Source organism: Haladaptatus sp. QDMS2 (genome assembly GCF_029338295.1).
GTDB lineage: Archaea > Halobacteriota > Halobacteria > Halobacteriales > Halococcaceae > QDMS2.
The window spans coordinates 985521-1040363 of record NZ_CP119791.1; the positions used below are offsets into that span (position 1 = coordinate 985521).

A 54843-nucleotide genomic window follows, 5' to 3' on the forward strand; every position below is an offset into this window, starting at 1 on the left:
TCCTGGCGGAAGTCGTCTTTGCGGTCTTCGGGGATGTCGAGTTTCTCCTCCACGGAGCGGAGGAACTTCTCGTCTGGGCCGGACTCGCGGCCCGTAATCTCGTCTTCCACGGTGTCGTCGTCGATGTACGCCATGACGTGGTCCATGTACTTCTCGCCCTGTCGCTGGATTTCGTCCAGGTCGTAGGCGAGGGCGTGGCGAACGTCTTCGATGGCGCGTTCTTTGTACTCTTCTCTGACTAGCTCGAGGTAGCGGTGGTACCGCTCTAAGTTGTCCTCTGGAATCGAGCCGTGATTCTCCAGGTTCTCCTCTAAGTGGTTGAACATCGTGAGCGGCGCGAGGAACTTCCGGCCGCGGTGCATCGAGTCCATGATGGTCTCTGCGATTTCGTCGCCGATGAACCGCGGCGAGATGCCGTCCATGCCTTCACCGATGTCGGCGGACTCTGCGGCCTCGTCCTGTAACTTTTTCACGTCGACGTCGTCGATGTCGTCGGTCTCGCCGTTGTACGCCTTGGCCTTCTGGAGCAGGTCAACCTGCTCGCTCGACGGCTGTTCGATGCGCGTGAGGACGGCGAACAGGCCAGCCATCTCGAGGGTGTGCGGCTCGACGTGGATGTCGGGCACGTCCGCGTTGCGCAGCATCTTCCCGTAGATTTTCGCCTCCTCTTCGTACTGGAGGACGTACGGGAAGTCGATGCGCTTCGTGCGGTCGTTGAACGCTTCCATCTTCTCGTCGCCTTTCTTTTCGCGGTACTCGGGCATGTTCGTCCGGCCAACGATGACCTGGTCGATGTCCATCCGCGGGTTGTTCTTCGGCTTGATCGTCTGCTCCTGCGTGGCGTGCAGGAAGTCGTAGAGGAACTCGCGCTGTAACTTGAGCAACTCCTCACCGGAGAAGATGCCGCGGTTTGCGTTACAGAACGCTCCCGAGTAGTCGAACGCACGCGGGTCAGATTCGCCGTAGATGGCGATCTTCGAGTAGTTTACGTCGCCGGTGAGCTCGGTCTCGTCCTGATTTTTCTTGTCCTTTGGTTCGAACGTCTCGATGCACTGGCGCTTGTTCTCGTTCGCGACCAGACGCACGATTTCGACGTGGTTCTCCAGGACTTTCTGGAGGTCGTCACCGTAGTTTTCGAGCAGGCGGTCCATGTAGAACTCGCTGGCTGGGTCCAGCGACTGTTCGTTGCGGATGGTGTACGGCGCGTCCAAATTCTCGTTTATCTGTTCCAGAATCTGGTCGCGCTGTGCCTGTGGCAGGAGCACGAGCGGGTCCTGGTTCATCGGCGAGCGGACGTGGTCGTCAGCAGGGTCCTGGTCGTCGATGATGTCACAGAGGTTCGTCCACTGGAAGGTGTACATTCGGCCTTCGTCGCGCATCGTGTAGTCTTCGAAGTACCGCCGGACCTGTCGGTCGAAGTCGGATTTACCCGAGCCGACGGGGCCGAGCAGCAGTTTGATGCGTTTCTCGGGGCCGAGGCCACGCGCACCACTCTTTACCTTGTTGACGAATTCGTGGATGGCTTCGTGGATGACCCGGCCGAAGAAGGTGTTCTCACCCTCGTGGAGGGGGTCTTCGGTCGCCAGTTTGTACTCGACGATACCGGCATCCTCGTTGTACTCGGTGCCGTAGAAGTCGAACATATCGGCGACTCGCTGGTGTGCATTGCGGGCGATTCGAGGGTTCGCTAACACCTCGTTTAAGTACCACGTGAACGTCCGCGTCTCGCGGAAGTCGTCCGGAATGGACGCTCGGTACTCCTCGCTCAGTATTTCTAACGTATCGATGTCACCTGTCATTGTATCACGGACCATTGTCGCCCCGACCGGTTCGGGGACGGGGACCGACCCCACTGGCACGCTGGCTCCTGCGGGCGGACGGGCTGGGCGAAGTGGCTCCATGGCGAAAGCACCACCGTGTGGCCCGGCGTATCCGTTCCGTACGGTGAACTCGCCGCCGCGCTGAATCCACAGGAATCAGTCGTCCAGAGGGTATCGTATGCCATGTGTGAACTATTACCATCCAGCAGACGCAACGAGTTCCGTTACGGGTGGCGAATCACAACACGAATCGGCGCACGTCTGTCAGACAGCAGTCAGTACGGTGAGCGGACCCACCTATACTATTTATTCTTTGAGTGCTACATCCATATAACTATTATCTCACTACCTAGATTTGTCGGGATTCCCGCCGGTTAAATAACGCTAGAAAAGCACCGACACGACAATTATGTTGTGTCTTAACCGACTTGAATGGGTTATCACATTTAAATACTTTATATTTGACGACTCCGCGCGCAACGCCTCCAGACCGCCCGACTCTTTGCCGGGGACGGCGTAGCCGTGGCAATGAGTTCGTTCGATTCCCTCCACGACGCGTGGGAGGTCTGGTCAGACGAAGAAGACGGGCGTACCGTACTCGCGTTCAGGCCGGACGTGTTCAACACGCAGGACTTTCCTCCGGTCTGTCTCCCGACGCTCTATCTAACTCAGGGACGGCGAAATCGACGCCCCGGTATCGAACACCAGTTGCGCCCTGACGACCCCTGGTTCATCACGCTCTACCTCGAACCGGACGTGAGCCGGAAGGCAGAACCGTTCGACACGCGCGCGGCGGCCGTAGACGCCGCGCTCTCGCTGACGACGCGCTTTGCGACGGGCGATTACGACTACCGGAGCCTGTATCAGGTGCCCCGGGAGGACTACCTGGACAAACTTGACGAACTGACAGGGCGCGAGGCTTAACAACCCCGCCGGCGTAGCCAGGTTCATGCCGAAGGTCTCGCTCATCGGGTCGCGACTCGCCGAGGTGGGCACGGAGTTCGTCTATCAGGGTGAATCGAGCGCCTGCGAAGGCTGTCCCTACCGCAACCAGTGTCTCAATCTCACGGAAGGGACCCGCTACCAGGTAACTGGCATCCGCCAGAACGCCCAGACGCTCGAATGCGCCGTCCACGACGCGGGCGTGAAAGCAGTCGAGGTCGAACCCGTCTCCGTCTACGCGAACGTCGCCGCGCGAGGTGCCTACGCCGGGAGTAAGGCAACCCTACCGGGGCCGTGTCCGTACACGGAGTGCCCGAGCCACGAATACTGCGTTCCGATGGGCGCGAATTTCGACGAGGAGTATCAGATAGAAGACGTCGTCGGCAAACCACCCCACGACTACTGCATGTTAGACCGCGACCTGACGCTCGTCAAACTCGCTCCGGACGGCGAGTGAGTCAGTCGCGCTCGAACGTTTTCTTCCCGACGAAGCGCGGGACTTCGTTCGTATACTTTCTGTAGGGCTCTCCGAACTGCTGTTCGAGCCACGGCTCTTCGACGAACGGGAGTAGGAGGAGCCAACAGATGTGAATCGCGAGGAGAATGGTGAGAAACAGCGAGTTCACCACGAGAATGAAGCCGGCCAGTCCCACGAGCATGCCCACGTACTGCGGGTTCCGTGACCGGGCGTACGCGCCGGTCGTGTGGAGGTCGCCTTCGAGGCCCGTCGTCTCGTCTGTATCGAACTCACCCTCGCTTCGCACGTACACCCAGATACCCACGAGTGCGACCGGAACACCGACGACGAGACTCGCCGGGCGGGGCAACACCCCCGAGTTCCAGTCGAGAACGGCGACACCGATGGCGGTGACGTTGAACACCGCGATGAGTCCCCAGTGGAGGAAGTACTTCCAGGATTTCTCCCCCGGCGGCCAGAACCGCCAGCCGGGAATCACCAGCGTGGAGGCGTAGAGACCGATAATCGAGACGGCAGCAGCCAGTCCGATGCTAAACACAATGGTTAGCATATTGACGACTACTCGCAACGAGGACTAAATTGTTCGGAAAAGCGCAGTCGGTCAGTCGCTTCCCGACCCAGTTCTGACGCCGTCACCCCAGACGCCAGCGCCGAGGTCGATGGCGTCGTTCCACTTTGCAACCAGCGTCGTCACCGCGAGGTCACCGGTCACGTTGTTCATGGTCCGCAGGCGGTCGAGAATTGGGTCTACGCCGACGACCATCCCCGCGACTTCGAGCGGGAGACCGAGTTGCGTGAGGACGAGCGTGAGCATGATGACTCCACTGCCCGGGACTCCGGCGGTTCCAAAACTCGCGAGCAGCGCCACCAGCACCACGGTCCCCTGCTGGGCCAGCGTGAGGGTTTCACCGACGAGATTCGCCGCGAAGATGGCCGCGATTCCCTGATACATGGCGGTGCCGTCCATGTTGATGGTCGCGCCGAGGGGCAGCGAGAAACTGTACACCTCCTCGTCTATCTTGAGGTTCTCCTCTGCGTCGCTCATCGTCACGGGAAGCGTCCCGCTCGACGAACGAATCGAGAGTGCCGTAATCATCGCGTCCTTCGCGCCGACGAGGAACGAGGCGGGAGACCCGCGGACGAACCCGGCGATGATGACGAGCAGGTAGATGAGGACGATGTGGACGCCCACGGCGAGCGCCATCGCGCCGATGAGTTTGAGGAAGGGAAGGATGGCGTCGTAGCCAGCCTTTCCGAACACTGCGGCCATGAGCGCGAACACGCCGATGACACCGTACTCCATCACGCCCCAGACGATTTTGAACATGGCCTCTGCACCCGCTTCGACCACGTCGAAGATGGTCTCGACACCCCGACCGACCGGACTCTCGGCGTCGAACTCCTCCTGTAAGAGCGCGAGGGCGAGGCCGAAGACGACGGCGAAGAAGATGACGCCGAGGACGTTTCCGTCGGCCATCGCGCCCACAGGGTTCGTCGGCACGATGTTCAGGAACACGTCGGTGAGCGACGGGGCCTCCGCCGGTTCGACCGTCGCACTCTCCAGTTCGAGACCGATGCCGGGGTTCACGAGGTTACCCACGCCGAGACCGATGACAATGGCGATGGCCGTCGTCACCAGATAGAGGACGAGCACCTGCCCGCCAATTGCTCCGAGACTCGACGGCGTGAGCCGACGAGCCCCGAGCACGAGGGTGAAAAAGACGATGGGGACGATGAGCATCTTGAGCAACCGGACGAACAGGTCGCCAAGCGGCCGGAGCGCCGTCGCCGGTTGCCCGAGCGCGAGTCCGAGAATCGACCCGAGCAGGAACGCCGTCGCGATGCGATAGATGATGGGAATCGACCGATACTGTTGCCACAGAGACGCGTTAGGAGTTGACATACGTTGACACGACTCTGCTAACTAAATCTGCCTGTGAAAGTATTAAGATTAACAATAGAATTTTTGGAAAATAGTTTCGTCTCAGTGGTCGAGCGCCGCCGCGTAGGTGAAATCCTCCTCGCGGGCCGTCGGCAGTTCGTCGTCGAGTCGAATCTGCCAGCCGTGGATGGCCGTCGGGTCCGAAAGTGCGTTGGTGAGGACGGTGCGCACGTCGAGGACATCGACGCCGTAGAAGTCGTGGGGAACTCCCTGGAGATACTCGAGGGCGGTGGTGAACAGCGACCGCATGCCGGCGTCGTCTTCGAAGTCGAAGTGCTTGTACGCGCCAGCGGCGACCTGCACCATTCCGTGGAGGAACTTGCTCTCTGTCTTCCCCGCCCCGTAGTTGTACCACTCGTCTTCGAAGCAGTCGTGGCTCTCGTGGAACTCCCCCGAGTTGTAGAGGCGCACCCCGTGGACGACGGCCCGTCGCAGCGTCGCGTGTTCCCACTGCCCGTCCGCGCGCCACCCGGTTGGATTGCCGACAGGCGGTTCGACGGTTGGGTCGCGGGTGTGGTCGTCCATTACGATTCACACTACCTGGGTGAAACGGGTGAATCCATCGGTCCATCCTCTCGGAAACGAGAGCGTCCAAATTTCTGTCGCAGAAGGCTATTTTCTGACTCGTCGAACGTACTGTATGGTAAACGTGGAGAGCACAGCAGGGGGCGCATCGAAGGTGGACCTTTCTGACGAAGTGATTCGATTTTTCGCGACGAGGTTCGCCGGGCCGCTCATCAGGCCGGGCGACCCCGAATACGAGGACGTACGGGCGCTCTGGAACGGCGTCATCGACAAACGCCCGGCGCTCATCGCGCAGTGTACCGGCACGGCAGACGTGGTTCAGGCGGTGACGTTCGCCCGCCAGCACAACCTTCCGGTGGCGGTTCGCGGCGGCGGACACAACGTCGCGGGATACGCGAGTGTCGACGACGGACTGGTTATCGATCTCTCACTCATGACGGGGGTGTACGTCGACCCAGAGGCACAAACGGTGCGGGCACAGGGTGGCGCGACGCTCGGGCACATCGACCGCGAGACGCAGGTATTCGGCCTCGCGACGCCACTCGGCGTCGTCTCCGAGACGGGCGCGGCGGGCCTGACGCTGAACGGTGGCCTCGGCCATCTCCGCCGGAAGTACGGCCTCTCATGTGACAATCTCGTCTCCGCGGAAGTCGTCACCGCGGACGGGGAGGTCCGGACAGCGAACGTGGACCACCACGAGGACCTGTTCTGGGCGATTCGCGGCGGTGGCGGCAACTTCGGCGTCGTCACGTCGCTCGAATACCGCCTCCACGAAATCGGCCCGATGATGCCGACGCTCTTCGTCTGGTATCACGGTGACGACGCGAACGCCGTCCTCGAAGCCTACCGCGCCTACACGGAGACCGCTCCCATCGATTCGAGCACGCTCGCGTTCACCACGTTCGTCCCCTCGATAGAGGAGTTCCCGGAGACGACGTGGGGGTCGCCCGCCGTCGTCCTCCTCGGCTGTTTCGACGGCCCACAGGAGGCCGCAGACGAGGAGTTCGGGCCCCTGCGCAACATCTCCACGCCGATTGCCGACCTGAGCGGGCGCGAGTCGTACGTGGATTTACAGCGGCTGCTCGACGAGGATTTCCCGGATGGCCTTCGCTACTACTGGAAATCGGTGTACGTAAACGAACTGACCGACCGAATCGTAGACCAGGTCGTGAAGACAGGACTGGACGCGCCCTCCGCGCTCTCGACCGTCGACATCTGGCACCTCGGTGGCGCAATCGCCGACCGTGCGTCGAACGAAACCGCCTTCGCCCACCGTACTGCGCCCTATATGATTACGTACGAGGCGAACTGGGAGGACCCGGCGGACGACGACGCGAACATCGCTTGGGGGCGGGCGGGCATCCGCGAACTGCGACAGTTCGACGTGGTTTCAGGAGCGTACGGCAATTTCCCCGGCTTCGACGAAGCCCCGGCGAAGACCGTGTTCGGCGAGAACTACGAACGACTCGTGGAGGTGAAAACGGTGTACGACCCAACGAACCTGTTCAAACTGAACCAGAACATCGCTCCGCGAATCGAACCGGGAGACGAGTGATTAGATGTCGAAACTGAGCTCGCCGAGGTAATCTGCGGTGTATCCGAACACATTTCTGTACCCCGTCGCCGAGAGTAACACGGGGTAGAACGGCTCTTCTGCCACTTCGGTTTTTCCGTCGGCCGCGGCGAACGCTTTGCCTTTCTCGACTGGCTTGAAGTTCTCGACGAACACCTCGTACTGGTCTGCCGGCCCCTTCGGAATCTTGTCCTGTAATCGGAAATGGGGGACGGGCTTCTCCGGCGCGTCACCCGGGAGGACGCCCGTCGCGGTGAGGAACGCCCGCGTGAGGCGGTCTGCGTTCTCCGCCGCGTCGCGGGTACCCTGCAGTCCACACTCCACCTCGATGGTGTCGATGCTCGTGAACAGGCGTCCCTCGACGTAGTCGCCCGTCTCGACGACGGCGGCGATGGGGAGCCGTGGCATGATGTCGCGGACGTACTCGGTCATGTCGTCGAAGATGGCGAACGGCTCTGCGTGCGATTTCGTCGAGTGAAGCGCGAGCGTAAGACAGGAATCGAGTTCTTCGATGAGTTCCGCGGCGAGTCGCGACTCGTGGGTGTCGCCATCGGGGTCGCCCGGGAAGGTGCGGTTCAGGTCCTCATCGAGAAAGCGGACGCCCTCTGCGAGGGCTTCCTCGTTCGCGACGATGAGTTTGACCGGTCTGCGAACCTGCGGGCGCTCTTCGAGCAATCGCTCGACGGCGCGGACGCCACAGGGTTCGTCGCCGTGGATGGCGGCGACGACGGCGATGGCCGGGTCGCCCTCGCCTATCTGTTCGACTCTCATTGCCGAAACAATCGGGTATCTACCTAAAAGCGATACGGTTCGAAGGCCGTGATGGACCGCGAGAACTCGTCACGAACTCACGACGTGGCGGGGACGAGCAGGACCGTAGCCAGTCCGAGTAGCGCGAGCACGGCAGCAAATCCGAACCCCATCGTCCAGGAATACTGGGTTATCATCCAGCCTCCGAGGACAGGGGAAACGAGATTTCCGACTTGCGAGAACGTGAGCAGTACGGAGAGGCTCGTCCCGTGCGTCGATGCTCCGGTAAATTGGTTCACGTAGACGAGATAGAGACCGACCGAGAGATTCACCGATGCGCCGGTCAACGCCAGCAACACTGCGAACACGCGAGGCGTTGGCGCGCTGCTCAACGCGAGCAGCAGTGGAACCGTCAGGATAAACGAGGTGGCGATGACCGGGCGCAACCGACCACCGAGCGCCTCGGAGAGCCAGCCGCCACTGGGGCGGGCCAGAATGCCCGCGAGCGGCACGAGGGCTGCCGCCGCACCGGCCGCAGCCAGATTGATGCCGAGCACGTCCGTCCCGTAACTCGGCATCCACGTCACGAGAAAGTTCCACACCGCGTAGGTACACAGACTCGCCGTCGAGACGAGTAAGACGGCCGGGTTGCTGAGCGTTTTGAGGAACTGTCGGAGCGTAACCTGCCCGCCCGTTTCCAGCGGGTCTCTGAGGAACACGAGGACGATGAGAAATCCACCGAAAGCGAGGGCGGTGTACGCAAGCATCGCGGACTGCCAGCCAAACCGGAGGGCGATCTGTGGTCCCGCGAACTGGGCGAGGGCGATGCCGAGGGGTGGACTCGCAATAAAGAGACTCAATCCGAGTGCTCGACGGGCGTCAGGGAGGGTGCGACCGAGGATGTTCACGCTTCCGACGAACATGAGGACGGCGCACGCACCACTGACCAGACGCGTCGCCAGAAAGGCAGCATACGAGGCGGTGAATACGCCGGCGGTGGCCGCGACGAGGAATAGCATAGTGGCGGCGAGCACCAATCGTCGATTGTCGTACCGGTCGAGGACGTAGCCGCCGGGAATCTGCAACAGCGCCCACGTCAGGAACACGGCGCTAATCGATACACTCGCGGCTGGGCGGTCGATACCGAACGACGCCATAAACAACGGTAGGACACTCGCTGGTGCGACGGCGTACGCGATGAAACCAGCGGAAAGCAAAAACAGCCCGCTGAGCACGCCGATTCGTTGCCGCCTCGAAACCGCCATAACTGAATTTACGATGTCAGTTCAGATAGCTTCGCCCGTCGTCTCGCCGACCCACCGTGCTCGATACGACGAGTGGTCAGAAGTCGTCCTCGTTCGGAACCGTAGAGAGACGACCGAGTTTCTCCGCCGCGAAGCCGATGAGGTGGTCGTACCCGTCGGTGGACATCAGGACGGGGTAGAACGCTTCGTCGGCCACCTTCTCGGGTTCGCCGAGTTTCGTCGCGAACACCTCGCCTGCTTTGACTTCGACGAAGTTCTCGCCGAGGAACTCGTAGCCAGCGCCCGGAACGACGGTGGTCACGCGGTACACGTCCGGGTCGCTGAGTGCGTACTCGTGGTCGATGATGCCGTTTGCGGCGAGGTAGTTGACGAGCAGTTCGGACGCGTTCTCCGTGGCCTCGTCGCTGCCTTTCAGTCCGCATTCGACGGCGATGCCATCGACGTGGTTGATGAGGCCACCGCCGACGTGGCTGATGTTCACGACTTTTTCGAGGCCCGTCGCCCGGAGCATGTGGCGCGTCGTCTCGGTCAGACGGTGGTAGAAGACGAACGGCTCTGGATACGAGACTGTCGAGTGCAAGTCGAGGACGCGAAGGCCCTCCAGTTCCGCGAGCACCTTCGCGGCGAGGGCGTCTTCGTGGGAGGTGGAATTCTCGTGGCCCGGGAACGCTCGATTAAGATCCTCGTCGATGAATCGCTCGCCTGTTTCGATGGCTTCCTCGTTCGCGATGACGAATTTCACCGGTTTCTCGACCGGAATTTCCGCGTCGAGAAACCGCTCGATTGCTCTCTTTCCGCACAGTTCGTCGCCGTGAAGGCACGCGACAACCGCGAACGCCGGGTCGCCCGAACCGAGTGTATGAACGCGCATAGTTCGTTTTCGTACCCTTCCTATCGAGGCAAAAGATATAACGCGTGCTACTTACGTTTATCTCAACCCAATTCGACTCTCGTAATAAGGTTTCATGTCGCCAACCCCGTAAAACTGTCGGAAGACTGTCAGTGTGCTTTATTAGCACCTGTATATAAACTTAGGTCTATGCCATCGAATACCGTAGATCGGCGTACGTTCCTGAAACTTTCCGGCGGTGCAGCAGCGACGATGGCGCTCGCTGGGTGTACTGGCGGTGATACTGGCGGAACGACGACCACGACCGATTCTGGTGGGACGGGAACCACGACCGATACGACGACCACTGCTGGTGGCGGCCAGCAGGATTTCGACCTCACGATTACGCAGGGATCGCTGCCCGCGGGCCTCGACCCACACGACCACCGTGAGACGCCCACCGAAGTCGTGATGCTCCACGTCTACGAGGGCGTCCTTACGCGCGATGCAGACGGGAAGATTCTCGAATCGCTCGCCACCGAGTGGGAGCGTGTCGAAGGCGAAAACGCCATCACGTTCCAGCTTCGAGACGGCGTGACGTTCCACAACGGCGACGAACTCACGCCGGAGGACGTCGCCTACAGCATCAACCGTATCGTCGACGACGAAGTCGGCTTCGCGAGCCCACAGTCTGACCAGCTCGCCGGCGTCACCGGCGCAGAGGCGATGGACGGCGCGGTCAGGGTGATGAACGATGGCCTCAATCCAATCGTCTTCTCCGAGTTCGCGACCTACTGTGACATCATGCAACAGTCGTGGGTCGAGGACCGCTCGCAGGCGGAAATCGCAGGCGACATGAACGGAACCGGCCCGTTCCAACTCGAATCTTACACGGAAGACGAAGAAGTCGTCCTCATTCGCTACGACGACTACTGGCAGGAACCCGCTGCCGCAGCGTCCGTCACGTTCCGCGGTGCCGCAGAGTCGAGTACCCGGGTGAACCAGTTACTCGCAGGCGAGACGGACATCGTCGTCAACGTTCCGCCACAGGAGGTCCAGCGCGTAAACGACAGCGACAACGCGACCATCGCGGCCGCACCGAGTACGCGCCTGCTGTTCAACGCGCTTCGCTACGACGTCGAACCGTTCTCGAGCAAGGAGTTCCGGCAGGCGCTCAACTACGCCGTCGACCTCAACAGTATCATCCAGAACGTCCTCGGTGGATTCGGTGGTCCAACGAGCCAGCCAACCCTGCCCAACTTCGTTGGCTACAACCCGGACCTGAGTCCCTACGAATACGACCCAGAACGCGCCGCAGAACTCGTCGAACAGTCCGGCCACGCGGGCGTCGAAATCGAGATGCACACGCCAGTCGGGCGGTACCTGAAAGACTTGGAAATCGCAGAAGCTGTCGCCGGGTTCATCAACGACCTGCCGAACGTCACGGCGACGGTGCGTCAACGTGACTTCGGGTCGCTCGTCGACGAACTGCTCACGGGCAACATCGAGGACAAACCGCCGTGGTACCTTATCGGCTGGGGTGAAGCGACCTTCGACGGCGGCCTCGTGATGACTGCCCTGCTCAAGAGTGACGGTGCGCTCACCACGTTCAGCAACGAGGAACTCGACCAGTTGCTCACCCGTGCCGGCAACGAGGAGGGCGACACCCGCGCCCAGACGCTCATGGATGCAAACGCGCTCTGTCACGAGGAGGCTCCGTGGATTTTCCTGAACCAGCAGTACAGTGTCTACGGCGTAAACAGCGCGCTCAACTGGGAAGCGCGGGCCGACGAACGCATCGATGCGTACGCAATCACGAAAAACTAGTCCAACATGGGCATTGGACGTTTTCTCGTAAAGCGGCTCTTGCAAGGGGTGCTGGTTATCTGGGGAGTGATTACTGTCGTGTTCGGTCTCCGCCTCATCTCCCCTGGCGACCCGGCGAACGTGTTGTTACCGCCGGACGTGGACCCCGCGACCCGGGCACGGGTCATCGCCGACCTCGGCCTCGATAAACCGCTTCACATCCAGTACCTCGAATTCCTGGCTGGCGTCCCCTTCGGCGACTTCGGCACGTCGCTCGTGTCGAACACGCCCGTGTTCGGTCGGGTGCTCGCGCGGCTGCCAGCCACGCTCGAACTCGCCATCGCGGCGACCATCGTCGCCGTCATCATCGCGATTCCCCTCGGCGTCGTCAGCGCGACGCGTCGTCACGAACCGGCGGACTATGGCGCGACGATTTTCTCACTCGTGGGCATCAGCACGCCGAACTTCTGGCTCGGCGTGATGCTCATCATCGCGTTCGCCGTCCAGATTAACTTCTTCCCGACGAGCAGGCGACCCATCGGCCTCGGGACGGTGGCGACACTGTTCGCGACCGGGCAACTCGGCGCGGCGGGTGACGCCTTCGTCAACTGGCTGAGTCACATCACGCTCCCGGCGATTACCCTCGGGACGTACTTCACGGCGCTCATCACCCGACTCACGCGCAGCGGGATGTTAGACCAACTGGGCAAGACCTACGTTCGCGCCTCGCGAGCGAAGGGACTCCCCGAAACGCTCGTGCGCTACAAGCACGTGCTTCGCAACACGCTCATCCCCGTCATCACGGTCATCGGCCTCCAGTTGGGGACGCTCATCGGCGGCGCGGTCATCACGGAAGCCGTGTTCAACTGGCCGGGCCTCGGCACGCTCATCATCGACAGCATCAGCCGTCGTGACTGGCCCGTGATTCAGGGGTCGCTCATCGTCGTCGGTGTCGGCTTCGTCGTCGTAAACATCGTCGTCGACACACTCTACGCGTACATCAATCCGAAGGTGGGATTCGACTAACATGATCTCTCCACGCACGCTTCGAAATCTCAAACGCGAACTGAACCGTAACTTCCTCGCGAAGGTGGGCATCGCCATCGTGGTGTTCGTACTCCTCATGGCGATTTTCGCGCCGCTCATCTCGCCGTACAACCCGGGCAAACAGACGCTTTCAGACGCGCGCTTACCGCCGCTTGGCTTCTCGACGGCCGAGGAGCGCGAAGTGACCAAGACCGAAAACGGCAGCGTCGTCATCGAAAACGGGCAGGTAGTGACCGAGACGCGAATCGTCTACGAGAACGCCACGCTCGCCCACCCGTTGGGGACGGACGGCAACGGCCGTGACATCCTCTCACGAGTCATCTACGGGGCTCGAACTTCGATTCTCGTCGGCATCTTCGGGACGGCGCTCGCGACGCTCATCGGCGTCATCGTCGGCCTCTCTGCTGGCTACTACCGGGGGGTAGTGGACGACGCGCTGATGCGGAGTGCGGACATCATGCTCGCATTCCCGTCGCTCGTCCTCGCCATCGCGCTCGTCGGCGTCGCCGGGCAGGCACAGTTGATTCTGCCCGACCCACTCGTCGTGTCGGGACTCGCGGACGCCTTCCGCGGGCTCGTCGGCCTCTCGACCGAACCGATGCCGAGAAGCGTCGTCTTGCCGGGGACGATTATCGTCGTCGTCGCGCTCGTGAACTGGGTCTGGTTCGCCCGCGTATCACGGGGTGAAGCCCTCGGCCTGCGTGAGGAGTCCTACGTCAAAGCCGCCCGGTCGATGGGCGGGAAGGACTCCTACATCCTGCTTCGTCACATCCTGCCGAACGCGGCGACGCCGATTCTCGTCCTCGCGACGATTCAGGTGGCCGCCATCATCCTGCTCGAAAGCGCCCTGTCGTTCCTCGGGTTCTCGGGGGCGAACGTCTCGTGGGGCTTCGACATCGCCAACGGTCGCCAGTACCAGACGACCGCGTGGTGGATTGCAGCGATTCCAGGCGTCGCCATCGTGATAACCGTCGTCGGTCTGAACCTCGTCGGCGACTGGCTGAGAGATGCCCTTGACCCCGGCATCGAAGGGGAGGGTGGCGTATGAAAGGCGCAGACTTCATGCGACACGACGTCCTCCGCGTCGAGGACCTCTCGACCCGATTCTTCACCGAGGAGGGACAGGTGAACGCCGTCGAAAAAGTCTCGTTCGACGTGAAGGAAAACGAGATTTTCGGCATCGTCGGCGAATCCGGTTCCGGGAAGTCCGTGACCGCCCTCTCGGTCATCGACCTCGTCGATTCGCCGGGCCGCGTCACTGGGGGCCACGTCTGGTTCCGCTACCCGAAACTCGCAGACGAGTTCCGCGAGAAAAAACCGGATGCGGTCGACGGCGACTACGTGGACCTCAGGCAACTGCCGAAGGGCGTCCGTCAGTCGCTTCGCGGACCGAAGTTCAGCATGATCTTCCAGGACCCGATGAGCAGTTTCAATCCCTCGCTCACCGTTGGCGAACAGATTGCAGAAGCCGTCGAGGTCCAGCGACGAGCGCAGGCGAACCCGCGCCGGACGCGCTCGCGGACGCAGGGCTACGGCCTCGGCAACCTCCTCCTCGACAGCGTACTCCCGAGTCGGGATTACACGAGTGCGGAGAGCCACGAACGGGCCGTCGAACTGCTCAGACAGGTCGGCATTCCCGACCCCGTAGAGCGGGCAGACGAGTACCCACACGAGTTCTCGGGTGGGATGCTCCAGCGGGCGATGGTCGCCCAGGCGCTCGCCGGCGAACCGGACGTGCTCATCGCGGACGAACCGACGACGGCGCTCGACGTGACGATTCAGGCGCAGATTCTGAACCTGCTCCGGGACATCCAGGTGGAACGAGGCATGAGCATCGTTCTCATCACTCACGACCTCGGCGTCGTGGCCCGGATGTGCGACCGCGTCGGCGTGATGTACGCCGGCGAAATCGTCGAACGCGGGTCGCTCGACGACGTGTTCGACGACCCGACTCACCCCTACACGCAAGGGTTGCTGGGGTCGATTCCGGACCTCGAAGACCCCGCACCGCGACTCCAGCCAATCGACGGCAACGTGCCGAGCCTGCTCGACCAGGAGATGGCAGACCGGTGTTACTTCGCCGACCGCTGTCCCTACGCGATGCACGACTGCCTCACTCGCCAGCCGATGCGGTCGGTTCCCGGCAATGAGGCCCACGAAGCCCGCTGCGTGCTCGCAGACCAGCCGTACGACGAGGACGAAGCCCTTCCGGCAGACTACTTCGGCGACGGAGGTGACCAATGAGCGACGCAATTCTCGAAGTCAAAGATTTAGAGAAGTACTACTACGAACAGGACACCATCGTCGACCGCATGCTCGGGCGCAAACCCCGCAGCGTGAAGGCGGTCGATGGCATCTCGTTCGAGGTTCGAAAGGGCGAGACGCTCGGCCTCGTCGGTGAGTCTGGCTGTGGGAAATCCACTACTAGCGAAACGCTGTTACGACTCCGCGAGGCGACCGGCGGCACAGTCACGTTCGACGGGCAGAACATCTTCGAGATGGAGGCAGACGAACTCCGCGAGTTCAGAAAACGCGCCCAAATCGTGTTCCAGGACCCGTTTTCGAGCCTCGACCCGCGGATGACCGCAGGCGAAATCATCACCGAACCGCTGGTCATCCACGACCTCGCAAACCGCGAGGAACGCCGCGAGAAGGCCCGTGATCTGCTCGAACGCGTCGGGCTCTCGGCGGACCAGATAGACCGGTATCCCCACGAGTTCTCGGGCGGGCAGCGCCAGCGCATCGGCATCGCCCGCGCGCTCGCGCTCGAACCGGAACTCATCGTCCTCGACGAACCAGTGTCGGCACTCGACGTGTCCGTGCAAGCGCAGGTGCTGAATTTGCTCGAAGACTTACAGGAGGAGTTCGGGTTGACCTACCTGTTCGTCGCCCACGACCTCTCGGTGGTCCGGCACATCTCCGACCGCGTCGCGGTGATGTATCTCGGAAAAATCGTCGAAACGGGACCGGTTGACGACATCTTCGAGAACCCACAGCACCCCTACACGGAGGCGCTGCTTCAGAGCGTTCCCCGGGCGAAGACCAGCGAGTACGGCCGCCGGGTGGACGCGCTGCCGGGCGACGTTCCCTCGCCGCGCAATCCGCCTTCCGGGTGCCGGTTCCACACCCGTTGTCCATACGCCAGAGAGGCGTGTACGAACTCGCCGCCGGCTGACTATCCCGCGGGTCCAGACCACACCGCCGCGTGCGTCAGACTCGACGACCACCACGCGTATTGGGATTCAGAACCACTCCCGCACACGGATGCATACGAGCAATAGGCAGAAGACCAGCCGGTCGAAGCAGGTGACGATTGATGGCTGAGGACGAACCGGAGACTGAGCGCCCGGACGCCAACCCTGTGATGCAAGCGGAGGCACTCGACGCCGTCGCGGCCCACTGGGAGGACCTCATCGACGACATGGAGGCGACCGCCGCGGAGTACAGAGAACTCGGCTGGGAGGTCGTTACGGTCTACCCGGCGCAGGTGTTCCCCGATATGAAACTGCCCGGTTTCGACATCCTCATCGCGGACAACGATTACGCGGCGGCCGTAGAGTTCACCGAGGAAAACGAGGTCGAGGAGTACGACGTATACCGTGCCGAGACCGACGCCATCTTCTTCCTCGCCGTCATGCGTGACGAATCGAACGGACGAGCGTTGCTCGTGCCGGGCTACTACAGCATGGAGAAGGGCTCCGAACTCAGAGGCCGCATCGACGACTCGCTCACCATCGCCCTCAACCGACTGAAACGCGACGTGGCGGTTTCGATTTCGCTCGAACAGCCTGCGGCGTTCTTCCCCGAGGCACTCTGGGGCGAGTAGACTGGACACGAGGTTTACGTCTGCTTCCCGCGTACCTCAGAGATATGGCACTCTTCGAAGCAATTTTCATCTTCGTCGTCGGTTTCGTGAGCGGGACGGTGACCCGATGGTTCGCCGGGTTCGCCGCCGTCGTCGCGCTCCTGCTCGCCATCCTCGGATTCGCCGCGCCACAGTCGTTTTTCGACCTCATCGAACCCGTTCTCCGGGTCTATTCGGGCAACGAACTCCTGTTTCTCTCCGGGTTCCTGTTCGCGATTAGTCGGCCAAAGCGCACGAACGAGTGACCGGAAGTATTCGGAACCTTTTACCTGTCCGGCAGTGGAATTCAGGGTGCGTGCGAGGGTAGCCAAGCCTGGCCAACGGCGGCGGATTCAAGCTCCGCTCTCGTAGGAGTTCACGGGTTCAAATCCTGTCCCTCGCACTCACGAGTCGTCGCAAAATGGCGACGAAAGCAGTGCGAACAGAAGGATATGAACAAAGGAGCAACTTTGTTGCGACTGGCGTTCAAATCCTGTCCCTCGCACTCGATAGGCGCTGCAAACACGCAGCGCCGTGCGAGCAGAACGGACAGGTTCAAACCCTGTCCCGTCACTGGGTCACACCAGAAACGCTCGCACACGCTCGGCATGGCCACCGAGCAACACACTGAGTGCGGCAAGATGAGAGCATCTTGCCCTCGCAACATTCTCCAGAAACCGCGTTGCTAAGTCCCTACTCGAGCGGTTCAGCCTTCGTCACCGTGCCGGCGTGTTCCCACCCGCCGTCGACTTCGCGGCCGGCGATGAGCGATTCGTTGTTCGGCCCGTCGGTGACGAGGCGGTAGGCGGTGTCGTCGGCAATCGACGTGGCCTCGCCCTGGAAGTCGTCCTGGAAGAACTCGGCGCTTCGCATGGCGAGGTCCACCGTGGTTCCGTCCTCGAAGGTGAGGCGGACGGGGTCGGGGGCGATGTTGTAGATGCGCTTTGCGATGGGGTTCATGCACCCACAGAGTCACCCCGGTGGATTAAGGGTTGACACTTCGGTCGAAAAACCGCTGGGAGTGCCCGTGGTGATTCGTGCGGCCCAATCGCACACGACCGGAACTGTAAAACCTTCGGCCCGCGGTCTATCGCCCATGGAAACGTTCACTGAGCGATTCGACCTCGTGCGTGCCTGGTGGGGCGCGGTCATCGCCATCACCGTCGCGCTCGTGGGCGGGTCGCTCGCCTTCCCGCGTCTCGTCTGGGACGGGTTCCTCTGGCACTACTTCTGGGGACCGGTCGTCGCAGACGGCAACGGCGCGTTCTGTGCGGTTCGGTCCGGTGGCGAAACGACCCTCCTCGATAGCGCCTCGGCCTGTCAAGCGGCGAGCGGATACGTCGCGTATCCCGGCTACACCGCCGTCTCGGAGGTTGGATACGCCGTCACGCTCCTGCTCATGCTGGTGGGGCTCATCTTCCTGCTTCGAACCCTCGGCATCGGGAAGGACCGCGAGTTGTTCTTCGCGCTGTTCCCGTTCATGCTGTTCGGCGGGGCGCTGCGCGTCGTCGAGGACGCCGGCATCGCCGCCATGCGAAACGGCGTAGAGCCAGCGATTCCGTTCCCGTGGAGCGCGTTAATCATCAGCCCGTTTATCTACTTCACCGTCTTCTTCATCACGCTCGCGGCGATCGTCGTGAGCGTCGGACTGGAGCGACGCGACTCGGTTTCCACTTACCGCAACCCACTGTTCGTCATCGGCGGACTGCTCCTCGTCGGGACGGTTGGCTACCTCACGGTGCTCGCGTTCACGCGGACCTACGTGGATTTCTTCCCACAGATGACCATCCTCACCATCGCGCTCGCGTCGGTCATCGCCTACGGGACGTGGAAGCTCATCGGGATGTACGCCCCCGACATCAACAAGGGGACCCGGACCATCGGCCTCGTCGTCATCTGGGGCCACGCCGTTGACGGGGTGGCGAACGTCCTCGCCGCAGACTGGGCGGTCGAAATCGGTCTGCCGTTCTACTACAGCGCGAAACACCCGGTCAATCGGTTCATCATCAACTTCACCGACGGCATCCTTCCCGAGTCGATTGCCGCCATCACGGGCACGTCGTGGCCGTTCCTCGTGGTGAAGATCATCGCCGCCGTCGCCGTGGTGTGGGTGTTCGACGAGAGCATCTTCGAGGAGAGTCCGCGCTACGCGATTCTCCTCCTCATCGCGATTCTCGCGGTGGGGCTTGGGCCGGGGACGCGCGACATGCTCCGCGCCACGTTCGGCATCTAAACGGGCGCTTTTTTACGGATACGGATGCGGTTCGCGGTCGAGTTGCGGCTCGAATCCGAGTTCTTCCGGAACCGTCTCCGCCCGCGTTCCGAAGTACGGTTCGTCCATGAACAGCGGTTGGGCCTGCGGAATCAACACGCGGGTGGCCTCGAACCCGAGTGCTTCTACGTCGCGAGTCGTGAGGCGCGTCGCGTAGACTTCCATGCCCGCCGATTCAGCGGCCTGCACTGCCGTCGGCAGTTCGTTTTCAGGAGCGACGTCAACCGAAACAGCATCCGCTGAAACTGACGCGTCTACGTCCACGAACGCCTGTGCAGCGTTCGGGAACGAGGCGTAGTGGCCAATCCACGCGCCCGCTTGCATCGCGGCGTTCTCGCCCATCGACCCGAGTTCAGTCCAGTTCTGGAGGGCTTCTGCGAGCGCAGACGTGGCCGCCGCCGTCGCGTCCGAATCCGCCCCGGACCCCATGGCGAAGCGCGGCCAGTCACCGTCTCGGTGGACGGCAACCGCAACCACCGGAATGTCCACGTCCTGCGTCACGAGCAGTGGGGTGACTTCGAGGTCTTCAGACCGGGCGCGGCGGACGAGCGTGTCGAACGTCTCGTCTTCGATGTCCAGCCGGAGAGATTCGAACGAGGAGTACCACGCGAGCATCGTCGCGTCGCGTTCGACTACCTCGTACAATCCAGAGAGCAATGCTTCCGGCAGGGAGTTCCCGAGTCCGAGGCCCGTCGTAATCGCGGGCTTGTGCTGCTGGGTCGGCGGCGGGAAGTGAACGAACTCGGCGGGCAGAAACGCTGGGTTACTGGAAACGAGGCGTTCGCCTTCGACCCACGGAAGCTGCGCGTCGTCGTCGGCCTTCCACGGCAGGACGAACTCGCTCGGTTTGACGGCGTTTGGCAGTCCCGACGGCTGGCCCTGCGTGAACTCGCTGGTTCGGTAGATGCCCGCACAATAGCGTTCGAGCGCCTCGCCTGCAGCTTTCATCAGTGCCTCGTTCCAGTCGATGGCGACGCCTGCGGCCTGCTGGGCGGCGCTTGCGTCGCTGAACCCCGAGGTGTCGCCGCCACGGGCGATGTAGTAGGGCACCGGGAACGAGGCGGCTTCGCCGACTTCGTGGATGATGCCCACGCGCTCGTCGATGGCGCGTTCGGCGCGGGCGAGCGAGTCGTCCAGGTCGCGGGCGACGAACTCGTTCGAGACTCGCTTTTTCGCGTTCGGTTCACAGCGACAGTTCGGCACGGGGAGAAACTGGCGACTCGCGTGGGGACGTTCGAGGACGCCGCCGAGGAGCGCCGAATCCTCGCCAGAGACGAGTTTCGCGAGTTCGCGCCCAGCGAGTGCTCCGGCGACGCGCATGGTCGTCGGGTCCGGGTCCGCCGCCGTGTGTTCAGCCTCGTGATTCGCAGCCACCCGCGCCCCTAAGCATTCAAAACAGCCCGTCGACGGCGCGAATCCCGAGATGCCGACGTCAATATCGAGTTCGTGGCCGCCGAGGCCGCCGCGTTCGATTGCGAGCCAAGTCGTGTCTGCCGAGAGTGCGGCATCGTTCGCGGTTTGGAAGGCAGCGTCGCCCGCGTCACCGACGACGACGGCGAACGCGACGGTGTCGAGGTCGCTCGGTAAAATAGATTCAGCAGTGGCGTCGATGTCTGTCAGTGCGGCCCGGAGCGCTTCGACAGCAGGTCCGTCACCGACGAGTCCGATAGTCATCACTCTGGAGTTAGGAATAACGTAGATAAAAGACTGGGTCTCGCGACTCAGTTAAGGATAGACTGGGCGACGGAGGCCAGCTGGTCTGGCTTCGCACCGCGCAGGCGCTCGTCACCGAGCATGAGGCGGAGGCGTGGGCGACCCACGTCGATGGGCACCTTCTCGGTGGTGATGAGGCCCATGTCTTCGAGTTTTGTCTTGGTGCGCGAGAACGTCGCCTTCGAGGCGATGCCCACGTCTTCGCCCCACTTGCTGATGTCGTAGAGGAGCGCCTCGTTCTTCGCTGCGACGAGCAGGCTGATGGTCACTTCGTCGAGACCATCGCCGTCACCGCGAGCGGTTTCGAGCGAGGAGAGCACGCCATCGAAGTCGGCGCTGACGGTCGCCCCGAGGTCGTCGGAGAGCGACGTGCGTACTCGCGAGATGGGCGGCGTTCGGAGGGTAAAGGAGTCGGTCTCCTCCCAGAGGTCTGCGTACATCTCGTTCGCGCTCTGGATGAACTCCTCGTCGTCGGTCGAGAGGCCAGCGACACGGTCGCCAGCGGAGACGATTGCGACGACGCTGTCGTTCGTGATGAGCAGGGAGTTCTCCGGTGCGTTCGCGAGCGTGTGAAGCGCGAGCGTTTCTGCGTCGATCAAGTCGGCGGCGGTGGAGGCGACGATGAAGTCAGCCATGACGTCCTTGAGGACGCCATCGTCAGCGAGGACTCGAACCGCAGGCGCGTCTTCGAGTGTTGCGAGGACGGAGACGAGCTCCTCTACGGTCTCGTCTGCCGGATTGACGACGAGAACATCGTCCGACGTGTTCTCGAGCGTTGCCCGAAGGATACCTTCAATGTCCGGTTCCAGTAAATTTGAACTCATGACTGTACCTGTATAAAACATCCTCGTAGTATTTAATTTTACCGTTACTTTCGAATTGAAATCAGCCATTTAACATAAAACGCCGGACGGAAGGGGTGAAATATTTAAATAGAAAACCGTTATCTCAGTGGAATGCGTGACTGCCGGAAATAATTGTCAGTGTTTCTCACTTACATTTTTTCACAAATGTTCGTAGACCAGCTAAAATCTCCGTCGAAGATGACGGGCATCGCGTGGGTCGAGAGGAACGACCGTAATTCCTCGCGGGACAGGTCGTACGCTGTTTTTGCCCCGTAAAGGCCGGTTGTGGACTGGTCGCGCGGGTCTGGATACGTATCGCCGTGTCTCCAGGCGGCGTTCGCCTCGTAGGTCAGGTCGAAGCGTTCGCCACGTTTTTCGACCCAGGCGACGGCGGGCGTTCTGTCGGTGGACGCAGCGAGCGTGTAGGTTCCATCCCCGACGACGGCGTAGTCTTTCCCCATCATGATGCGCCGACGGGCTAGTTGCATCGCCCGCTCGAACTCGAAGCCGTTGATGAGCAGGCGTGCGAACGCCGCACCTACGGTGGCCGCCTGGTCGTTCAGCACTTTGGTAAGTGTCACCGCTCCCGAGACGCTTCCCTTCTCTACGAGCGAGATACCCTCGTGATAGGAGCCACAGGCATTGAGGAAGAACGTTCTTGCGTTCACCTCCCCGATGTCCGCGATTGCGAGGTTGCCGTTGGGACAGCGAAGGCCATCTACGTCGCAGTGGCCGATGTAGTGGACGAAATCCGTCTTCGCTTCGAAGACCGCCGCTAACTCCTTTCGCTTGAGCGATTTGTGGACGGTCACGTCGATGGGAAGGTCGGCAGCGCGTTCGCGATAAATGGCCGCTACCTCCTCGTGTTCAGCGTCCATCTCGCCGTCGTTCAACACGACGTCGACGCTGAGCGACTGGGTGGTCTGTCTCCCGTATTTGAGCCGGTTCACGTAGGCGGAATGGGTGACTTTGAATACGTCGATGGGGGTCCCCGCTGCGAGCCAGCCGTGCAGCGACCCCGACTGCAGTGTCGGCATCAGAACGTCGACGGAGGCTGCCTGCGGTCCGACGCGGTAGAAGTCGTCGAGCGAGCGGCGAATCAGTTCCTTCCCGTCGAACGCAGACGCCTCTGGCAGGTAGATGAGGCTCATGTTGTCGAGCAAGAAGGGGAGCGACCGGACGTGTGCCGGGTCGGGGTCTACGTACGTCGCGAGATACCACTCGGGCAGGTGGGGCATGATGTCCGTCTCGGGAATCTCACGCATCGCCGCGAATCGCTCCGCGACGCTCGCTGCGCCGAGCGTGTCCGGACAGAGACCCCACTCTGAGAGCAATGCCGTCTGTCGGGGCGGCGTCTCGTGGGCGACGTCTCTGAGGAGACAATCGGCGAAGAACTGCCGACGCAAGAGACTCGCCACCTCGTGCTGGAAGGCAGGCAGGTTGCTGAACGAATGTTCGAATCCCTGTTCGTGGGTGACGAGGAGCGGGGCGTCTAAGTCTTCGACGGTGACCGTCGCACCGAGATAGTAGGCGAGCGGCGCGGCGACGTACAGCGCCTCCGTGCTCGGTGGCAGTTTGAATTCGAGTTCCGTCTGGGGAGTTCGCTCTCGAATGGCGTCTGGAACGTCGATTTCGTCACCGAGTTCGACGAGGGGTGGATGGTGTCGCCAGGCCGGATGCGAACATTGCGCGCCCGTCGTCAGGTGCCCCGCAGACAGGTGGGAGAGTGCAGTGGCGATTCCCTCGGGCGTTTCGGTGACGGTAATCGGCGCGGCTGGAATCGTGTGCTCGTGGGGGATTCCGACGGTGAGTGCGGTTCGCTCGTCGAAGCTAATGCCCAGGTCGGACCCGAGTGGTCGTACCTGCGCCGGGCCGTCGAAGGCGATGGTCACGCCGAGTGCGGTATCCGCGGCCCGCGACACCTGTGCGGTCCCGGAGCCGTCGGTGAGGACGCGCTGTAATTGCCCGTCGGTGGAGAGTGAGAGGTAGTGCGTTCCTGTGGCGAGCGACACGCCGGTGGCGTAGGGGACGGGGGATCCGTCACTCGACCGGAGTTCGACGTTCGTGGCGGGAACCTGCAACTGAGAGACGGTCCCTGCGGCGACGGCGTTCGTCCCACGCGGCAGCCTGTGAGCGATGTTTGTCGGTTGCCAGTCGGGTGCGGTGAGTCGAATCGTGGTAGAAGCGTGGCTGAGGCGAAGTCCAGAATCTGTCAGGCCCCAGCGCAACATTGGCGGTTTAGTTCACTCCCTAGAAGTATATGTGTGTTGGCCTGACGGGGAGAGAGGTACACTTATTGAGTGAGGGAAATCAGGGTTTCACACGATGGATTACGACCAGGTTCGCGAAGTCGACCCGGAGGTGGCAGCCGCCCTCGAAAACGAAGTCGAGCGCCAGCGTTCGACCCTCGAGATGATTGCCTCGGAGAATCACGTCTCGGAGGCCGTCCTCGAAGCCCAGGGAAGCGCCCTCACGAACAAGTACGCAGAGGGGTATCCCGGTGCGCGCTACTACGCCGGCTGTGAGTACGCAGACGTCGTCGAACAGCTCGCAATCGACCGCGCGAAAGAACTCTGGGGCGCAGAACACGTGAACGTCCAGCCACACAGCGGGACGCAGGCGAACATGGGCGTCTACCTCGCGATGCTCGAACCTGGCGACAAAATCCTCTCTCTCGAACTCTCCCACGGCGGCCACCTGAGTCACGGCCATCCGGCGAACTTCACGGGTAAGCTCTACGAAGTCGAACAGTACGAAGTCGACGAGGAATCCGGTTACCTCGATTACGATGGCATCGTGGAGAAAGCAAAGGAGTTCGACCCCGACATCATCGTCTCCGGCTACTCCGCCTACCCTCGCGTCGTCGAATGGGAGAAGATTCAGGAAGCCGCAGACGAGGTGGACGCCTACCACCTCGCCGACATCGCCCACATCACGGGTCTCGTCGCCGCTGGCGAACACCCTTCGCCCGTCGGCATCGCGGACTTCGTCACGGGTTCGACCCACAAGACCATCCGCGCGGGTCGCGGTGGCATCATCATGTGCGGAGAAGAGCACAAGAAAGCCATCAACTCGGCCGTCTTCCCTGGCAGTCAGGGCGGCCCACTGATGCACAACATCGCGGGCAAAGCCGTCGGCTTCAAGGAAGCCCTCCAGCCTGAGTTCAACGAGTACGCAGCTCAGACGGTGAAGAACGCGAAAGTGCTCGGCGAGACGCTCAAAGACCACGGCTTCTCGCTCGTCTCCGGCGGCACGGACAACCACCTTATCCTCATCGACCTGCGCCCGTCGCACCCCGACACGACTGGCGGCGACGCAGAGGAGGCCTTAGAAGAGGTCGGCATCGTCCTGAACAAGAACACGGTGCCGGGCGAGACTCGTTCGCCGTTCAACCCGAGTGGCATCCGCGCAGGTACGCCGCTTCTCACGACCCGTGGCTTCGACGAAGAAGCGACCCGGAAAGTGGGCGACATCATCGCGAACGTTATCGACAACTACGACGACGATAGCGTGAAAGCGGAAGCCGCAGGCGAAGTCGCAGACCTCTGTGCGGAATTCCCGCTCTACGAATAACCTCGCTAGCTGGCTGATTTTCTGTTCGTGTGACCCGTACAGTGACAATCTCCGCGGCCCTACGATCCCCTGTGAACCGTCCCGATTCGAATGTCTCCCGCAGACGTGTGCTCACTGGAATTGCGGGGGCCATGGCGTTCCTCGCTGGGTGTACCAGCGACGGAACGGAGTCCGGCGCGACGACTGCCGGGAGCACCACGGCGGCGAATACGTCCGCGACGGAAGCGGAGACCACACAACGCATGATCCAAACCGACGAACTCGACCTTCGCGAGGCGAACGTGATGGCCGTCGCCTTCGAGAAGACCGGTGAGACGACGTACCGATTCGACGTGACCCTCCTCCACGACGACGACGGCGAGGACGGCTACGCGAACTGGTGGCAAGTCGAGACGCTCTCTGGCGAACAGTTGGGCCGGCGAGAACTCCTTCATGCTCACGGGACCCAGGAATTTACGCGGGCTGCGAGCGTCGAGATTCCCGCTGACGTGACCCGTGTCGTCGTCCGCGGCCACGACCAGACCCACGGGTACGGTGGCCAGGCGATGGTCGTCGATTTGGACACGGGCGAGATTGAATCGATAGACCAGGGGTCTGAGCCACGAGACTTCAGTGACGACTGACGTATACATATGGGTGCATACATCTGGCTGAATAAATCCACTTTTGGGCACAAACCCGAGCATTAATGAGGGTCGGAACCCGCAATTTCGATAATGACCACGATCATCGACGGGAAAGCCGTCGCCGCGGAAATCCGCGCAGACCTCGCCGCGAGTATCGAGACACTCGCAGACGCCGGCGTCACGCCCGGCCTCGCCACGGTTCTCATGAGCGACGATGGCGCGAGCGAAACCTACGTCTCGATGAAACAGCGCGCCTGCGAGGAGGTCGGTATCGACGGCATCCACGTCGAAATCGACCCCGAAGCCCCCGCCGAGGAACTGTACCAGACCATCGACGACCTGAACGCAGACCCGGAGGTTCACGGCATCCTCGTCCAGTTGCCGGTTCCAGACCACGTGGACAAACGTGAGGTCATCCGCCGCATCGACCCCGCCAAGGACGTAGACGGTTTCCACCCCGAGAACGTCGGCCGACTCGTCGCTGGCGACCCGCTGTTCAAACCCTGCACGCCCCACGGCGTCCAGAAACTGCTCGAAGCCACGGACGTGGACTCGGAGGGCAAGGACGTTGTCATCGTCGGACGCTCGGACATTGTCGGCAAACCGCTCGCGAACCTCCTCATTCAGAAAGCTGCTGGCGGCAACGCCACGGTCACCGTCTGTCACTCGCGGACGAAGGACCTCGCGGCGAAGACCAAGCAGGCGGACATCGTCATCGCCGCGGTTGGCGTCCCAGAACTCATCGATGGGTCGATGCTCAAGGAGGGCGTCACCGTCATCGACGTCGGCGTGAACAGGGTGGATGCCGACACGGAGAAGGGTTACAAACTAGTCGGCGACGTCGAGTTCGAGAGCGCGAAGGAGAAGGCGGCAGCCATCACCCCCGTCCCAGGCGGCGTCGGACCGATGACGATTGCGATGTTGCTCTACAACACGGTCAAGAGTGCTGGACTCACACACGACGTGACGTTCGACCTGCCGTAGCCGTTTCAGTCGATATTTTCGAGGCGATTTTGCGCCGCGGCGAGCGCCACCTCGTCGCCGTCCGTGAGGTACGCATGCAGTTCGTTTGCGACGGCGACGAGACGCTCTGCGTCGTCGGGGTCGATGTCTCCTTCGAGCGCACGAACCCGCTTGACGTGTTCTGTGAGCGTCGAGAGAACCTGTTGAGCCGCCGGGTCGGGGTGGTCGTCCAGATAGGTACCGAGGTCTCGGCGGTAGGCCTTTACGGCCTCTGCGTAGGCGAGGCCACGAGCCTCGGTGAGCGTCTTTGGAACGTCGGACGCTGCGGGGCGCTCGCCGATGTCAGCGCCCTTGAGCAGCGACAGAAAGTAGAATTCCGCTTCGTCAGCGACGTCCATCGAGCGTCCCACGATGTCGGAGACGTGGAGGAGCTCCGTGGCAGCGAGATACGTGTCCGAGAGCGAGAGCAAGTCGCCACCGTTGATGAACCCGTGGCGATGGACGTACTTCCGACAGACCTCCTTCGCGGTGCGCGTGGCAGCGCGGAGGTCGTCTCGGGAGGCGAGGTCTCTCGCCTCCGTGAGGTCGAGGTTCGCCGTGCTCGCCGTGTGTCGCTTCGCATCTGCGACGCCGACGCTCTCGAGACTGCCACACGACGGACACTCGATGCCCCCCGTCTCGTAGTACGACCACTGGGTGCCACACCGTTTGCACTCGCGCTCGCCGCGTACTTTCATACCCGTAGATTGGCGCCATGGCCCAAAACTTCCGTGGAAGGCGTGGTTTTCTTGAACGGCAGCCGTGAGTACCCCGAGCAACAGCGCTATTCAGGCCTACAGCCGACGCCGAAGCGTCACGAGTATGGCGAGAAGAGCCGCGCCCACGCCGAGCGTTACCGCGAGTGGGTCGCCGCCGGAGTCGAAACGCCAGCCGTAGACGAGAAAACCGACGAGTGCGACGACGAACGCGAGCAAGCCGAGTACGCGAAACCTGCCGTCCCCTGGTCCCATGGCGAACCGTTCGTCCGCCGAAAGGTAAAACGTGGTGGCAGGGAGAGACGTTTTATTCTGGCGTGACGACCAGTTTTCCGACCGCATTCCGATTCTGCATCGCGGCGAACGCTGCGCCGGTTTCTGCAAGTGGATAGGTGTCGTCGATTTCCGGTTCTAGTTCGCCAGCGGCCACGAGCGAAACGAGTCGTTCGAGGTCTCCCTGCGTCCCCATCGTGCTCCCGATGACGCGCTTGTGTCCGAGAAAGAGGTCAGGGATGTCGATGTCGGAGGTGTTCCCCGCCGTTCGCCCACAAACGACCATCCGGCCGCCCCGGCGGAGCACGGAGAGGCCGAGGTCGGTGTAGGGGCCGCCGAGGTGGTTCAACACGGCATCGGGCGTGCCGATGGCCGAGACGGCCGATTCGAGTGCTTCGGGGTCGGTTCCCCGAATCGCGTGGTCGAGTCCGAGTTCGTCCAACTGGTCGAGTTTCTCCTGTGAGGAGGAGGTGCCGATAGACTGTGCGCCGAAGATTGCGGCGAGTTGCACGCCTGCGACGCCGACGCCGCCGGTCGCACCGGGGATGAACACGAGGTCTCCGGGGCCGACTTCGGCGCGTTTGAGCATGTGGAAAGCAGTCATGTAGGCGGTCGGAATCGCGGCGGCCGTCGCCGTCTCCACGTTGTCCGGCAGTTCGACGAGTCGGTCCACCTCGACGAGCGCCTGTTCCGCCAGGCCACCGTGGTACAGCGAATACTGTTCACAGAGGTTTTCCGGTCCCTCGCGGCAGAACTGGCACGTCCCACAGGTTTCGTTCGGGCAGAGGACGACGCGGTCGCCGGGTTCGACGCTCGTTATGCCCTCGCCAACCTTACTGACGACACCGGCTACGTCGAGGCCGCTTACGAATGGGAGGTCGTCGGCGTCGACCATCGCGGAGTCACCTTCGAGAATCCATAGGTCGTGGCGGTTGATGGCGCACGCTTCGACGTCGATGAGCGCTTCGCCCGGTCCTGGGACTGGAGACGGTCGTTCGACGATGCCCACGCCGTCCGACCCGACGAGTTCATTGAATGCTGCAACGCGCATGCACTGAGCATACCGCTTCGCCCCCTTAGCCGTACGGGAGGAGACAATTTCTGGGCGTGGTCCGGTCGTGAGTTACTCGTGCATCTACCCGTGTCAGCTATCTGTATGGGCCCGTAACAGCCCCTACCGAACACCGCATCCATGTACGCACTTCAGCTCGCAGCAGACCTCGGCTCCCTCTTCCCGAGAGGCATCGTCCCCTACGCCCTCGGTGGCATCCTCATCGGTGTGGGCGTCGCCACCATCTACCTCGCGACCGGCATCCACGCCGGCGCGAGCACGTTCCTCGAATCGTCGCTGTCGTACGTCTCCGACCTGCAACCGTTCAACCGATTCGACTACGTCCAGTCGCGCGACTGGCGGGTCGTCTTCACGGTCGGAATCGTCCTCGGTGCGGCGGTCTATGCGCTGCTGTTTCAAGACGGCATCTGGGTCACGGGCGTCCAATGGTGGCGACTCCTCTTTGGCGGCGTGCTCATCGGCATCGGCACGCGCCTCGGCAAGGGCTGTACCTCCGGCCACGGCGTCTGCGGCGTCGGGTCGCGCTCACGGACCTCCATTACGAACGTCACCATCTTCCTGCTCGTGGCCATCGCCATCGCCCACCTCGTGCAGGCCGTGGGGGTGAGTCCGCCATGAGCGACGAGCGTCACCCGCTGTTCATTCCCGTCATCTTCGTCGGCGGCCTCGTCTTCGGCTTCGGCCTCGCGCTCTCGAACATGGCGAAGCCCGAAGTCGTCCTCGACTTTCTCCTGCTCGACGACTTCGGCCTCCTGTTCGTGATGGGCGGGGCCGCCATCGTCTCCGGGCTAACCGTCGTTCTCGCCGTCCAGTTCCTGGGGAATGCCCCGCTCACCGGTCGAGCGTACACTCGCCGGGTGAAGGACATGGACCGCGACGTAGTCGTCGGTGGCACCGTCTTCGGCGTCGGCTGGGGCCTTTCTGGTATCTGCCCCGGCGCTGGCTACGCGAGTCTCGGTATCGGGAACTATCCCATCCTGCTGGCGTTCATCGGGATGTTCGTCGGCGCGTATCTCCAGGGCTACTGGAAGACGATTCGGAGCAGTGAGCAACCAGCGGGCGGGTAGGCAGTCGAGAACTGTCCGACCGGCAGGATTTATACGGGGTCCTCGCCTACGGGGGAATACAATGTCGAGTGAATCACTCACCTACGACGTTCCAGAGGATACTCGAAGTCGCCGTGAGGCGGCTGGTCGAGAAATTCTCCCGCGATGACACTGTTTCTGTGACGAGCACGCCGGAAGGCGCCGTCCTGCACGTAAATAATGAACCGACTGTTCTAGACCGAGCGACAGCCAGCCGGCTGCGCGACGCGCTCCAGGAGGCGCTCACGGAGACCCGCGAGTACGTCTACACCTCGGGGACCTACCGCGAGGATGGGTCGTACGTCGTCGCCCGGCGGGGCGCGAATTCGACCGGCCACAGTAAGGTGTTCGACACCTATCGCGAACTGGAACGACTCTACGACCGACTCCCGGCGGAGTTCACCGCCGAAGACCTGAACCGGTCGGGGCTCACCGGCGGACGACGGCACATGCTCCTGCGACACTTCGTGGAGCATCCCAACTTCGACTGCACGCTGGTCTCCCGACAGCCACTCACGGCGCGAAAACAGGGCTGACGGCGAACGCTTTTGCGCCTGCCAGCCGTGGGGTGACACCATGACACAACCACGGCCGTCCACCTTCTCTATCGTCGCGCGCGACCCGGACACGAACGCGGTCGGGGTCGCCGTCCACTCGAAGTTCATCAGCGTCGGCTCCGTCGTCCCGTTCGTCAGCGCGGATGCTGGAGCGATCGCCACGCAGAGCTTTGCGAACGTCGCCTATGGACCCGAGGGCCTCGATTTGCTGCGTGAGGGGCAGCCAGCAGAAGCCGTCGTCGAGCAACTGACCGCGACCGACGACGAGGCTGAATCCCGGCAGGTGGGCGTCGTCGGACAGGACGGTACCGTGGCGGCGTTCACGGGCGGCGAGTGCTTCGACTACGCGGGCGATTTGCAGGGGGAGAACTACTCGGTGCAGGGGAACATTCTCGTGAGCGAGGAGACGCTGACCGCGATGGCCACGGTGATCGAGGAGACGGGGGGTGGCCTCCCGGAGAAACTGCTCGCCGCGCTGCACGCCGGGAACGACGCGGGCGGCGACAAGCGCGGCGAGCAGAGCGCCGCGCTGTACATCGCGAAGCCGGAAGGCGGCTACGACGGCAAGAACGACCGTTGGGTAGACGTGCGGGTGGACGACCACGAGACGCCAATCGACGAACTGGAGCGCATCTTCCGCCTGTACGACATCACGCTCCTCGCGCGGGAAGCGCCCGAAGAGACAGAGACACTGTCGGGCGAGACGGCCCGCGCCGTCGCCGAAACGCTTGCAGACCTCGACCTCTACGACGGAACGCCGAGCGAGACGTTCGGCGAACCCGAGCGCAAGGCACTCGAACGCTTCCGCGGCATGAACAACTTCGAGAATCACGACCTCGTCGTCATCGAAGACGCACTCGCTCGCGGCTGGGACAAGGCGGGCGGCGAAGGCGAGACGCGACTCGTGGACGCCCTCTGGCACGGGCTCTCTCGACTCGACCGCGTGTAGGCAGCAGTTTCTTTTGTGGGCCTGTGCTACGAAGCGATATGCGCTCTGAAGCGGAGATTCGCGAGCAGTACGAATTTCTCAAAGAAGAACTCGACGACGAGGATATGAACCACCAGGGGGTCAAACAGATGTTCACCTACTACAAGCGAGCACTCGGCTGGGTGCTCGAAGAGGAGTATATATAGGCTGTTCGGACCGGTTCCGGTATCTTTAAGTAATATTGCACGATTTATCCAGTTGACGCTTCGATTGGAGGGCCGAAGCGTCAGCGGGGACCAATTCAGGGCGGCAAGCATACCCGGGGGCTGCTCCCTCGGGTGTTGCTTACCTTTTGAAAAATACTACGAGATCGAGAGTGACGAGTCTTCGTCAGTCGCGCCTTCGTCCCACTCGAGTTCGAATTCGATACTGAGTTCGCCCTGCTTCGCGCCGCGAGACGTCTCACGCTCTGCTTTCACCTCGAACGTGACCCGCGCGGGCGGGTTCATCGTAACCGACTCGCCACCGGCGCTGAGCGAAAACTCTTCACCGGCATCGAGTTTGTCGGCCACCGTTCGCAGGTAGGCCGCGATTTCTTCTCGGGTCTGCTTCTGTTCTGACTTAAACAGCACTTCTTCTGGCATCGAGGGGCTATACGTGCGGCGAGTCGATAAGTCCCGCGGATAGGATGGATTTCTGTCTTGATTCGTACACGACACTGACATTCTGCTGAACTCCCCATATATCCTGTCCGAACCTTTTCACCCACGCATCAGGAATCAAATAATTTCTCGAATCGTTCCAAAACGCAAGAAGAAGAGCCGTATGTTCCGGGCATTCTCCACCCGATATGTTTATCCTGTTCGGCTCAATATGTCTGAATGAAAGTACCGATGCACGATTTGACAGGATTCCAGCGAGACCTCCTCTACGTGATTGCAGGCAGCGAAGACCCCCACGGTCTCGCCATCAAAGAAGAGTTAGAAGAGTACTACGAAAAGGAGATTCACCACGGGCGCCTCTACCCGAACCTCGACACGCTCGTCGACAAGGGCCTCGTCGAGAAAGGGCAGCGCGACCGTCGAACCAACTTCTACACGCTGACCCGGCGCGGCCGCCGCGAAATCGACGCGCGTGCCGACTGGGAACAGCGCTACGTCGAAGAATAACGCAGTTCGGTCCCCCTATATCTCGCTGTTTTTCACCCGTCGTGCTCAGTCAGTTGACTGGCCAGACGTCGTCCCGCCGTCCGTGGATGCGTCCGCTTTTGTGGTTGGTTGCTTCGACTTGCGGGCGTCGGTGAGGTAGGTCGGGTCCACCGCGTAGGGTTTGATTTCAGTCCCGGAGATGAGTTCCGGGAGGATGATTCGCGCAAAGTGGACGACGAGCACGAGCAAGATGGGGCCGAGGAAGATGCCGTACCAGCTGAACAGCAGCGGCCCGAAGATGTAGGCGAACATCACGGCTCCGACGTGGAGGTTGCGCCCGGAAACGTAGGGCCGCAGGACGAAATCTGGAAGCGTGTCCACGATGACGAACGACACTGCGGCGAACACGACGACGAACCAGAACTGCGGTTCCTCAGAGACGGCGGTCATGACCGCGAGATAGGCCGTCACCGGGAAGTAGACGAGCTTCATGCCCACGACGGGGATGAGACTCGCCACGCCCGCGAGCAGGCCGATGAGCGCGGCGTAGGGGATGGCAAGGCCCGGCGGGCTGATGAAGTCGAGGACAGAGTAGGAGAGGACGGCGATGATGGCGGTCAACACGGCGTTAAGGATGTTCCCGAAGAAGATGCTGTGGAAGTCTTGGTCCACGTTCTTGAGGTAGGAGTCGAGGACGCCACGTTCGTCCCCGAACCGAGATTGGCACCAGCGCGTGAGTTTGTGGCCGTCTCGGAGCAGGTAGAAGGCAAGCGCAATCATGACGAACAGATGGAGAAGCAGGTTCCCGATGAATCCAGTGTAGTCGAGTGCCTGGTCCATGATGCCTCGCAGCGTTTCGATGCCAGTGTCGCTCTCGATGTAGCTGACGGGGTCGTCGACCACGCTCGAAACGTCCAGGTAGGGTTCGACGGCCGTAGATAGCGGGCCGAGTTCCACCGAATCCTGAATGGCGTTCACCTCCTGAAGACCGATGGCGACAGAATACGCGAGCAACAGCAACGCCGGCAACGCGAGGGTGAACAGCGCGACGAATGCCGCGAGCGACCGGGGATAGATGCGAGTTTTGAGGCGGTCGTAGATGGGGCGGGTCGCGTAGTAGATGAAGATGCCAAAGACGAACGTCCCGATGAACGAGTAGAGGACGAACAGCAACGCGGCCCCGAGGATGGCACCGACGGCCCACCAGGCGGCCCGCGAACGAGAGACAGACGAGGCGACCATGGCTCCCCGTTTGCGGGCCTGGTGAATAAACGTTCGTGGGGCAGGCCGGAGAATTTTAGGCACGTGGGGCGAAACCTCACGCAGTGACCGATTTCGTCGCGCAGATTGGAGCTGCTCCACTCGACAGCACGGTGGTACGCATCGCGCTCGCCGGGGCGCTCGGCATGTTTCTCGGGTTGGAACGCGAGTGGTCTCAGAAGTCTGCCGGTATTCGCACGTTCTCACTGATTAGTTTGCTCGCTGCGGTGTTCACGATTCTCGACCGGGAACTCCTGCTCGTGGTCGGTGGCCTGCTCATCATCGTCCAGGGGGTCTTACTCGCGGTCCAGGGCCTACGGGACGAGGACAAGGGGCTTTCGCTCACCACCTCGACGTCGATGCTCGTCGCCTACGGCGTCGGGTCGCTCGTCGCGAGTGGCTTCATCATCGAAGGGGTGACGGTGGCCGTCCTCTCGTCGCTGTTGCTCGTGTTGAAGCGCGAACTCCACAGTTTCGCGTGGGGACTCTCCCGCGAAGAGGTTCGGTCCACTTCCGAGTTCGCCATCCTCGCGTTCGTCATCTTCCCGCTATTACCGAGCGACCCCATCGGCTTCGACCTCAACGGAACCCGCATCGCCGCGGAACCGCAAGTCGTCTGGCTGATGGTCGTCACCGTGGCCGGCATCGGCATTGCAAACTACGCCATCGTCAAGAGCTACGGCGGCCGTGGCATCGCAGTGACCGGATTTTTCGGCGGTCTCGCCTCCTCTACGGCCGTCGTCGGGACGATGATGGACCACGTACGCCAGCGCCCCGACGCCGCCTCCTACGCAGTGGCGGCCATCCTCCTCGCCGACGCCGCGATGGCGCTCAGGAATCTCGTCATTGCGATTGGCTTTACGCTCTCAGCGGACCGCGTCCTCGTGGGTGCGGCTGTGCCGCTTGGCGCGGTCATCCTCGGGAGTGTGCTCGTCGCCGCCTACACCGCAGACTGGTCGCAGAAAGTCGAAATGAAACTCGACAACCCGTTTTCCCTTCGCAACGCGCTCGGATTCGGCGCGATGTTCCTCGTCATCATCGTCGCCGGCGGCCTCGCCGAAGCACAGTTCGGCACCATCGGATTCTACGTCACGGCCATCCTCTCTGGGCTCGTCTCCAGTGCGGGTGTCACGACGTCGACGGTGGTGCTGTACCGGACCGGCGGCCTCGACTACAATACCGCGATTATCGCGATTCTGCTCGCGACGGCGTCGAGTATCGTCGTGAAGGCCGGACTCGTCGCCTTCGGGCCGAGTCGAAAGTTCGCGATGCGCGTCGGCTTCTGGAGTGGCGTCCTACTCGTCGCGGCGACGCTCATGACCGCGCTCGTGACGTTCTAAATTTCGCCGCAAACGTAACCATCTTTTTAACGGGGGATTGCGCAGTAAACTCATGGACCGAGAGACTGCTCGACCACAGGTCCGCGATTTGCCCGGGAAACGCGCCCAGCAATGGGTTAAATACCACCAGCAAACGGCGGCGCCGAGTACGTACGTCTACGATTTTGTCTGGGATATCACTGCGGAGGCAGAAGGGCCCTTCTGTACCGACGTCGACGGCAACGTTCTCATGGACTTCACGAGTCACGTCGGGGCCGCCCCGCTCGGGTACAACAACCCGAAGATTATGGACAAACTCGAGCGATTCGACCTGGTAGACCCGATGAAAATCGCCGGGCAAGACTTCTACGTCGCCGGGAGCGGAACGCCCGACGACCCACAGATTCCCGGGCCAGCGGTGCTCATGGACAAGTTGACCGAATTGACCGCCCACTACGACATGGACACCGTGTTCCTCTCGAACAGCGGGGCGGAGGCCGTCGAAAACGCCATCAAAATCTGCTACGACAACAGCGGCGGCGCGAAATACGGGCTCACCTTCCAGGGAGCGTTCCACGGGCGCACCCTCGGCGCACTCTCGCTCAACCGGTCGAAGGAGGTCTATCGCCGCCACTACCCAGAGGTTGCGGGCATCCACGACGCACCGTTCTGTTCTGACCGCAGTTGCACGGCGGACACCTGCGATTGTGGCTTCTTCACCGACGACACCTCCTCGCTGCGTCGTCGCCTCCACCCCAAGAAAGGGCACATCAACCCCGAAGAGGTTGCCTACCTGATTATGGAACCCGTCCAGGGTGAGGGTGGCTACAACATCCCGAGCGAGGCGTTCATGCAGGAAATCGCAGACGTCTGTGCGGAGTACGACATCACGCTCATCGCAGACGAAATCCAGTCAGGGATTGGCCGCACCGGGAAACTGTGGGCGTCTGACCACTATCCCATCACGCCCGACGTCATCACCTGCGCGAAGGGGCTTCGCGTCGGTGCCACCGTCTCGCGCTCCGACGTGTTCCCGGCGGAGAAAGGTCGCATTTCATCGACCTGGGGAGCGGGCGACATTCTCGGCTCGATGCAGGGCGCACTCACACTCGACGCCATCGAGCAGTACGACCTGCTCGACAACGCCACCGCGCGCGGCGAACAGTTGAAAGAACACTTCGCCGACGCGGCCAACGAGAAGGTGGTTGACGTGCGCGGACTCGGCCTGATGCTCGCCGTCGAACTCGATACCCGGGACCGCCGCGACGCCGTGATTAAGGAGGCGTTGAAACGCGGCCTGCTCATCCTCGGCTGTGGGTACAAGACCATCCGTCTGCTCCCGCCACTCGACGTGACCGAGCGCGAGATGGCGCTCGCCGCGGACCTCCTGCTCGAGGCAATCGACGCGGCCTAACGACGCGTCACAAAACGCGACTGTCACCGACCCGTGAAAATATTAATTTCCTTTATATGTGTGTTTTGGAACAATAGGTGTACGTGCCATACAGAGTACCTGTCTCTCGAAACTAGGGTGTGTTAGGTTCAGACATACTGTGTCGGATTACAGAACGGAGTTTCTATTACCTCTCGCACGTATGCCTAACTCATGGTTCACACGTGCCGAAATTGCAAGCGGACGTTCACCAGCAAACTGGACCTGCAGCTCCACCAGGACAACTGCTCTGACGCGCAGTTGTTCTGTTCCCAGTGCGGTGAGCGCTTCGCCGAGCGACGTGCAACAAAAGATGGGTGGTACTATCGATGCCCGACAGAGGACTGTGAGGGTGAGGAGATCGGCGAAGATCTCCACTACGTATCCGACATGATGGTCGTACGATAATCGAGAACAACTTTCGCGGTGCGGCACGTGTTTTTTGCGAGGGGTGGAACGGTTTCCTGTAGCAAAGCTACATTGTCTTCCCGTCCGTACAGTCCAGTTGAATGATACGGGTCCGTGACCTCAGGAAAGAATACGCCGGATTCGTTGCTGTCGAGGGAAGCGACTTTTCGGTCGAACCAGGAGAGGTGTTCGGCATCATCGGCCCGAACGGTGCAGGGAAGACCACGACGCTCAAGATGCTCGCCGGGCTGCTCGAACCGACCAGCGGCAGCGCCACCGTCGCGGGAATGCAGGCGAACGACCCGGCGATGCGGCGTCGACTCGGCTACCTGCCTGAGGAGTCGCCGCTCTACGAGGAGATGACGCCGAACTCCTATCTTCGATTCTTCGCGGACCTCTACGACGTGCCCCGCGACGTGGCGAACGAGCGCATCGCCGAGACGCTCGACGCCCTCGACTTGAACTACCGCGACCGCCGACTCGGCGATATGTCGAAGGGGATGCGCCGGAAGGTAGCCATCGCCCGCTCGCTCGTGAACGACCCGGACGTGCTCATCTACGACGAACCGGCGAGCGGGCTCGACCCGCTCACGACGAACTACGTCCTCGAATTCACCCGCGACCTGAGCGAACAGGGGAAGACGGTCGTCTTCAGCGCGCACAACCTCTATCACGTCGAAAGCATCTGCGACCACCTCGTCATCATGAACAAGGGGCGCATCGTGGCGCGAGGGTCTGTCGCGGAGATTCGCGAGCAACACGGCAAGACCGCGTATCACGTCTACACCTCCGTCCCGGTCCCCGACTCGGAACCAGATGGAAACCGTCACCTGACCGTCGTGGACAGCATGGCCGCAGTCGACGAGATTCGACAGGAAGCACAGGCCCAAGGCGGCGAGATACTCGACCTGCGAACCGAGGAACCGAGCCTCGAAGACATCTTCCTCACGCTGGCAAAGCGGGAGCCACCGTCGTGAACCCGCGCAAACTCCTGCGCATCGCGCGCTGGGAAGTGACAAAGGGGGCGGGCGGCATCGACCGGCGAACCGCCATCGCTGGCGTCGTCGCCATCGTCCTGCTCGTGGTCGTCTCCATGGCCGCCGTCAGCCACGGCGTGACCCTCGACCGGGGCATCTACCGCGTCGGCGTGGACGAATCGAGTCCCTACTACGGGCCGGTCGCCGCAGACCCGACGTTCGCCATCCACGACCCGACGAGTGACGAAGAGTTCGACCTGCTCATCCAAGACGGCCGCGTCGGCTACCGTGACACACAGAAGGGCCGGGCTGCACTCGCGGAACTCAGGCGGGCGGTCGAAGGATACAACGACCGCCTCATGGCGACCGAGGGGAACCGCTCCGCGGCCTTCCCCGTCGCCGTGAACATCACCTACGTGAATCGCGCCGGGGGCGAAGTGGTCGTGCCCGGTTCTGCCGGACAGGGCCAGCAGACGGCCGACGAACCAACCCAAAACCAGCAGTCGCCCGGCGGCGCAACGGAGACGCCAGCCGCCGGCGGTGGTGGCGGTGACGGGGGCAACACGCCACTGCCTGGCGACCAGCCACCGCTAGCAGACGGCCTGCTCGGAGGTGGGTCAGGCGACACGCCGAGCGACATCGCGCCGCCGTTCCCCTTCGAGTCGCTCGCCCTCGCGTTCCTGTTCGTCCTGCCGATGAACTTCGTCATTCAGGCCTACGGCAGTTCGATACTCAAAGAGCGCGTGAACCGTCGTGGGGTCCTGTTGCTCGTCTCGCCGGTGTCGCGCTACGACATCGTCGCAGGCAAGACGCTCCCGTACTTCCTCGCCTCGCTCGCGATAACGACGGTCATCGCGCTCGCCATCGGCGGCGGCCCGATTTCGATAACGGCGGTCATCCCGCTCGCGCTCGTGTTCCTCGCGGCGACGTTCCTCGCCGGAATGTTCGCCCGGTCGTTCAAGGAACTCACCTTCGTCACGGTGGCCATCAGCGTGTTTCTCACCACGTACGCGTTCGTTCCGGCCATCTTCACCGACCTGAACGCCATCGCGCTCATTTCGCCGCTCACGCTCGTCGTCCGGGACCTGCAATCGCAAGCAATTACGGCCGGTGAGTACGCCTTTGCGACGCTCCCGCTCTATCTCACCGCGTTCGTCTTGTTCACGCTCGGCGTGGGCATCTACCGCGAAGAAGACATGTTCACGCAGCGACCCGTCCACCTGAAGGCGCTCGACGCGATTTCGAGTCGTATCTCGGGGCGGCGCTCTATCGCCGTCCTCTCGATTCTGTTCATCCCGTTCGTGTTCGTCGCCGAGCTGTTGGCCGTCGCCACGCTGTTCGCGCTCCCGGTTTCGTTCTCGATTCCAGTGTTGCTCGTGGCCATTGCGCTCGTCGAGGAGATTGCGAAGAGCATCCACGTGTTCGCCGGGTTCGAGAGCGCGAAGTTCGACCGCCGCCTGAAACTCTCGCTCATCCTCGGGACGCTCTCTGGGGTCGGTTTCTTCCTCGCCGAGAAACTCACGCTCGTCAGCCAAATCGTCGGCCTTCCCGAACTCCGACTGGGGAACGTGGCGTTCGCGGGAGGCGTGGAGACGAGCGGACTGGTCTTGCTCGGCTTCCTGCTGGCTCCCCTCGTACTCCACGTCGTCACCGCGACGATTTCCGCCATCGGGGCGGCGCGAGGGGCGCGTTCGTACGCCGTCGCGCTCGGCGTGGCCATCTTCGTCCACACGGTGTACAACCTCACGGTGGTGATGCAACTTGGCTGACCCACGCCTCGCCATCACCCGGCGCGAACTGGGTGCCATCAAGAGCGAGAAGACCATCGTCCTCGCGTTGCTCATTCAGTTGTTCATCGCCGCCTTCTCGTCGTTCCTCGTCGTGGGCCTCGTCTCGCTGTACGCCCCCGGCAGCGTCTCCGACGGGCAGGTCGTCACCTTTGGCGTGGCCGGCGACGCGAGCGACCGCGTGGAGGGTGCAATTCGAGAGGTGGACGGGAGTCGATTCCGTCACTACGACTCGCGCGAGCGGGCCGAAAGCGACTTCGAAATCGGTCGCCTCGATGGCATCCTCTTGGCACATTACGGCGACGACGGGCGAATCGTGGTCGAAACCGTCGTCCCGCGGGGGAGTTTGCGGAGCACGTTAATCGTCACACAGGTACGCGAGACGCTCGAAACGCTCGAACGAACGGAGCGGGTCGCGCGCCAGCAGAGCCTCGAAAACCGGCCGATTTCGCTTCCGCGTGAGGTGTCCGCGAGTCCGTACTTCGGGTTCACGTACACGATTCTGTTGCCCCTCCTCTGTTTCCTCCCCGTCTTCATCAGCGGGTCGCTCGTGGTCGATTCGATAACCGAGGAGAACGAGCGCGGAACCCTCGAACTGCTTCGGGTCGCGCCGCTCACCATCGTCGACATCGTGGACGGAAAACTGCTCGCTGCGGCGGTTCTCGCCCCGGCACAGGTGCTCCTGTGGCTCGCCCTGCTCACGTTCAACGGCATCGCCATCGCACACGTTCCGCTGTTGCTCGCGTTCGTGGCCGCCCTCACCTTGCTCGTCGTGAGCGGTGGGGCCGCGATATCGATTCTCATCGGTGACCGACAGCGGTCGCAACTCGCCTACTCGACGGCACTGCTGTTGTTCTTCGGGAGCCTCGTGTTCCTGCCCGAACACCCCTCGACGACGGTGGCCCGGCTCGCCATCGACAGTGCCGCGCCGATTACCTTCGCCACCGTGGGCGGGGCCGTCATCTGCTGTGTCCTCGTCCTCGGCGGAATCCGGGCGGGCGTCGCGGCGGTTGGGACAGACCGACTGTAGTTTTTTGGTGCTCGTCTGTGAGGGTTTCACATGGAGTATACGACACTCGGTTCGACCGGGATGGAAGTCAGTCGATTGTGTCTCGGGTGCATGAGTTTCGGCACCCCGGAGTGGCGCGATTGGGTGCTCACGGAGGAGGAGAGCCTCCCGATTATCGACCGGGCAATCGACCTCGGCATCAACTTCTTCGACACGGCAAACATGTACTCGGTCGGCGAATCAGAACGAATTCTGGGCACGGCACTGGAGGGCCGACGCGAGGAGAACGTCGTCGCGACGAAGGTCTTCCACGAGATGGACGAGTCGAACCCTCACTCGTCGGGCCTGTCGCGAAAGGCCATCGAACAGGAACTGGAGGCGAGTCTCGACCGTCTCGGAATGGAGACGATAGACCTGTACCAGACCCACCGATGGGACGACGATACGCCCATCGACGTGACCCTCGCGACGCTCTCTGACGCAGTTCGCCGCGGGAAGGTGCGCTACATCGGGACGAGTTCCATGTGGGCCCACCAGTTTGCCGAAGCGCTCCACGCGAGCGACGGCCTCGGACTCGATCGGTTCGTCACGATGCAGAATCACTACAACCTGCTCTACCGTGAGGAAGAACGCGAGATGCTCCCGCTCTGTGAGAAGGAGGACATCGGCGTCATCCCGTGGAGCCCGCTCGCCCGCGGTTATCTCACCCGGCCGCACGTCGAGTTCGACGCCACCACGCGCGGGCAGTCGGACCAGCACGCCCGTCGCCACCCGTATCTCGAAGGTGGCGGCAAGGAGGTCAACGAACGGGTGGAGGAACTGGCGGCGGAGAAAGACGTGACTATGGCGCAGATTTCGCTCTCGTGGCTGCTGCACAAAGACTGGGTCGATGCGCCAATCGTCGGGACGACGAGCGTCGAACACCTGGAGCAAGCGGTCGAAGCCCTCGACATCTCACTTTCTGCCAGCGAGATGGAATACTTAGAGGAGCCGTACCAACCAGTTCGGGTGTCTGGTCACCAATAAGAACACAACGGAGAACGACGAGGAACGGCGTGGGTCTCCGAGAGAAGCCCCGAAGACCCCCGGACAGCGTCCCCTTTTCCCTAGCAGTCGGGTTCAACGCTACCCCACGCGCGGTGGCTGGTTGCCACCATCACACCCGACATGTGAGGGTTGGCGGGGATGGACTTGCTAGCGTTGCTTGTTATTTCAGGCAGTTTATTAGCTACGTTCTTCGAGCACGGATGAGAGTACGCTTTTCACCCCACGACGGACTCGTTCCGAGGCCGCCTGTTGGGAAATTCCGAGGGTGTTCGCAATCTCTGAGAGCGTCGCCGCGCGCGGCACGTCGAAATATCCGTGTTCGAGTGCGAGCAGCAGGGTCTCTCGCTGGTCTGCGGTCAGTCCGTGCGGTGGCTCCTGGCCACCGTCGGCGAGGGTGTACACCCGGGACAGGTCTATCGAAATGTCGTGTTCGAGACAGTACTCGTGGAACTGCGAGAGGTGTGCGTGGTCGCCAAACCGCAGGTGGAACAGCCACTCTCTGTTTCCGTTCGCTTTGAGAATCGTCGCTTCTGACTCGGCGATTCCGTGGACGAGGCTCTCGATTGGCTCTGTCCACTCGACGCGGTAGAGCGCTGAGCCACTCACGGCATCCAGACGAGAAAGGTTCGCGACGACCGGACTCTCCCTGACTTCGTTCTCGAACGCCTCCAGATTGCCACCCGACGCCCAGAAAAACGGCATCACCTTTTCAGACGTCGGGACGATGCGTTCTAAGTCGATGTGAATCTCCGAATCCGTGTGCAAGACCGTGCCGAGATTGAACTCGGAGTATGGGATAGTAAACTCGGCGATGACACTCATCCGTTGTATATCGGCCGGATAGAAAAAATACGTTACTCAGGCGGCGGGCTGGTCGAGACGGGGTCGTCCTCGTCCATTCGGAGCAACAGGAACACGGTGACGAACGCGACCACGATGTGCAACACCCCGAGGACGGCCACTCCGGCCATCGTCGCATCCGCTAACTGCTGTGCGAGCCACAGCGGGGCGGTAGAAAGGATGAGGACCGCGAGGGCGACGACGACGAAATTTCGCCTGGGGCGGTCGGTGTACCGGTCGAGGATGGCGTAGACGAACACGCCGCCGGCGGACCCGAGTACGGCGACGCCGATGACCTGTGACCACGCGAGCGGCGCGAACGTCGGCGGGACGAGTCCGAACGCACCGGCGATACCTCTCACGATGGTCGTCGCCACGATGACGGCGCCCACGACGAAGACACCGAGTCGAAAGAGGTAGTCTAGCCGCGCGAAATCGCTGGTGGGCGCGGCAGAATCGTCTCGCATTGCCATATGCTATCTACAGGCATCCGAAAGAATTAAGTCTACCTCTCGAATTTGCGGGATAGACGGGACGAAGAACCACAATTCACCACTTTTTTGGAGAGTCAGCAGATGGAGATTGTCTGGCGGAAGCCGACCAGACCACGGCGAGGACAGTCCGCCGTACGTTTATAAGCGATGCCGGCGCAACACCAACCAATGGACGGTGACACGACGGTCACACTGCGCAGCCTTCATCCGCGGGTGCAGGTGGTGTGGATCGCAGAGTCGGTGGTCGGCGCACTCGTGTTCGCCGCACTCGCCGGTGTCGTTTCCGCTTTCTTCGCCGGTCTCACTACCCGGACAGGCCTCGTCGCCGCGGGAGTGTTCGTGGTGCTGACTGTCGTCGGAAGCGTGCTCGCTGTCGCTCGGTATCGGCGGTGGCGGTACGCCCTCTACGACGACCACCTGTACTTAGAACGCGGTGTCTTCACCCGGGTCAAGACCGTCGTCCCGTTCGTCCGCGTCCAGCACGTAGACGCTCGTCGCGGCCCGGTCGAGCGACTCGCGGGACTCGCAACCTCGGTGGTGTACACGGCCGGGTCACGTGGCGCGGACGTGACTATTCCCGGCCTCACACCGACCGGAGCCGACGACCTGCAAGACCAGCTTAAGCGACTGGCCATCGACGCGGAACCCGAGGACGCCGTATGAAACTCAGTCCGCTTTCGATTCCCTACCGGCTTCTGCGGGTCGCGAGCGGGTTCGTCTGGGTTCTCATCTTCGCCGGATTCGGGTCCGTCTCGATGTTCGGGATGAGCGTCGGCACCGCAGTTCTGGCGGGACTGTTCGGCCTCGGCTTCCTCGTCCTCGTCGGGTATCAAGTTCGCTACTATCAGCGCTTCGAGTATCGACTCACCGCGGACTCACTCGACATCACCTCGGGGGTCCTCTCCCGGACGAACCGGGAGATTCCGCTCCGGCGCATCCAGAACGTCGATATTCACCGCAACCTGATTCAACGCGCCCTCGACATCGCCGAAGTTCGGGTCGAAACCGCAGGCGGGAGTTCGACCGAAGCGCACCTGCGCTACGTGAGCACCGACGCGGCACGACGTCTCGTTAACGAGGTCGGTCGGTTGAAACGCGGCGCTGTGGACGACACAGAAGAAGCCCCTGCCTCGACGCTCCTCTACGAAATTTCGTCGCGAGAACTCGCCCTCCTCGGTCTCGTCTCGCTCGATTTACGATTCGTGCCCATTCTCACCGTAGCCGTGCCGGTCGTCGTCCCCTCCCTTTCGCGATTCATCGTGACCGACCCTGTCACCGGGTTCATCCTCGCCGCTCCGCTCGGCATCATCGCCCTCATCGTGCTCTCGGTCGTCACCAGCGGGGCCGCGGCCATCGCGAACTACTACGGTTTCCGCCTGTCGCGGGCGAACGGCGACCTGCGGTACGAACGAGGCCTGCTCCAGCGCTACGACGGGACGATTCCCCTCGACAAGGTGCAGACGCTCACGATTCGAGAGAATCTGGTTCAGCGACTCGTCGACCACGCCACGCTCGGTGTCGAGACGGCCGGGTACGCACCGGGACAGGGAACGACTCTCGGGTCTGAGGCGGCCGTCCCGCTCGCACCGAAAGACCGCGTCGTATCGCTCGCCCAGACAATCGAACCCTTTGGTGACCCGACGTTCGAGCGACCGCCGAAACGCGCCCGACAGCGGTACGCCGTGCGGTACACGCTCGCGTTGCTGGCGTTGACCGGCGTGCTGTTTGCCGTCATTCGATTTTCTGGATTTGAAATCGGATGGTGGGTGCCGTTGCTCGGCATTCCGCTTACGCCAGTCGCAGCCCACTACCAGTGGAAGAACCGGGGTTACGCGCTCACAGACGACTACGTCCTCACGCAGGCTGGGTTCTGGGTTCGAACGACGAAAATCGTCCCATACTATCGCGTTCAGACGGTGGCGACGAGCGCGTCCATCTTCCAGCGCTATCGCGACCTAGCCACGCTCACGGTGGACACCGCGGGCGCTCGGAGCATCATCGGCAGCAACGCCCGTGCCCTCGACATCGACGCGGCGACGGCTGCGACGCTCAGAGACGTGGTCGCAGACCGACTCCAGGCCTCGCTGCGAGCGCGACGAGTTCGCGGGTAGCGTCACCCGAGGCCGAGGATGCGCAGACCATCGAATTCGAACAGGAACAGGTAAATTTGCAGGAGGCCGGCGAGCACCAGCAGGACGCCCGCTGCGCGGGTGACTCCGCGAACGTTACGCGAGAGACGGCGAAGTAATGTCTCGCGTCCGAGAGCGGAGAGCGCGGTCACGAGAATCATGAGCACGCTCATCCCGGCGGCGTAGGCGGCGAGGGTCACGACGGCAGTGGAGGGTCCAGCAGCCAGCGCGGACAGCGAGACGGCGATGAACAGTGGGGCTGTGCATCCGGCGGCGGCCCCCGCGTACACGACGCCGAACAGGACGAACCCGGTCGAAGACCGCGTTCGCGCTGGCAGTTGTATCGTCAGGTGGAGGCGAGTTGGCGTCTTTCCGAGGGCCATCGCTCCGCCGAGAAATACGAGCAAACTCCCGACGACGAGTTCGAGGAGAGAGATGTTGGTGAACGCCTGCGTCCCGACGGCGACCACGAGGCCGACGAGCGCGGCGTAGACGAGAAAGAAGCCGGCACTCACGAGTGACCCGACGAGCACCGCTTGCTGGAGCCGTCGTCCAGTCGACTGCGGAGCGTCGTCTCCACTGCCGAGATAGTAGGCGACGTAGCCGGGGAGCAGCGGGTACGAACACGGGGCGAAGAAGGTGAGCACGCCCGCGGTGAAGGCGAAACCGAGTCGCAGGTCTTCGAGAACCATCACGCGACTCCGGCGCGGCGGACGGCGTCGTCGATAGCTTGCAGACTGGCGAGGCCGACGTGTCGCCAGACTTCTTCGCCATCGGCAGTGAACACGAGGAGCGTCGGGAGGTTACTGACCCCGTAGTGCTCACCGGTTTGCACGTCCGGGTCGAGCGCCGTCGGCCACGTGCCGCCGTACTCTTCCCAGAAGGCTCGAACGACCTCCGCGTCGCGTTCCCACGTTATCGACAGCATGTGGAGGCGGTCTGGGCCGTAGCGACTGCGTATCTCGGCTAAGTCACTCATCTGGGGCTTACACGGCGCACACCAGGTTGCGAAGAAATCGAGCAACACTGGTCGGTCCGTCGGCTGGACGCGGAGCGGGCCACCGTCGAGTGACCCGACCGCGAGCGTATCGAGCGTCAGGGCAGCCTCTCGCGACCCACCGGTACAGCCTGCGAGCGCACCCACTGTGGCGAGCCCGGCGGTCGCGAGAAATCGTCGCCGGGTTGTGTCCATGCCTGAGTATTGGTGGGTGCTGGAAAAGGGGTATTCCGTTTGTGAGCGTGGCTCACACAACCCCGCCGGGGATTAGACGGGTGCGTGCCAATCCATGACATGAACCGACGGCGATACCTCACGGCAGTGTCCGCCGCGGCGGCATTCGGCCTCGCCGGATGCACGGGCGGCACGGGCGGCAGTCCTGACAGAACGCCCCCAGTTTCGACGCCGAATGGATTTACGCTCCCCGTTCCATCGGACCAATTGCGACGTGGTGCGCCGAAGGACGCGATTCCTGCCATCACGGACCCAGTCTTTGGGGAAAGTTGGGAGGGCATCGAGATGCGCGTTCGGAGCAACTTCATCGGCGAGTACACCGCCCGCCCACGACTCGAACCGACGGACAGGGTCATCGGCGTCGAACGCGGTGGAGAGACGCGTGCCTACCCGCTCAAGATTCTGAACTGGCACGAAATCGTGAACGACGACTTCGACGGCCCACTGCTGGTGACGTTTTGCCCGCTCTGTGGCAGCGGTCTCACTGCGGAGCGAACCGTCGACGGCGCGGCGACGAACTTCGGGGTGTCGGGACTGCTCTGGAACTCGGACCTCGTGATGTACGATTTTAAGACCGAGAGCCTCTGGAGTCAGCTTCTCGCAACGGCGATTTCAGGCGAGCGAACCGGCGAGACGCTCACGCTGACGCCATCCACGCTGACGACGTGGGGGGAGTGGACTACCACCCACCCAGACACCGTCGTCCTCCTCCCGCCGCCGAAGTCGGGGACGATAAACGGGCCGACGACGCGCGATTACGGCATCGACCCCTACTCGTCGTACGCGAGTTCTGACCAGATTGGTATCGGCTTCAACGACTTCGACGACGACCGCCTGCACCCGAAAACGCTCGTCATCGGCATCACCGACGGCGCGATGGCGCGCGCCTATCCGTTCGAAGTCGTCGACGCGAGCGGGGTCGTAAACGACACCGTCGGGTCACGTGCCGTGGTCGTCGCCACCCTCGCGGACGGAACGCTCGTGGCCTACGACCGCACGGTTGGGGACGAAACGTTGACCTTCGAGGTGGGTGCGCCAGGCGAGATGCGCGGCGGCGGGTCGCGCTGGCGACTCGGAACCGGCGTCGCCCTCGACGGCCCCCACGAGAGCACGCGCCTCACGCGAGCGAACGACGCGTCGCCGATGTTCTGGTTCGCGTGGGCAGATTTCAATCCCGCCACGGACATCTTCGAAGGCTGACAACACTACCTTTTTTGCCGGTGGGTCGGAACCTTCTTCAATGAATACCCACCGCGCCGGAGCCCTTTCCGGCATCCTCGCACCCGGTATCACGCTCGGTGCAATCCTCCTGGCCACGCTCCTCTCGCCGACCTTCACGTGGACCGGAAGCGCGCTCTCCAACCTCGGCGGCGCGGGCGAACGGACGGCGTGGCTGTTCAACGGCGGCCTCATGGTTGGCAGCCTCGTCGCCCTGCCGTTCGTCGCGGTGATCGTGCGCGCCGCCAGAAACTGGTGGCAACGAGTGGGAGTGGGCTTTCTCGCCCTGTCGCTCGTCGCCCTGTTCTCCGTCGGTGTCTTCCCTATCGGGACGGCGTATCACTTCCCCGCCGCACTCTCGTTTTACCTGTTGCTCACCCTCGCTCTCTGGGTCCACGGAACCGGGTCTGTGATTGCCGCAGACGTTTCCTTTGGTCTCGCGAGCATCTGGCTCGGCATCGCGAACATCATGACGTGGATGGTCTGGGTTTCGACGGGCGACCTCACGCGCAGTGGCCTCGCGATTCCAGAAATCATCGGCGCGCTCATCTTCGGCGGGTGGATGGCCTTCGCTGCACGGCGACTGTTCGCCCGGCCGCGAACTGCGGTCAGCCAGCCACTTTCGAAAACTGATTGATGTCCTCGTCGAGACCGGTCACGATGAGTTCGTCGTCGCGCTGGATGACGAAATCCGGGCCGACGTCCGTGATGACCGACCCGTTTCGCCGGACGGCGATGACCGTACAGCCGGTTCGCTGGCGGACGTCCGCCCCCGCGAGGGTCTGTCCCGCGAGATTCGGTGCGGCTATCCGCACCACCTCTATCTGCTTGTCGAAGGTGATGACTTCCTCGTCGAGAATCGTCGAGGCGAGCATTCGACCGCTCACCGTTGCGAGCGCGAGGACGTAGTCCGCACCGGCGCGGTACATCTTTCGGACGCTGTCTGTCTCCTCTGCGCGGGCGAGAATCTCGATATCCGGGTAGTGTTCGCGCAGGATGAGCAGGCAGAACACCGACACGGTGTCGTCGGGAAGCGCGAGAATCACCGCGCTCGCCTCGTCGAGTCTCGCCTCGCGCAGCGTCTCGTCGTCCGTCGCGTCCCCGACGACGTCCACGCCCGGTTTGTCCTCGATATCCACGACGGTGAAGGGGTGGCCGGACTCGTCGAGAGCGCGGGCGACTTCCGCCCCGACTTCACCGTACCCGATAATGACAACCGGGCCGGGACTGTGACGCCGGGTGGCAGAGAGGGTGAGCGATTTGACCTGCTCTAATTGCCCCTCGTCGCCGGCGACGAGCAACATCGTGTGCTCGTCGATGACGGTCTCCGGGCCCGGCGGACTCACGAATTCCCCCGAGAGCCACGCTCCGATGATGTTCGCGCCGGTTTCCTCTGTGATTCGACTGTCTTCGATAGTGACGCCGTCGAGCGGGCTGCCGTCCTGAATGGAGAACTCGACGATTTCGAAATTCTCACCGATTTCGACCGAGTCCATGAGTTCGTGACTGAGCGTCGTCGTCACCTTGTTCGCGAGACTCTCACCGACGAGGTGACGCGGCGAGAAGACGAAATCTGCACCAGCGTACCGGTGATAGCGGGCCGCGTCGTCCGTCTCGACGAAGGTGATAACCTGCGTATCGCAGATGTCCTTGGCCGTGAGAGCGATGCTCGCGTTCGTCTCGTCGTCCTCGTCCGCGACGACCGCTCGCGCGTCGGCGATGTTCGCCGATTCGAGTGTTTCGTTCGTCTCGGGGTCGCCGAAGATGACCGGCACGCCGTTTTCGTAGAGCGCGTTCGCCTGCTCCCGATTCGACGCGATGACGACGGACGGAATCTCACGGTCGTCGAGTTCGTCGATGAGCGTCTCGCCGCGGGGCGTGTAGCCACAGATGATGACGTGGTCTGTGAGGTCCTCGACCGCGTTCGGCGCGCTCATCGAGAGGCGGGTTTCGATCCACGGGACGACGAACAGCGGCAGCGCGAGGAAGACGAAGAAGATGCCCGTAAACTGCATCGTCACGACGAGAAATTTCATCGGGAGCGTCGCCCACGGCGCGTCCTCGCCGTACCCCGTCGTGGTGAACGTTTCGACGACCACGACGAGCGAATCGGAGAGCGACTGCGGGTCGTTTTCGAGGAGTCGCATCCCCGTGTTGTAGGCGAAGGTAAACGCGACGACGACGCCCACGAAGGTGAGCAGATACGTAATGAATAGATTGCGGCGGCTTTCCCTGCCGACCAGTCGCTGCAAGGAACTACCGGGCGAAGCCATACGTGTCCATTTGGCGCTGTGCGGCGTAAAACGATTCGGGTTGGGCGACTCAGCGTTCGGGTGGGCCGACAGTATAGTTATGTTCAGGGCGGTTCATGTCGGCAGTAATGCCCGCCATCGAAACAACTTCTCTCACAAAGGAGTACGACGGCTTTGCGGCACTCACAGACCTCTCGCTTTCGGTCGACCACGGCTCGCTGTACGGCCTCCTCGGGCCGAACGGGTCCGGAAAAACCACCACTCTCTCCATCCTGACCGGCCAGCTTGTCCCGACGGCCGGGTCTGCTCGCGTCCTCGACGTTGACCCCGTCGAAGACCCCGTGGAAGTCAGAAAAAAGGTCGGCATCCTCCCCGAACGCGAGGACCCGCCGAGTTTCATGACGCCACGCGAGTACCTCACCTTCGTTTCCGAGGTGCGAGACCTCGACGACCCGGAGTACCAAATCGCCCGGTGGGCCGACCGCCTCGGCTTCGAGGACCGGCTCGACACGCTCGCGACGGACCTCTCCGAGGGCGAACGCCAGCGCGTCATGCTCGCACAGGCGTTCGTCCACGACCCGCAGGTCGTATTCATCGACGAACCGCTCGTCAACTTAGACCCAATCATGCAAGAGCGGGTCAAACGATTGTTCGTCGATTACTGTGACGTGGGCAACACGCTGTTTCTCTCGACGCACTTCATCAGCGTCGCGGAGGAAATCTGTACGAACGTCGGCATCCTCTCGAACGGCCGGCTCATCGCCGAACGCGACCCGCGAACGCTCGAAGACGGCGAGGGCCTCCTCGAGTACTTCCTCTCGGAGGTGGACGCAGCGAAGACGGCCGGGGAGGCCACGGTCGTCCAATGAGCCTCTTCGTTCGGATGGTCAAAGAGGAGTGGCGACTCCACAGCCGACTGTTCGGTTCGAAACGCTTCGCCCTCTTCCCGCTGTTCATCGCCCTCGTCTGCGGCGTAAGCTACTGGTTTCTGACTCTGACGGGGACCACGCTCGACGGCATCGCGCTCGGCCTCCACGCCGTCGTGTTCTTCCTCGGCTTGCAAGTAGGAACCATCGGGTTCGTCGGGCGCGACGCGCTCAAGAATCTGCTCGGCGACCTCACGCTACTCGTCTTTTCCGCGCGAACGCTCCCGCTCTCACAGCGCCGATTGCTCGCGACGTTCCTCGTCAAAGACCTCGTCTACTACGCCTTCCTCTACCTCGCGCCGGTCGTCCTCGCCTACGCACCCTTTGCCCTCCAGGTGGGTCACTCACCCCTCCGCGTGCTCCTTCTCTGGGTCACCGTGGCCGAAGTGTTCGGCATCGGCGTGGCGCTGTCGTTCGCCGCCGCCGCAGTGGCCACCCGCGGGCGGGCCGCACTCGGGCTGTTCTTGCTCACGGTCGGTGCCCTCGTCGTCTACGCGCAGGCCCCACTCCAGACCATTTTCAGTCTCGGCCTCAGTGAACGAGCGACACTCCTCGGGGCTGGAATTGGCGTCGTCGTCCTCATCGCCCTTTCGGCGTTCGGCCTCGTGCTGTTCAAACCACGGGCGGGGTCCACCCACCGAACACCCTCGACTCGCCTCGCTGGCCTGAAAAATCGCATCCCCGGACGGGACCCACACCTCGTTGCGCGGGCCGTGACGGACGTCGGTCGCTCCAGTGGGTCGTTCTGGAAAGTGGTCATCTCCGCGGCGGTCATCTTCGGGACAACGGCGTTCCTGCTCGACAAAGTGGCCGAGGCGACGGCCATCCGACCCGGCGCGGGTATCGCCCTCGGGACGCTGCTCGGCCTTGGGTCGTTCACCACCTACGCCTGGGTGACGCAGTTCGACGACGCCCGCGAGTACCTCCACTACCCCATCACGCTCACCCGGGTGTTCCGGGCGAAGTTCTACGCGTATCTCCTGCTCACGATTCCCGTCTCGCTTTGTTTCCTGCTGATTGCGGAACTCGGGTTCAACGTGACGAGCGTCCTCTCGGGGTTCGTCATCTTCCCGCTCGTCTCCGTCTACGTCTTCGGCGTGACGGCGTGGCTCACCGGACTCGCGCCGAACGACCTCCTGTTCGACACGCCACGGTTCGTCCTGTTCGGCGTGGCTATCGCGCTCGTGGCCGTGCCGCTGCTGGTCGCATCGCTCGCTCACAGCGTCTCGCCGCTTCTCACGACGGGAATTGCAGTGGTCCTTGCCGCGCTGGCCGCGGTGCTCGGGTGGGTGTTGTTGAACCGAGCGGGCCCCCGGTGGGACGTCCGCCTGCGACAGGACGCTTAGGCCCGTGCGCGGACGAGCAGTTTCGGCGTCGTGAACGACGCCACACCGTCTTCTGCGTACCAGATGTCGAAGTACCGTCGCGCCGCATTCGGGGCTTTGTCGAACGCCGCCTGGAGTTCGTCCAGCCGGGCTTGCGGGACGCCGATTCGTTCGACCCAGCTATCGAATTCGAGGGTCCGCCGGACCCAGGCCGTCTCCTCGACGACGAAGCCGGCGTCGTCGAGCCAGTCGCGCCAGCGCTGTTCTGAATAACTCTCGACGTGCGTCGGGTCACGGAGGCGTTCGACGCGGTTCAGAAACTCCGCGAGCACCTCGTCGTCCGGCGCGACGTTGTCTTCTAAGACGAAGACGCCACCGGGGGCGAGAACGCGAGCGACTTCGGCGACGAAGGTTGCGGGGTCCGGAAAGTGGTGGGCGGCGATACGACACGAGACGGCGTCGAACGTGTCGTCAGGGAACGGCAGGCCCTCTGCATCGCCGACGACGCCGCGCAGGAGGGGGAACGACGATTGGGCGAGTGCGACCATTTCGGGGGTGAGGTCGACGACGATGACCTCGTCGACGCCGGCGCGCATGAGGGCGTTGCCGGTGTGGCCCGCGCCGGTCGCGACGTCGAGGGCGAGGGTCGCTTCGTTCGCCCACTCGCTCAACAGCTGTAAATCGCGTCCGCCGCGGTGGACGGGGCTATCGCGGTAACCCGTGCTTGCTCGACCAAACGACGTTGCCACATCCCGTTTCGAGTTTGCCCCGCGCATACGTACAGTTCGGAGGCTGTGAGTATCTAGATTTGGGCTTGCGCGAAACCGACTTTCCCCTCGAGCGACAACCATCGGTGTGAACCTCGCGACAGATACCGGGCGGGAAACGGTGATTTTCGGCCACGAAATCGACTGGACCGTCGCCGGCCCGGACGTGAAATTCGAGGGCCTCTCGCCCAGTGCAGCACGAACCTTGCTCACGGAGGGCTACATGGACCCCGACGCCCGCAGCGGTCGGTCGCCGACGATGGCGACGATGGTCGAATTCATGGAACGCTTCGCCGACGCTGACCCGGAGCGAAACGGCACGATGTCGGCCCACGGCCGGGTCATCGCGCCAAGCGAACCGGACGCGCAGGTGCTCCTCGAAGGTGTCATCTACTCGGGGCCAACTTCGTCTGCGTTCGTCAGGGCGTACGCTGACCTGTTCTACGAGGCGTCGTCGTTCATGCTCGAAAAGGACCTCCACGCGCGATGCTGGTTCGAGTAGTGCCACGACCCGCGGAGTTAATCGGTCGCCGTCCCTATCACCGGTAATGACCTACCGCGGAGCAGTCGTGGACCTGGACGGAACGGTGTATCGAGGCGAATCGCTCATTCCTGGCGCGAACGCCGGTATCGACTTTTTGCGCTCGTCGGGACTCGACCTCCTGTTTTTCTCGAACAACCCGACGAAATCACCCGCGGCCTACAGCGAGCGACTGGCAAGCCACGGCCTCGACGTGCCTATCGAGGAGATCGCCTCCTCTGCGACCGTCACCGCAGCGTACCTGCAGGACCACCACGCGGACGACAACGTGTTCGTCATCGGCGACCCCGGACTGGTCGAACAACTCGAAGCCGCAGACCTGACGCTCACCGACGAACCGACAGCGACCGACGTGCTGGTCGGATCGTGGGACCGCGAGTTCAGTTACCGGAAACTCACGAGCGCGCTCTGGGCGATTCAGGCCGGCGCGGCGTTCATCGGCACCGACCCGGACCGCCGCGTCCCCATCGGCGACGGCCGACTCATCCCCGGGTCCGGTGCCATCATCCACGCCATCGAGGGGGTTGCAGACCGCCCTGCGGATCACGTTCTCGGGAAACCCTCCGAGGAAGCCGCCGAACTCGCACTGTCGCGACTCGGCGTGAGCGCGGACGATTGTCTCGTCATCGGCGACAGCCTCCAGACCGACATCTCGATGGGCGAGCGCGTCGGCATGACGACGGTTCTCGTGCGCTCTGGCATCACCACGCCAGAGAACATCGACGCCGGGCGGGTGCGCCCCGATTACGTCGTCGATTCACTCGGCGAGATTGGTGAAATTTTCTGAGGCGGGCACGTTTATTGGTACGTCACCACACACCTACACTGTGCATCGAGGGGTGCACGGTGGAACCATGAAAATTCTCGAACTCACCGGCGATTTCGTCGAAGACTACGAAGTGATGGTCCCGTTCCAGGCCCTGGAGATGGTGGGCCACGATGTCCACACCGTCTGCCCGGACAAGGAAGCAGGCGAGTCCGTAAAGACTGCCATCCACGACTTCGAAGGCGACCAGACTTACACCGAAAAGCCCGGCCACAACTTCGAACTGAACGCGACGTTTGCCGACATCGACCCGGCCGACTACGACGCACTCGTCATTCCCGGTGGCCGTGCACCGGAGTACTTGCGGACGAACGAGGACATCCTCGAAATCGTTCGCCACTTCACGACCGCGAACAAGCCAATCGCGGCGCTCTGTCACGGCCCGCAGATTCTCGCCGCCGCAGACGTCATCTCCGGCAAACAC

General features: G+C 62.5%; 58 protein-coding genes and 1 tRNA gene (2 of these 59 running past the window's edge). 37 read left to right on the top strand and 22 right to left on the bottom strand.

Annotated features, from left to right (window positions below; genetic code table 11):
- Positions 1–1799, bottom strand: partial view of a PrkA family serine protein kinase gene (locus tag P1M51_RS05490; RefSeq protein ID WP_276248474.1) — the 5' portion only. It extends 274 nt beyond the left edge of the window; 1799 of the gene's 2073 nt are visible here — the first part of the coding sequence; its start codon is at positions 1797–1799; its stop codon lies beyond the left edge, outside the window.
- 549 nt (positions 1800–2348) lie between these two features.
- On the opposite strand from P1M51_RS05490, the gene P1M51_RS05495 reads away from it, so the two are divergent.
- Together P1M51_RS05495 and P1M51_RS05500 are read left to right on the top strand one after the other, a co-directional pair.
- Positions 2349–2744: a DUF5820 family protein gene (locus tag P1M51_RS05495; protein ID WP_276274869.1), complete on the top strand. Its 396-nt coding sequence runs from the start codon at positions 2349–2351 to the stop codon at positions 2742–2744.
- A 25-nt stretch (positions 2745–2769) separates the two neighbouring features.
- The gene (locus P1M51_RS05500) at positions 2770–3219 is read left to right on the top strand and encodes a UPF0179 family protein (protein ID WP_276247179.1); all 450 of its coding nucleotides are present in this window, start codon (positions 2770–2772) and stop codon (positions 3217–3219) included.
- 1 nt (position 3220) lies between these two features.
- Here P1M51_RS05500 and P1M51_RS05505 read toward each other — a convergent pair whose 3' ends face one another.
- From P1M51_RS05505 to P1M51_RS05515, 3 genes are all read right to left on the bottom strand, one after another.
- Entirely contained in the window at positions 3221–3790 is a 570-nt protein-coding gene (locus P1M51_RS05505; protein ID WP_276247180.1) for an isoprenylcysteine carboxylmethyltransferase family protein, read from the bottom strand.
- Positions 3791–3841: 51 nt separating this feature from the next.
- The gene (locus tag P1M51_RS05510; protein ID WP_276247181.1) at positions 3842–5143 is read right to left on the bottom strand and encodes a dicarboxylate/amino acid:cation symporter; all 1302 of its coding nucleotides are present in this window, start codon (positions 5141–5143) and stop codon (positions 3842–3844) included.
- An 81-nt stretch (positions 5144–5224) separates the two neighbouring features.
- Entirely contained in the window at positions 5225–5707 is a 483-nt protein-coding gene (locus P1M51_RS05515) for a DUF309 domain-containing protein (protein WP_276247182.1), read from the bottom strand.
- 115 nt (positions 5708–5822) lie between these two features.
- On the opposite strand from P1M51_RS05515, the gene P1M51_RS05520 reads away from it, so the two are divergent.
- Complete coding sequence (locus tag P1M51_RS05520) at positions 5823–7262, top strand: FAD-binding oxidoreductase (protein ID WP_276247183.1); 1440 nt, start codon at positions 5823–5825, stop codon at positions 7260–7262.
- Here P1M51_RS05520 and P1M51_RS05525 read toward each other — a convergent pair whose 3' ends face one another.
- The 3 genes from P1M51_RS05525 to P1M51_RS05535 all read right to left on the bottom strand — a co-directional run bounded on the left by P1M51_RS05525 (position 7263) and on the right by P1M51_RS05535 (position 10166).
- Complete coding sequence (locus P1M51_RS05525; protein WP_276247184.1) at positions 7263–8051, bottom strand: succinylglutamate desuccinylase/aspartoacylase family protein; 789 nt, start codon at positions 8049–8051, stop codon at positions 7263–7265.
- A 77-nt stretch (positions 8052–8128) separates the two neighbouring features.
- Complete coding sequence (locus P1M51_RS05530) at positions 8129–9187, bottom strand: MFS transporter (RefSeq protein ID WP_276247185.1); 1059 nt, start codon at positions 9185–9187, stop codon at positions 8129–8131.
- 184 nt (positions 9188–9371) lie between these two features.
- On the bottom strand, positions 9372–10166 hold the full coding sequence (locus P1M51_RS05535; protein WP_276247186.1) for a succinylglutamate desuccinylase/aspartoacylase family protein: 795 nt from the start codon (positions 10164–10166) through the stop codon (positions 9372–9374).
- 168 nt (positions 10167–10334) lie between these two features.
- On the opposite strand from P1M51_RS05535, the gene P1M51_RS05540 reads away from it, so the two are divergent.
- The 8 genes from P1M51_RS05540 (at position 10335) to P1M51_RS05575 (ending at position 17224) form a co-directional block, all read left to right on the top strand.
- Entirely contained in the window at positions 10335–11951 is a 1617-nt protein-coding gene (locus tag P1M51_RS05540) for an ABC transporter substrate-binding protein (protein WP_276247187.1), read from the top strand.
- 6 nt (positions 11952–11957) lie between these two features.
- Positions 11958–12956: an ABC transporter permease gene (locus P1M51_RS05545; protein ID WP_276247188.1), complete on the top strand. Its 999-nt coding sequence runs from the start codon at positions 11958–11960 to the stop codon at positions 12954–12956.
- Between the two features lies 1 nt (position 12957).
- Positions 12958–14025: an ABC transporter permease gene (locus P1M51_RS05550; RefSeq protein ID WP_276247189.1), complete on the top strand. Its 1068-nt coding sequence runs from the start codon at positions 12958–12960 to the stop codon at positions 14023–14025.
- Positions 14026–14039: 14 nt separating this feature from the next.
- Positions 14040–15221 carry an ABC transporter ATP-binding protein gene (locus P1M51_RS05555; protein WP_369685117.1) on the top strand — a complete coding sequence of 394 codons (1182 nt, stop codon included), beginning with the start codon at positions 14040–14042 and terminating at the stop codon, positions 15219–15221.
- Positions 15218–16258, top strand: a complete 1041-nt coding sequence (locus P1M51_RS05560; RefSeq protein ID WP_276274870.1) for an ABC transporter ATP-binding protein — start codon at positions 15218–15220, stop codon at positions 16256–16258. The genes P1M51_RS05555 and P1M51_RS05560 overlap by 4 nt, the downstream gene beginning before the upstream one ends.
- 35 nt (positions 16259–16293) lie before the next feature.
- Entirely contained in the window at positions 16294–16803 is a 510-nt protein-coding gene (locus tag P1M51_RS05565; RefSeq protein ID WP_276247192.1) for a hypothetical protein, read from the top strand.
- A 44-nt stretch (positions 16804–16847) separates the two neighbouring features.
- Positions 16848–17087: a hypothetical protein gene (locus P1M51_RS05570; RefSeq protein WP_276247193.1), complete on the top strand. Its 240-nt coding sequence runs from the start codon at positions 16848–16850 to the stop codon at positions 17085–17087.
- Positions 17088–17139: 52 nt separating this feature from the next.
- Positions 17140–17224: transfer RNA gene (locus P1M51_RS05575), tRNA-Leu, on the top strand.
- A gap of 290 nt (positions 17225–17514) precedes the next feature.
- Here P1M51_RS05575 and P1M51_RS05580 read toward each other — a convergent pair.
- Complete coding sequence (locus tag P1M51_RS05580; RefSeq protein ID WP_276247194.1) at positions 17515–17781, bottom strand: hypothetical protein; 267 nt, start codon at positions 17779–17781, stop codon at positions 17515–17517.
- Between the two features lie 136 nt (positions 17782–17917).
- Between P1M51_RS05580 and P1M51_RS05585 the strand changes: the two genes are divergently transcribed.
- Positions 17918–19054, top strand: a complete 1137-nt coding sequence (locus P1M51_RS05585; protein ID WP_276247195.1) for a DUF63 family protein — start codon at positions 17918–17920, stop codon at positions 19052–19054.
- Positions 19055–19066: 12 nt separating this feature from the next.
- Here the strand turns inward: P1M51_RS05585 and P1M51_RS05590 are convergent, their stop codons facing one another.
- From P1M51_RS05590 to P1M51_RS05600, 3 genes are all read right to left on the bottom strand, one after another.
- Positions 19067–20767: a YcaO-like family protein gene (locus tag P1M51_RS05590; protein ID WP_276247196.1), complete on the bottom strand. Its 1701-nt coding sequence runs from the start codon at positions 20765–20767 to the stop codon at positions 19067–19069.
- A 47-nt stretch (positions 20768–20814) separates the two neighbouring features.
- Positions 20815–21630, bottom strand: a complete 816-nt coding sequence (locus tag P1M51_RS05595; RefSeq protein WP_276247197.1) for a transcriptional regulator TbsP — start codon at positions 21628–21630, stop codon at positions 20815–20817.
- Between the two features lie 170 nt (positions 21631–21800).
- A complete protein-coding gene (locus P1M51_RS05600) occupies positions 21801–23882 on the bottom strand; it encodes a hypothetical protein (RefSeq protein ID WP_276247198.1) in 2082 nt (693 codons plus the stop codon).
- A gap of 94 nt (positions 23883–23976) precedes the next feature.
- Between P1M51_RS05600 and glyA the strand changes: the two genes are divergently transcribed.
- From glyA to folD, 3 genes are all read left to right on the top strand, one after another.
- Positions 23977–25224 (top strand): serine hydroxymethyltransferase, encoded by a 1248-nt coding sequence (glyA, locus tag P1M51_RS05605; protein ID WP_276247199.1) that lies wholly within the window; start codon positions 23977–23979, stop codon positions 25222–25224.
- A 131-nt stretch (positions 25225–25355) separates the two neighbouring features.
- Positions 25356–25847 (top strand): hypothetical protein, encoded by a 492-nt coding sequence (locus P1M51_RS05610; RefSeq protein WP_276274871.1) that lies wholly within the window; start codon positions 25356–25358, stop codon positions 25845–25847.
- A 93-nt stretch (positions 25848–25940) separates the two neighbouring features.
- Entirely contained in the window at positions 25941–26834 is an 894-nt protein-coding gene (gene folD / locus P1M51_RS05615) for a bifunctional methylenetetrahydrofolate dehydrogenase/methenyltetrahydrofolate cyclohydrolase FolD (protein ID WP_276247201.1), read from the top strand.
- 5 nt (positions 26835–26839) lie between these two features.
- Here the strand turns inward: folD and P1M51_RS05620 are convergent, their stop codons facing one another.
- The 3 genes from P1M51_RS05620 to P1M51_RS05630 form a co-directional block, all read right to left on the bottom strand.
- A complete protein-coding gene (locus P1M51_RS05620) occupies positions 26840–27550 on the bottom strand; it encodes a TFIIB-type zinc ribbon-containing protein (RefSeq protein ID WP_276247202.1) in 711 nt (236 codons plus the stop codon).
- A gap of 96 nt (positions 27551–27646) precedes the next feature.
- The gene (locus P1M51_RS05625; protein ID WP_276247203.1) at positions 27647–27823 is read right to left on the bottom strand and encodes a hypothetical protein; all 177 of its coding nucleotides are present in this window, start codon (positions 27821–27823) and stop codon (positions 27647–27649) included.
- A gap of 52 nt (positions 27824–27875) precedes the next feature.
- Positions 27876–28892, bottom strand: coding sequence for a zinc-binding dehydrogenase (locus tag P1M51_RS05630; protein ID WP_276247204.1), 1017 nt, complete (start codon positions 28890–28892; stop codon positions 27876–27878).
- A 141-nt stretch (positions 28893–29033) separates the two neighbouring features.
- Between P1M51_RS05630 and P1M51_RS05635 the strand changes: the two genes are divergently transcribed.
- The 5 genes from P1M51_RS05635 to P1M51_RS05655 all read left to right on the top strand — a co-directional run bounded on the left by P1M51_RS05635 (position 29034) and on the right by P1M51_RS05655 (position 31689).
- The gene (locus P1M51_RS05635) at positions 29034–29531 is read left to right on the top strand and encodes a YeeE/YedE family protein (protein ID WP_276247205.1); all 498 of its coding nucleotides are present in this window, start codon (positions 29034–29036) and stop codon (positions 29529–29531) included.
- Positions 29528–29980 (top strand): DUF6691 family protein, encoded by a 453-nt coding sequence (locus P1M51_RS05640; RefSeq protein ID WP_276247206.1) that lies wholly within the window; start codon positions 29528–29530, stop codon positions 29978–29980. Before P1M51_RS05635 ends, P1M51_RS05640 begins: the two co-directional genes overlap by 4 nt.
- Positions 29981–30165: 185 nt before the next feature.
- On the top strand, positions 30166–30534 hold the full coding sequence (locus tag P1M51_RS05645; RefSeq protein ID WP_369685118.1) for a hypothetical protein: 369 nt from the start codon (positions 30166–30168) through the stop codon (positions 30532–30534).
- A gap of 40 nt (positions 30535–30574) precedes the next feature.
- Positions 30575–31504 (top strand): DUF1028 domain-containing protein, encoded by a 930-nt coding sequence (locus P1M51_RS05650; RefSeq protein ID WP_276274872.1) that lies wholly within the window; start codon positions 30575–30577, stop codon positions 31502–31504.
- Between the two features lie 38 nt (positions 31505–31542).
- Positions 31543–31689, top strand: coding sequence for a hypothetical protein (locus tag P1M51_RS05655; protein ID WP_276247209.1), 147 nt, complete (start codon positions 31543–31545; stop codon positions 31687–31689).
- A gap of 156 nt (positions 31690–31845) precedes the next feature.
- On the opposite strand, the gene P1M51_RS05660 is transcribed toward P1M51_RS05655, so the two are convergent.
- Entirely contained in the window at positions 31846–32127 is a 282-nt protein-coding gene (locus P1M51_RS05660) for an amphi-Trp domain-containing protein (protein WP_276247210.1), read from the bottom strand.
- A 249-nt stretch (positions 32128–32376) separates the two neighbouring features.
- Here P1M51_RS05660 and P1M51_RS05665 point away from each other — a divergent pair, with 249 nt between their 5' ends.
- Positions 32377–32652, top strand: a complete 276-nt coding sequence (locus tag P1M51_RS05665; protein ID WP_276248475.1) for a PadR family transcriptional regulator — start codon at positions 32377–32379, stop codon at positions 32650–32652.
- Positions 32653–32697: 45 nt separating this feature from the next.
- Here P1M51_RS05665 and P1M51_RS05670 read toward each other — a convergent pair whose 3' ends face one another.
- Positions 32698–33873 carry an AI-2E family transporter gene (locus tag P1M51_RS05670; RefSeq protein ID WP_276247211.1) on the bottom strand — a complete coding sequence of 392 codons (1176 nt, stop codon included), beginning with the start codon at positions 33871–33873 and terminating at the stop codon, positions 32698–32700.
- 83 nt (positions 33874–33956) lie between these two features.
- Between P1M51_RS05670 and P1M51_RS05675 the strand changes: the two genes are divergently transcribed.
- The 7 genes from P1M51_RS05675 to P1M51_RS05705 all read left to right on the top strand — a co-directional run bounded on the left by P1M51_RS05675 (position 33957) and on the right by P1M51_RS05705 (position 41849).
- Complete coding sequence (locus tag P1M51_RS05675; protein WP_276247212.1) at positions 33957–35231, top strand: MgtC/SapB family protein; 1275 nt, start codon at positions 33957–33959, stop codon at positions 35229–35231.
- 52 nt (positions 35232–35283) lie between these two features.
- On the top strand, positions 35284–36624 hold the full coding sequence (locus P1M51_RS05680; protein WP_276247213.1) for an aspartate aminotransferase family protein: 1341 nt from the start codon (positions 35284–35286) through the stop codon (positions 36622–36624).
- A gap of 192 nt (positions 36625–36816) precedes the next feature.
- On the top strand, positions 36817–37050 hold the full coding sequence (locus P1M51_RS05685; protein WP_276247214.1) for a transcriptional regulator: 234 nt from the start codon (positions 36817–36819) through the stop codon (positions 37048–37050).
- Between the two features lie 101 nt (positions 37051–37151).
- Positions 37152–38027, top strand: coding sequence for an ABC transporter ATP-binding protein (locus tag P1M51_RS05690; protein WP_276247215.1), 876 nt, complete (start codon positions 37152–37154; stop codon positions 38025–38027).
- Positions 38024–39796: a PrsW family intramembrane metalloprotease gene (locus P1M51_RS05695; RefSeq protein ID WP_276274873.1), complete on the top strand. Its 1773-nt coding sequence runs from the start codon at positions 38024–38026 to the stop codon at positions 39794–39796. The genes P1M51_RS05690 and P1M51_RS05695 overlap by 4 nt, the downstream gene beginning before the upstream one ends.
- Positions 39789–40844 carry an ABC transporter permease gene (locus P1M51_RS05700; RefSeq protein WP_276247217.1) on the top strand — a complete coding sequence of 352 codons (1056 nt, stop codon included), beginning with the start codon at positions 39789–39791 and terminating at the stop codon, positions 40842–40844. The genes P1M51_RS05695 and P1M51_RS05700 overlap by 8 nt, the downstream gene beginning before the upstream one ends.
- 30 nt (positions 40845–40874) lie before the next feature.
- Positions 40875–41849, top strand: coding sequence for an aldo/keto reductase (locus tag P1M51_RS05705; RefSeq protein WP_276247218.1), 975 nt, complete (start codon positions 40875–40877; stop codon positions 41847–41849).
- 198 nt (positions 41850–42047) lie between these two features.
- On the opposite strand, the gene P1M51_RS05710 is transcribed toward P1M51_RS05705, so the two are convergent.
- Positions 42048–42692 carry a helix-turn-helix domain-containing protein gene (locus tag P1M51_RS05710; protein ID WP_276247219.1) on the bottom strand — a complete coding sequence of 215 codons (645 nt, stop codon included), beginning with the start codon at positions 42690–42692 and terminating at the stop codon, positions 42048–42050.
- A gap of 32 nt (positions 42693–42724) precedes the next feature.
- Positions 42725–43183 (bottom strand): DUF6069 family protein, encoded by a 459-nt coding sequence (locus P1M51_RS05715; RefSeq protein WP_276247220.1) that lies wholly within the window; start codon positions 43181–43183, stop codon positions 42725–42727.
- 189 nt (positions 43184–43372) lie between these two features.
- On the opposite strand from P1M51_RS05715, the gene P1M51_RS05720 reads away from it, so the two are divergent.
- Together P1M51_RS05720 and P1M51_RS05725 are read left to right on the top strand one after the other, a co-directional pair.
- Entirely contained in the window at positions 43373–43867 is a 495-nt protein-coding gene (locus tag P1M51_RS05720; protein WP_276247221.1) for a PH domain-containing protein, read from the top strand.
- The gene (locus P1M51_RS05725; protein WP_276247222.1) at positions 43864–45315 is read left to right on the top strand and encodes a PH domain-containing protein; all 1452 of its coding nucleotides are present in this window, start codon (positions 43864–43866) and stop codon (positions 45313–45315) included. The genes P1M51_RS05720 and P1M51_RS05725 overlap by 4 nt, the downstream gene beginning before the upstream one ends.
- A 2-nt stretch (positions 45316–45317) precedes the next feature.
- Here the strand turns inward: P1M51_RS05725 and P1M51_RS05730 are convergent, their stop codons facing one another.
- Positions 45318–46025 carry a cytochrome c biogenesis CcdA family protein gene (locus P1M51_RS05730; RefSeq protein WP_276247223.1) on the bottom strand — a complete coding sequence of 236 codons (708 nt, stop codon included), beginning with the start codon at positions 46023–46025 and terminating at the stop codon, positions 45318–45320.
- The gene (locus P1M51_RS05735; RefSeq protein WP_276247224.1) at positions 46025–46525 is read right to left on the bottom strand and encodes a thioredoxin family protein; all 501 of its coding nucleotides are present in this window, start codon (positions 46523–46525) and stop codon (positions 46025–46027) included. Before P1M51_RS05735 ends, P1M51_RS05730 begins: the two co-directional genes overlap by 1 nt.
- A gap of 99 nt (positions 46526–46624) precedes the next feature.
- Here P1M51_RS05735 and P1M51_RS05740 point away from each other — a divergent pair, with 99 nt between their 5' ends.
- Both P1M51_RS05740 and P1M51_RS05745 read left to right on the top strand, forming a co-directional pair.
- Positions 46625–47764, top strand: coding sequence for a DUF3179 domain-containing protein (locus P1M51_RS05740; protein ID WP_276247225.1), 1140 nt, complete (start codon positions 46625–46627; stop codon positions 47762–47764).
- A gap of 40 nt (positions 47765–47804) precedes the next feature.
- On the top strand, positions 47805–48419 hold the full coding sequence (locus P1M51_RS05745) for a DUF998 domain-containing protein (RefSeq protein ID WP_276247226.1): 615 nt from the start codon (positions 47805–47807) through the stop codon (positions 48417–48419).
- On the opposite strand, the gene P1M51_RS05750 is transcribed toward P1M51_RS05745, so the two are convergent.
- Positions 48391–50055: a TrkA family potassium uptake protein gene (locus tag P1M51_RS05750; protein ID WP_276247227.1), complete on the bottom strand. Its 1665-nt coding sequence runs from the start codon at positions 50053–50055 to the stop codon at positions 48391–48393. The two genes, P1M51_RS05745 and P1M51_RS05750, sit on opposite strands and share 29 nt — an antisense overlap.
- Positions 50056–50162: 107 nt before the next feature.
- Here P1M51_RS05750 and P1M51_RS05755 point away from each other — a divergent pair, with 107 nt between their 5' ends.
- Both P1M51_RS05755 and P1M51_RS05760 read left to right on the top strand, forming a co-directional pair.
- Positions 50163–50903 (top strand): ABC transporter ATP-binding protein, encoded by a 741-nt coding sequence (locus tag P1M51_RS05755; RefSeq protein WP_276247228.1) that lies wholly within the window; start codon positions 50163–50165, stop codon positions 50901–50903.
- A complete protein-coding gene (locus P1M51_RS05760; RefSeq protein WP_276247229.1) occupies positions 50900–52306 on the top strand; it encodes a hypothetical protein in 1407 nt (468 codons plus the stop codon). The genes P1M51_RS05755 and P1M51_RS05760 overlap by 4 nt, the downstream gene beginning before the upstream one ends.
- Here P1M51_RS05760 and P1M51_RS05765 read toward each other — a convergent pair.
- On the bottom strand, positions 52303–53061 hold the full coding sequence (locus tag P1M51_RS05765; protein ID WP_276274874.1) for a class I SAM-dependent methyltransferase: 759 nt from the start codon (positions 53059–53061) through the stop codon (positions 52303–52305). The two genes, P1M51_RS05760 and P1M51_RS05765, sit on opposite strands and share 4 nt — an antisense overlap.
- A gap of 79 nt (positions 53062–53140) precedes the next feature.
- Here P1M51_RS05765 and P1M51_RS05770 point away from each other — a divergent pair, with 79 nt between their 5' ends.
- From P1M51_RS05770 to P1M51_RS05780, 3 genes are all read left to right on the top strand, one after another.
- Positions 53141–53554 (top strand): hypothetical protein, encoded by a 414-nt coding sequence (locus P1M51_RS05770; protein WP_276247231.1) that lies wholly within the window; start codon positions 53141–53143, stop codon positions 53552–53554.
- Between the two features lie 46 nt (positions 53555–53600).
- Positions 53601–54380: an HAD-IIA family hydrolase gene (locus P1M51_RS05775; protein ID WP_276274875.1), complete on the top strand. Its 780-nt coding sequence runs from the start codon at positions 53601–53603 to the stop codon at positions 54378–54380.
- A 67-nt stretch (positions 54381–54447) separates the two neighbouring features.
- Positions 54448–54843, top strand: partial view of a DJ-1/PfpI family protein gene (locus tag P1M51_RS05780; protein ID WP_276247233.1) — the 5' portion only. The gene runs 129 nt beyond the window's last position; 396 of the gene's 525 nt are visible here — the first part of the coding sequence; its start codon is at positions 54448–54450; the stop codon falls past the right edge of the window.

What these genes read in the sequence shown, in the direction of transcription:
- P1M51_RS05495 (WP_276274869.1), top strand. Translation starts at nt 2,349, where the DNA reads ATGAGTTCGTTCGATTCCCTCCACGACGCGTGGGAGGTCTGGTCAGAC.
- P1M51_RS05500 (WP_276247179.1), top strand. Translation starts at nt 2,770, where the DNA reads ATGCCGAAGGTCTCGCTCATCGGGTCGCGACTCGCCGAGGTGGGCACG.
- P1M51_RS05505 (WP_276247180.1), bottom strand. Translation starts at nt 3,790, where the DNA reads ATGCTAACCATTGTGTTTAGCATCGGACTGGCTGCTGCCGTCTCGATT.
- P1M51_RS05510 (WP_276247181.1), bottom strand. Translation starts at nt 5,143, where the DNA reads ATGTCAACTCCTAACGCGTCTCTGTGGCAACAGTATCGGTCGATTCCC.
- P1M51_RS05515 (WP_276247182.1), bottom strand. Translation starts at nt 5,707, where the DNA reads ATGGACGACCACACCCGCGACCCAACCGTCGAACCGCCTGTCGGCAAT.
- P1M51_RS05520 (WP_276247183.1), top strand. Translation starts at nt 5,823, where the DNA reads ATGGTAAACGTGGAGAGCACAGCAGGGGGCGCATCGAAGGTGGACCTT.
- P1M51_RS05525 (WP_276247184.1), bottom strand. Translation starts at nt 8,051, where the DNA reads ATGAGAGTCGAACAGATAGGCGAGGGCGACCCGGCCATCGCCGTCGTC.
- P1M51_RS05530 (WP_276247185.1), bottom strand. Translation starts at nt 9,187, where the DNA reads ATGGCGTCGTTCGGTATCGACCGCCCAGCCGCGAGTGTATCGATTAGC.
- P1M51_RS05535 (WP_276247186.1), bottom strand. Translation starts at nt 10,166, where the DNA reads ATGCGCGTTCATACACTCGGTTCGGGCGACCCGGCGTTCGCGGTTGTC.
- P1M51_RS05540 (WP_276247187.1), top strand. Translation starts at nt 10,335, where the DNA reads ATGCCATCGAATACCGTAGATCGGCGTACGTTCCTGAAACTTTCCGGC.
- P1M51_RS05545 (WP_276247188.1), top strand. Translation starts at nt 11,958, where the DNA reads ATGGGCATTGGACGTTTTCTCGTAAAGCGGCTCTTGCAAGGGGTGCTG.
- P1M51_RS05550 (WP_276247189.1), top strand. Translation starts at nt 12,958, where the DNA reads ATGATCTCTCCACGCACGCTTCGAAATCTCAAACGCGAACTGAACCGT.
- P1M51_RS05555 (WP_369685117.1), top strand. Translation starts at nt 14,040, where the DNA reads ATGCGACACGACGTCCTCCGCGTCGAGGACCTCTCGACCCGATTCTTC.
- P1M51_RS05560 (WP_276274870.1), top strand. Translation starts at nt 15,218, where the DNA reads ATGAGCGACGCAATTCTCGAAGTCAAAGATTTAGAGAAGTACTACTAC.
- P1M51_RS05565 (WP_276247192.1), top strand. Translation starts at nt 16,294, where the DNA reads ATGGCTGAGGACGAACCGGAGACTGAGCGCCCGGACGCCAACCCTGTG.
- P1M51_RS05570 (WP_276247193.1), top strand. Translation starts at nt 16,848, where the DNA reads ATGGCACTCTTCGAAGCAATTTTCATCTTCGTCGTCGGTTTCGTGAGC.
- P1M51_RS05580 (WP_276247194.1), bottom strand. Translation starts at nt 17,781, where the DNA reads ATGAACCCCATCGCAAAGCGCATCTACAACATCGCCCCCGACCCCGTC.
- P1M51_RS05585 (WP_276247195.1), top strand. Translation starts at nt 17,918, where the DNA reads ATGGAAACGTTCACTGAGCGATTCGACCTCGTGCGTGCCTGGTGGGGC.
- P1M51_RS05590 (WP_276247196.1), bottom strand. Translation starts at nt 20,767, where the DNA reads ATGACTATCGGACTCGTCGGTGACGGACCTGCTGTCGAAGCGCTCCGG.
- P1M51_RS05595 (WP_276247197.1), bottom strand. Translation starts at nt 21,630, where the DNA reads ATGAGTTCAAATTTACTGGAACCGGACATTGAAGGTATCCTTCGGGCA.
- P1M51_RS05600 (WP_276247198.1), bottom strand. Translation starts at nt 23,882, where the DNA reads ATGTTGCGCTGGGGCCTGACAGATTCTGGACTTCGCCTCAGCCACGCT.
- glyA (WP_276247199.1), top strand. Translation starts at nt 23,977, where the DNA reads ATGGATTACGACCAGGTTCGCGAAGTCGACCCGGAGGTGGCAGCCGCC.
- P1M51_RS05610 (WP_276274871.1), top strand. Translation starts at nt 25,356, where the DNA reads ATGGCGTTCCTCGCTGGGTGTACCAGCGACGGAACGGAGTCCGGCGCG.
- folD (WP_276247201.1), top strand. Translation starts at nt 25,941, where the DNA reads ATGACCACGATCATCGACGGGAAAGCCGTCGCCGCGGAAATCCGCGCA.
- P1M51_RS05620 (WP_276247202.1), bottom strand. Translation starts at nt 27,550, where the DNA reads ATGAAAGTACGCGGCGAGCGCGAGTGCAAACGGTGTGGCACCCAGTGG.
- P1M51_RS05625 (WP_276247203.1), bottom strand. Translation starts at nt 27,823, where the DNA reads ATGGGACCAGGGGACGGCAGGTTTCGCGTACTCGGCTTGCTCGCGTTC.
- P1M51_RS05630 (WP_276247204.1), bottom strand. Translation starts at nt 28,892, where the DNA reads ATGCGCGTTGCAGCATTCAATGAACTCGTCGGGTCGGACGGCGTGGGC.
- P1M51_RS05635 (WP_276247205.1), top strand. Translation starts at nt 29,034, where the DNA reads ATGTACGCACTTCAGCTCGCAGCAGACCTCGGCTCCCTCTTCCCGAGA.
- P1M51_RS05640 (WP_276247206.1), top strand. Translation starts at nt 29,528, where the DNA reads ATGAGCGACGAGCGTCACCCGCTGTTCATTCCCGTCATCTTCGTCGGC.
- P1M51_RS05650 (WP_276274872.1), top strand. Translation starts at nt 30,575, where the DNA reads ATGACACAACCACGGCCGTCCACCTTCTCTATCGTCGCGCGCGACCCG.
- P1M51_RS05655 (WP_276247209.1), top strand. Translation starts at nt 31,543, where the DNA reads ATGCGCTCTGAAGCGGAGATTCGCGAGCAGTACGAATTTCTCAAAGAA.
- P1M51_RS05660 (WP_276247210.1), bottom strand. Translation starts at nt 32,127, where the DNA reads ATGCCAGAAGAAGTGCTGTTTAAGTCAGAACAGAAGCAGACCCGAGAA.
- P1M51_RS05665 (WP_276248475.1), top strand. Translation starts at nt 32,377, where the DNA reads ATGCACGATTTGACAGGATTCCAGCGAGACCTCCTCTACGTGATTGCA.
- P1M51_RS05670 (WP_276247211.1), bottom strand. Translation starts at nt 33,873, where the DNA reads ATGGTCGCCTCGTCTGTCTCTCGTTCGCGGGCCGCCTGGTGGGCCGTC.
- P1M51_RS05680 (WP_276247213.1), top strand. Translation starts at nt 35,284, where the DNA reads ATGGACCGAGAGACTGCTCGACCACAGGTCCGCGATTTGCCCGGGAAA.
- P1M51_RS05685 (WP_276247214.1), top strand. Translation starts at nt 36,817, where the DNA reads ATGGTTCACACGTGCCGAAATTGCAAGCGGACGTTCACCAGCAAACTG.
- P1M51_RS05690 (WP_276247215.1), top strand. Translation starts at nt 37,152, where the DNA reads ATGATACGGGTCCGTGACCTCAGGAAAGAATACGCCGGATTCGTTGCT.
- P1M51_RS05705 (WP_276247218.1), top strand. Translation starts at nt 40,875, where the DNA reads ATGGAGTATACGACACTCGGTTCGACCGGGATGGAAGTCAGTCGATTG.
- P1M51_RS05710 (WP_276247219.1), bottom strand. Translation starts at nt 42,692, where the DNA reads ATGAGTGTCATCGCCGAGTTTACTATCCCATACTCCGAGTTCAATCTC.
- P1M51_RS05715 (WP_276247220.1), bottom strand. Translation starts at nt 43,183, where the DNA reads ATGGCAATGCGAGACGATTCTGCCGCGCCCACCAGCGATTTCGCGCGG.
- P1M51_RS05720 (WP_276247221.1), top strand. Translation starts at nt 43,373, where the DNA reads ATGGACGGTGACACGACGGTCACACTGCGCAGCCTTCATCCGCGGGTG.
- P1M51_RS05725 (WP_276247222.1), top strand. Translation starts at nt 43,864, where the DNA reads ATGAAACTCAGTCCGCTTTCGATTCCCTACCGGCTTCTGCGGGTCGCG.
- P1M51_RS05730 (WP_276247223.1), bottom strand. Translation starts at nt 46,025, where the DNA reads ATGGTTCTCGAAGACCTGCGACTCGGTTTCGCCTTCACCGCGGGCGTG.
- P1M51_RS05735 (WP_276247224.1), bottom strand. Translation starts at nt 46,525, where the DNA reads ATGGACACAACCCGGCGACGATTTCTCGCGACCGCCGGGCTCGCCACA.
- P1M51_RS05740 (WP_276247225.1), top strand. Translation starts at nt 46,625, where the DNA reads ATGAACCGACGGCGATACCTCACGGCAGTGTCCGCCGCGGCGGCATTC.
- P1M51_RS05745 (WP_276247226.1), top strand. Translation starts at nt 47,805, where the DNA reads ATGAATACCCACCGCGCCGGAGCCCTTTCCGGCATCCTCGCACCCGGT.
- P1M51_RS05750 (WP_276247227.1), bottom strand. Translation starts at nt 50,055, where the DNA reads ATGGCTTCGCCCGGTAGTTCCTTGCAGCGACTGGTCGGCAGGGAAAGC.
- P1M51_RS05755 (WP_276247228.1), top strand. Translation starts at nt 50,163, where the DNA reads ATGCCCGCCATCGAAACAACTTCTCTCACAAAGGAGTACGACGGCTTT.
- P1M51_RS05760 (WP_276247229.1), top strand. Translation starts at nt 50,900, where the DNA reads ATGAGCCTCTTCGTTCGGATGGTCAAAGAGGAGTGGCGACTCCACAGC.
- P1M51_RS05765 (WP_276274874.1), bottom strand. Translation starts at nt 53,061, where the DNA reads ATGCGCGGGGCAAACTCGAAACGGGATGTGGCAACGTCGTTTGGTCGA.
- P1M51_RS05775 (WP_276274875.1), top strand. Translation starts at nt 53,601, where the DNA reads ATGACCTACCGCGGAGCAGTCGTGGACCTGGACGGAACGGTGTATCGA.